The organism is Luteimonas rhizosphaericola (assembly GCF_029888045.1).
In the GTDB taxonomy this organism is placed as follows: Bacteria; Pseudomonadota; Gammaproteobacteria; order Xanthomonadales; family Xanthomonadaceae; genus Luteimonas; species Luteimonas rhizosphaericola.
This window is the reverse complement of sequence record NZ_JARXRN010000027.1, coordinates 1-56,335: the sequence shown is the minus strand read 5'-3', so window position 1 is coordinate 56,335 and position 56,335 is coordinate 1. Positions and strand designations below refer to the sequence as shown.

Sequence of the window (56,335 nt, the reverse complement as noted above, 5' to 3'; positions counted from 1 at the left end):
TGTGGCAGATCGCGCCGTGCACGAACACCGCCAGGTCCGTGGTGCCTGCGCCCATGTCCACGAGCACCACGCCCAGTTCGCGCTCGTCGCCGGTCAGCACCGCGGTGCTGGAGGCCAGCGACGACAGCACCAGGTCGTCGATCGACAGCCCGCAGCGCTGCACGCACTTGCTGATGTTGGCCGCGGCCGACTGCGCGCACACCACCAGGTGCGCCTGCACCTCCAGCCGCACGCCGGTCATGCCGACCGGGTTGCGGATGCCTTCCTGGGAGTCGTCGAGCACGTACTCGCGCGGGATCGCGTGCAGGATCTTCTGGTCGGCCGGGATCGCGACCGCCTTCGCCGCGTCGAGCACGCGGTCGAGGTCGGCCCAGGTCACCTCGCCGTCGCGGATCGGCACGATGCCGTTGGAGTTGCGGCACTGCACGTGGTTGCCGGAGATCGAGGCGTAGACGCTGCGGATCTCGCAGCCGGCCATCAGTTCGGCCTCCTCCACCGCACGCTGGATCGACTGCACGGTCGATTCGATGTCGACCACCACGCCGCGCTTGAGTCCGCGCGATTCATGGCTGCCGATGCCGATCACCTCGATCGGGTTGCCCGGCGAGTACTCGCCGACCAGCGCCACCACTTTCGAGGTGCCGATGTCGAGGCCGACGATGAGGGCCTTGTCGCCTTTGCGGTTCATGTGCTGGAGCCGGAAACGGGGAATCGGGGGACGGGGTTCGCGTTCGGGCGCGGGACGAGCGCCTCGCCGTGCGGCGACGACGCGAGCCGCGCGAGCGCCGCGGCGGGGGCGGCGGGCACGTCGACCCCGCCGGAGGCATCGCCATCGGCGCCGGGCGTCGCCCATTCGAGCGCGAAGCCGTTGGTGTAGCGCAGGTCGGCGCGGCGCAGGGGCTGCGGCGCGCGCGCCAGCAGCTGGGGCAGCACGCGGGCGAAACGCTGCAGGCGCAGCCGCGCTTCCTGGCTGCCGACCGTCACCTCGACGCCGTTGTCGAGCACGAGCGACCAGCTGTCGCGACGGTCCAGCGCGAGCTTCGCGATGGCGAACCCGCCGGGGACGAACAGCTCGCGCGCTTCGTTGTACAGCGCCACCACGTCCGGCACGCGGGCGTCGGGGCCCTGCAGTTCCGGCAGGCCGGCCGGGACTTCGATCCCCTCGACCGGGAACAGGCGGCCCTGCTCGGACAGCAGGCGGTCGCTGCCCCAGCGCGCGAACGGGCGATGCTCGACGATGCGCACCTCCAGCACGTCCGGCCACAGCTTGCGCACCTCGGCGTGCTCCACCCAGGGCAGGCGCGCGACGGCGGTCTGCGCCTGGTCGAGCCGCACGGCGAAGAAGCCGGCCGAGGCGTGCGGCAGCAGCACTTCGCGCAGCCGCGCCGGATCGACGCGCTCCAGGCCTTCGGTCACGCGCAGGGTGCGCAGCGGCCAGCGCTCGGCGCCGATCCAGCCGTTGACCAGCGCCACCACCGGCAGCGCGACCAGCGCGATCGCCATGGCCCAGGTCACCACCTGGAGCGTGCGGCGGATCATGCGGCGCCTCCGGCCGATGCGACGCCGGTGGCCATGGTCTGCTCGAGCACGCGCCAGCACAGTTCGGCGTAGTCGATGCCCATCTGCGCGGCCGCCTTGGGCACCAGCGAATGGCTGGTCATGCCCGGCGCGGTGTTGACCTCGATCAGCTGCAGGCCGCGCGTGCGGTCGCGCATCAGGTCGACCCGGCCCCAGCCGCTGCAGCCGGCGGCGGCGAAGGCGCGCAGCGCCAGCGCGCGTGCGCCCTCTTCCTCCGTGCCTTCCAGCCCGGGGCAGATGTACTGCGTGTCGTCGGCGATGTACTTGGCGTGGTAGTCGTACCACGCGCCGGCGGGCACGATGCGGATCGAGGGCAGCGCGAGCTCGCCGAGAATGGCGACCGTGTATTCGTCGCCCTGCACCATCTGTTCGGCGAGCAGTTCGCCCGCGTAGCCGGCGGCGAATTCAAGTGCGGGCGCCAGGTCGTCCTCGGCGAGGATCCGGAACACGCCCACGCTGGAACCTTCGCACGAGGGCTTCACGAACACCGGGAAGCCGAGCTCGCGCACCGCCGCGCGCAGGTCGCCGCCCGGCGGGACGCGCACGAAGCGCGGCGTCGGCAGGCCTTCGGCCATCCACACCTGCTTGGTCCGCACCTTGTCCATGGTCAGCGCGCTGCCGAGCACGCCGGGGCCGGTGTACGGCACGCCGAGCGCCTCGAGCAGGCCCTGCACCACGCCGTCCTCGCCGCCGCCCCGGTTGCCGTGGAGGATGTTGAAGACGCGGTCGATGCGACCGGCGCGGATGGCGTCGACCAGCGCGGGAATGCCGTCGACCGGCTGCGCGTCCACGCCGCGCGCGCGCAGCGCGTCGAGCACGCCCTGCCCCGACTGCAGCGACACCTCGCGTTCGGCGCTGGTGCCGCCCATCAGCACGGCGACGCGCCCGAACGCGGCCGGGTCGGTGATGCGCAGGGCGGGCACGGCGGCGGTCATCGCGCGCCCTCCGGGAAGCCGTCGCGCGCCAGCTGCTGCGCGGCGTGGCCGATGTCGCCGGCGCCCATCATCAACAGCAGGTCGCCGTCCTGCAGCACGTCGGGCAGCACCTCGCGCAGTTCCTGCGCGCTGCCGACCACCACCGGATCGATGCGGCCGCGGGCACGGATCGCGCGCGCCAGGGCCTTGGCGTCGGCGCCGGCGATCGGCGCCTCGCCGGCCGGGTACACCTCGGTCAGTATCAGCGCGTCGACGTCCGAGAGAACAGCGGCGAAATCGTCGAACTGGTCGCGCGTGCGCGAGTAGCGGTGCGGCTGGAACGCGACCACCAGGCGCCGGTCCGGCCAGCCGCCACGCGCGGCGTCGAACACCGCCGCGAGCTCCTTCGGGTGGTGGCCGTAATCGTCCACCAGCTGCACCTGCGCCCCCTGCGCGGTGCGCAGCGAGGCCAGCAGGTTGAAGCGGCGGCCGATGCCCTGGAACTTCTCCAGCGCCGCGGCGATGGCGGCCGGTTCGACGCCCAGCTGCCAGCCGATGGCGGCCGCCGCGAGCGCGTTGAGCACGTTGTGGCGGCCGGGAAGCGCCAGCGTCACCGGCGTGCGCGAGCCGTCGGGGAGGCACAGGGTGAAGCGCATCGCCGCGCCGTGCTGGGCGACGTCTTCGGCGCGCACGTCGGCGCTCTCGCGCAGGCCGTAGGTCATCGCGTGCCGCGGCATGTCCTGCGCCAGCGTCGCCACTTCCGGATCGTCGATGCACAGCACGGCCAGGCCATAGAACGGCAGCCGGTGCAGGAATTCGGAGAACGCGGCCTGGACCCGGGCGAAGTCGCCGCCGTAGTTCTCCAGGTGGTCGGCATCGATGTTGGTGACCACCGCGATCAGCGGATTCAGCCGCAGGAAGCTGCCGTCGCTCTCGTCGGCTTCCGCCACCAGCCAATCGCCGCTGCCCAGGCGCGCATTGGCGCCCGCGGCCAGCAGCTGGCCGCCGATGACGAAGGTCGGATCCAGTCCGCCCTCGCCCAGCACGCTCGCGGTCAGCGAGGTGGTGGTGGTCTTGCCATGGGTCCCGGCGACCGCGATGCCGCGACGGAAACGCATCAGCTCGGCCAGCATCTCCGCGCGCGGCACGACCGGGATGCGCTGCGAGCGCGCTTCCATCAGCTCGGGGTTGTCGGGCCGGATCGCGCTGGAGACCACCACGCAGTCGGTGCCCAGCACGTTGGCCGCCGAGTGCCCGCGGTGCACGGTGGCGCCGAGCCCGGCCAGCCGGCGCGTGGTCGCGCTGTCGGCGGTGTCCGAGCCGGACACCTTGTAGCCCAGCGTGCACAGCACCTCGGCGATGCCGCTCATGCCGGCGCCGCCGATGCCGACGAAATGCACGCGCGAAAACGACCGGGCGATGCCCTCCTTGGTGATCTCGCGCGCGGCGAGCAGGCGCCGGATCATGCATTCCTCCCGAAGCTGCCGAGCGTGGGTTCGATCCGCGGCCGCAGGCGGCTGGTGCCGAGCGCACCGGCGACCGCGGCCGGCGGCGGCTGGGTGGTCGGCGGCGGCGCGGGCGAGGACTCGCCGGGGCCCGGACGCGCACCCTCGCCGCGCAGGCGCGCGACCTGGCGCTGCGCGCGGTCGAGTTCGAACGACACCCGCAGCAGCAGGCCGATCGCCACGCAGGTCATCATCACGCTCGAGCCGCCCGACGAGATCAGCGGCAGGGTCAGGCCCTTGGTCGGCAGCAGGCCGAGGTTGACGCCCATCGAGACCAGGCTCTGCAGGCCGATCATCAGCGCCACGCCGAAGGCGACGTAGCCGGCGAAGTGGCGCCGCATCTCCACGCAGCGGTATCCGATCCACAGCGCGCGGCCGACCAGCGCGGCGAACAGCGCCACCACGGCCACCAGGCCGACGAAGCCCAGCTCCTCGCCGATCACCGAGAAGATGAAGTCGGTGTGCGCCTCGGGCAGATAGGACAGCTTCTGGATCGACCCGCCCAGGCCGACGCCGGTGAGCTCGCCGCGACCGATCGCCATCAGCGCGTTGCTCAGCTGGTAACCGGCGCCGAGCTGGTCTTCCCAGGGGTTCCAGAACGAGGTGATGCGGCGCAGGCGGTAGGGCTCGATCACCGCCACCGCGACCAGCGCCGGCAGCAGCAGCAGCACCGGCAGCATCATCCGCTTCAGGTGCCCGCCGCCGAGCACCAGCATGCCGGCGGTGACCGCGAGCAGCATCGTCGCCGAGCCGAAGTCGGGCTGCGCCAGCAGCAGGATCACCAGCAGCGTCGCCACGCCGATCGGCTTGAGCATCGCGCCCCAGGTGGCGTTGACGTCGTCGCGGAAGCGCACCAGGTAGCTCGCCAGCCACACCAGGTAGAGGATCTTCACCGCCTCGACCATCTGGAAGTTCGACACGCCGAGGTTCACCCAGCGCCGGGCGCCGTTGACCGTGTGCCCCAGCCCCGGCACGAACACCATCAGCAGCATCAGCACGCACGCGCCGAGCAGCGCCTGCGGGTACTTCTCCACCAGCTTCAGATCGGTGCGCATCACCAGCGCGCACAGGCCGATGCCCACGCCCAGGAACACCACGTGGCGGACGAGGAAGTAGAACGGGCCCTGGCCGAGGTTCTCGGCCACGGCGATCGAACTCGATGCCACCATCACCACGCCGAACGCGGCAATGGCCAGCGCGATCGCGACCAGCCAGCCGTCGTAGCGGCCGTCGATCGCATCCAGCCGCGTCGCCTGGCGGCCACCTTCGAACGCGCGATAGTCGGCGGTCACGGCCATCAGCGCACCTTCAGCGTGGCCAGCCCGACCAGCACCAGGATCACCGAGATGATCCAGAAGCGCACGATCACGCGGGGCTCGGGCCAGCCCTTGAGTTCGAAGTGGTGGTGGATGGGCGCCATCCGGAACACGCGCCTGCCGGTCAGCTTGAAGCTGGCGACCTGGATCATCACCGACAGCGTTTCGATAACGAAGATGCCGCCCATGATCACCAGCACCAGCTCCTGGCGGACGATCACGGCCATGGTGCCGAGCACCGCGCCCAGCGCCAGCGCGCCGATGTCGCCCATGAACACCATCGCCGGATAGGTGTTGAACCACAGAAAGCCCAGGCCCGCGCCGGCGATGGCCGCGCAGATGATGATCAGCTCGCCCGCGCCCGGCACGGGCGGGATCTGCAGGTAGCGCGAGAACTCGGCATGGCCCGAGGCGTAGGCGAACACGGCGATGCCGCCGGCCACCAGCACCGTGGGCATGATCGCCAGGCCGTCGAGGCCGTCGGTGAGGTTGACCGCGTTGGAGAAGCCGACGATCCAGAAATAGGCGATCGCCACGAAGCCGATCCCGGCCAGCGGCAGCGCCACCGACTTGAACAGCGGCACGTAGAACGTGGTCGCCGCCGGCACGTCGGCATACAGGTACAGGTACAGCCCGGCGGCCAGGCCGAAGATCGACTGCAGCAGGTATTTCCAGCGCGACTTCAGGCCGTTGGGATCGCGCTTGACGATCTTGATCCAGTCGTCGTACCAGCCGATCGCGCCGAAGGCGAGCATCACCAGCAGCACCACCCACACGTACTTGTTGCGCAGGTCGCCCCACAGCAGCACCGAAGCGGTGATCGTGAACAGGATCAGCGCGCCGCCCATCGTCGGCGTACCGGCCTTGGAGAAGTGCGACTGCGGCCCGTCCTGCCGGATGGGCTGGCCGCCCTTGTACTGGGCGAGCCTGCGGATCACCGCCGGGCCCCACCACAGCGACAGCAGCAGCGCCGTCAGCGCGGCGAGGATGCCCCGGAAGGTGAGGTAGCCGAACAGCCCGAACAGGCCTTCGAGCTGCTGCAGCCAGCGGGTGAGTTCAAGCAGCATCCGGTGTCCCCTGTTCCGGCAGCAGCGCGGCGACCACGCGATCCATCGCGCTGCCGCGCGAGCCCTTGACCAGCAGGCGCACGCCCGCATGCAGGTCGACGCGCAGCGCGTCGACCAGCGCTTCGTGCCCGTCGAAGTGGCGCGCGCCTTCGCCGAAGGCCTCGACTGCCGCCGCGCTCAGCGGGCCGACGGCGTACAGCCGGCCGATGCCGGCCCGGCGCGCGCGGCGGCCGGCCTCGGCGTGCAGCGCGACCGCGTCCTCGCCCAGTTCGCGCATGTCGCCGATCACCAGCCAGCGCTCGGTGCCGGTGGCGGCCAGGGTGTCGATCGCGGCGTTGAGCGAACCGGGGTTGGCGTTGTAGCTGTCGTCGATCAGCACCGCGCCGTTGGCCAGGCGGTGGCGCACCAGGCGGCCCTTGACCGGCTCGGCGGCCGACAGCGCGCCGGCGATCGTCGCCAGCGGAATGTCCAGCGCGAGCGCGATCGCGGACGCGGCCAGCGCATTGGCGATGTTGTGGCGCCCGGGCAGAGGCAGCACGACATCGGTATTGCCGACGGGCGTGACCAGGGTGAAGCGCGAGCCTTCGTCGTCGAGGCGGATGTCGCGTGCGGTCACGTCGGCGCTGGCTTCCAGTCCGAAGCGCAGCAGGCGCCGGCCGTGCGCGCGCTCGGCGAAGTACGGGGCGAAGGCGTCGTCCGCGTTGATCACCGCCACCCCGTCGTGCGGCAGCGCGTCGTAGATCGCGGCCTTGGTGTCGGCGATGCCGAGCAGGCTCTGCATCCGCTCCAGGTGCGCCGGCGCGATGTTGTTGACCACCGAGATGTCAGGGCGCGCGATCGCGGTCAGGTACGCGATGTCGTTGTGCTTGCCGGCGCCCATCTCGTAGATCGCCACGTCCGCATCGTCCGGCGCGTCGATCACCGCCAGCGGCAGGCCGATCTCGTTGTTGCGGTTGCCGGGATTGGCATAGGCCTTCATCGCGCGGGCGGCGATCGCCAGCGTGAGCTGCTTGACGCTGGTCTTGCCGTTGCTGCCGGTGATGCCGACCACCTTGCCGCGGCGCGCGTGCTGCAGGGCCGCCGCCAGCGACGCCAGCGCGCGCTCGGTCTCGGCGACCACCACCTGCGGCAGCGGCACGTCGACCTCGCGCGAGACCAGCGCGGCGCGCGCGCCCTGCGTGGCCGCGGCGGCAACGTGGTCGTGGCCGTCGAAGTTCGGGCCCTTGAGGGCGATGAACAGCGCCGCGCGGCCGTCGCGCGCATCGAGCGTGCGGGTATCGGTCTCGACCGCGTCGATCAGCAGGTCGCCGGCCTCGCCGACGGCGTGCAGCCGGCCGTTGGTCCACTGGGCGATGCGCGAGAGCGGCAGCGGGTTCATGCGGCCGCTCCGGCGCCGGCCGCAGAGGCCTGCAGTGCCTCGCGCGCGACCACGCTGTCGTCGAAGGGATGCTGCACGCCGGCGATTTCCTGGTAGGTCTCGTGCCCCTTGCCCGCGACCAGCACGATGTCGCCGGCGCGGGCGCGGCCGATCGCGCCGGCGATGGCTGCGCGGCGGTCGCGCTGCACCTTCACGCGCTCGGGCTGTTCGAACCCGGCCATGATCCCGGCCACGATCGCGTCGCCGTCCTCGCCGCGCGGGTTGTCGTCGGTCACCACCACCTCGTCGGCCAGGCGTTCGGCGATCGCGGCCATCTGCGGGCGCTTGCCGGTGTCGCGCTCGCCGCCGCAGCCGAACACGCACACCAGGCGCCCGCGCAGGTGGCCGCGCAGCGACTGCAGCGCCTGCTCCAGCGGATCGGGCTTGTGCGAGTAGTCGATCACCACCAGCGGCCGGTCGCCGCCGCCGAGCCGGTTCATGCGGCCGGGAATCGGCGCCAGCCGGCCGAGCACGTTGGCGATGGCCTCGGCCGCGTGGCCGAGCGCGTGCAGCACGCCCGCCACCACCAGCAGGTTGTCGATGTTGAAGCGGCCCAGCAGCGGCGAGGCCACGCGGTGGGTGGCGCCGCCCAGGTGCAGGTCGAACGCGATGCCGTCCGCATCCAGGGTCACGCCGGTGGCGCGCACCTGCGCATCGTCGGCGCCGCGCTCGCTCGTACCGATCGCCTGCAGCCCGGCGGGCAAGGTGGCGAACAGCCGGCGCCCATAGGCATCGTCCAGGTTCACCACCGCCGCTTGCAGGCCCGGCGTGGCGAACAGCTTCGCCTTGGCCGCGCCGTAGGTCTCCATGTCGCCGTGGTAGTCGAGATGGTCGCGGCTGAGGTTGGTGAACACGCCGACCGCGAAATGCACCTGGTCCACGCGGCCCTGGTCGAGGGCGTGCGAACTCACTTCCATCGCCACCGCCTGCGCGCCGGCGTCGGCGAGTTCGGCCAGCAGCGCATGGGTCTGCAGCACCAGGGGCGTGGTGAAGCCGGTGGCGCGTGCCTGCCCGTACAGCCCGGCGCCGAGCGTGCCGATGGTGCCGCAGCGCACGCCGCACAGTTCCAGCGCCTGCGCCAGCAGCTGCACGGTCGAGGTCTTGCCGCTGGTGCCGGTCACGCCGATCGTCGTCATGCGCGCCGAGGGACGGCCGTGGAACGTGTCGGCCATCGTGCCCATGCGCGCGCGAAGTCCGGGCACCGCGATCGCGCCGGCCGGCGGCGCGGGTACCTCGGCCGGCACCGGCGGCTCGAACAGGATCGCGCTGGCGCCGGCGGCGGCGGCCTGCGTCGTGAAATGCAGGCCATGGGTGCCGAAGCCGCCTATCGCCACGAACGCATCGCCCGCGCGCACGTCGCGGCTGTCCAGCACCAGGCCGGACACGACCACGTCCTCGGGCACGCCGGCCACGTCGGGCAGCAGCTGCGTCAGCGGCATGGCGCGGCTCACTGCAGCGCCCTCGCGGCGGCGCCGGACACCGTGGCGCGCGGCGCGGCCGAGGCCTGCGCCTTCGCCCGCTTCGCTTCCTCGGCGGCCTGCGCGGCCAGCCAGGTCTCGATGTCGTCCGGCGGCACGTCCATCAGCCGCAGCGCGCCTTCCATCACCCGCGCGAACAGCGGCGCGGACACGTAGCCGCCGCCGTAGGTCGATCCGCCCGCGGACGGATCGGGATCGTTGACCACCACCGTGACCGCGAAGCGCGGCCGCTCCACCGGCACCAAGCCGGCGAAATAGGCGATGTAGCGGCGCGAATAGCCGCCGCCGGAGGACTTGCGCGCGGTCCCGGTCTTGCCGGCGACGTGGTAGCCCAGGATCGCCGCGCGCGTGGCGGTGCCGCCGGGCTCGGTGACGGTCTGCATCATCCGCATCACTTCGGCGGCGACGCGCGGATCGAGCACCTGCTGCGATTCGCCGCTGTGGCCGCCCTTGACGAAGGTCGGCGTCACCGCGCGGCCGCCGTTGCCGAGCGTGGCGTAGGCGCGCGCGATCTGCAGCGGCGTGACCGAGATGCCGTAGCCGTACGACAGCGTCTGCTTGGTGGTGCCGAACCAGCTGTCGGGCGTCGGGAAGATGCCGGCGGCCTCGCCCGGGAACCCGCTGCCGGTGCTCGCGCCGTAACCGAAACGGCGCAGGAACGCGTCGAACTCGCGGTCCGGCAGCATGTGCACGATCTTCGACACGCCGACGTTCGAGCTCTTGGTGATGATGCCGGTGGTGTCGAGCACGCCGTAGTTCTTGAAGTCGCTGGTGCGGTAGCGGCCGTTCGCGATCCAGCCCGGGCTGGTGTTGAACCGGGTGGTCGGCGTGATCACGCCGGCTTCCAGCGCCGCCGCGACGGTGAGCGGCTTCATCGTCGAACCGGGCTCGAGCAGGTCGGTGACGGCGCGGTTGCGGTAGGCGTCGCGGTTCTCGCCGCTGACCTTGTTGTTGTTGTACGAAGGCAGGTTCGCCATCGCCAGCACTTCGCCGGTGGCCACGTCCAGGATCACCACCGAGCCGCTGGCCGCGCCGGTCTCGAGCAGGGTGCGCTTGAGCTCGCGGTAGGCCAGGAACTGGATCCGGCGGTCGATGCTCAGCACCAGGTCCTTGCCCGGTTCGGCGGGGCGGAGCAGGTCCACGTGCTCGACGATGCGCCCGTGGCGGTCGCGGATCACCTTCTGCGCGCCCGGGGTCCCGCTCAGCCAGTCGTCGAACGCGAGCTCCACGCCCTCCTGGCCCTGGTCGTCGACGTTGGTGAAGCCGAGCACGTGCGCGACCGCCTCGCCCTGTGGGTAGAAGCGGCGGAACTCGCGCTGCGCGAACACGCCGGGGATCTTCAGCGCCAGGATCTTCTGCGCGACCGCCGGATTGATCCGGCGATGTCGCGGGACGTACATGAATTCCTTGTCCTTGCGCTGCGAGACGTAGCGCGCGAGGTAGTCGGCCGGCAGGCCGGTCGCCTCGGCCAGGCGCGCGACCGCGGCCGGATTGTTGGCCAGCTCCTGCGGGTTGGCCCACAGCGACTCCACCGGCGAGGACACCGCCAGCGGCTCGCCGTTGCGGTCGGTGATCATCCCGCGCGAGGTCGGGATCGGCACCTCGCGCAGGAAGCGCGCGTCCGCCTTGCGCTGGTAGAACGCGTTGTCCACCAGCTGCAGGTCGACCGCGCGCACCACCAGCGCCACCGCGCACAGGCCGAGCGCACCGCCGACCAGCATCAGCCGGCCGCGCAGGTTGAACTGCGCGCGCGGCCGCGGCTTCTTGGCCGATCCACCCGCGGTGCGCACGAACCTCATGGCCGCACCACCACGATCTCGCCCGGGCCCGGGAACTTCATGCCCAGGCGGGTGCGCGCGACCTGGTCGATGCGGTTGCTTTCCGACCACGTCGCCTGTTCCAGCTGCAGCCGGCCGAACTCGATGTTCAGCTCGTCGCGCGCGTGCTCCAGCCGCGTGAGCTGCACGTACAGCTCGCGGTGCTGGTGGCGCGCGTGCACCACCGCGATCGCCGAGATCACGGCCGCGATCACCAGCACGATCACCGCGATCCGGGTCATGGACGCGCCTCCGGCGCCGGCAGCTTCTCGGCCACGCGCAGCACCGCGCTGCGCGCGCGCGGATTGGCGGCCAGTTCGTCGGCGTCCGCCTTGCCGGCATCGCCGATCGCGCGCAGGGTCGGCACGAAGCCGGTCGCCTCGGGCAGGCGGCGGTTGCCGGGCGGGGCCTTGGCGTGCGCGGCGATGAAGCGCTTGACGATCCGGTCCTCGAGCGAATGGAAGCTGATCACCGCCAGCCGGCCGGCGGGGCGCAGCGCGTCGTGAGCGGCGGCCAGGCCGTGTTCCAGGTCCTCGAGCTCGCGGTTGACGTGGATGCGGATGGCCTGGAACGAACGCGTGGCCGGATGGATGTCGTGGCGCCCGCGCGGCACCACCGACGCGATCAGCTCGGCCAGTTCGCCGGTGCGCGTCAGCGGCGCGGTGGCGCGGCGGGCGACGATCGCGCGCGCGATGCGGCGGCTCATGCGTTCCTCGCCGTAGGTCCACAGCACGTCGGCGATCTCGCGCTCGTCGGCGCGCGCCAGCCACTGCGCCGCGCTCTCGCCGGCGTCGGGATCCATGCGCATGTCGAGCGGGCCGTCCTTGCCGAAGCTGAAGCCGCGTGCGGCGACGTCGAGCTGGGGCGAGGACACGCCGAGGTCGAGCAGCACGCCGTCGAGACCCGCCGAAGCCGCGTCCCAGCCGCCCATGCCGGCGAAGCTGCCGCGCCGGATCGCGACGCGCGCGTCGCCACGGAACTCGCGTTCCGCCACCGCGATCGCTTCGGGATCCTTGTCCATCAGCAGCAGCCGGCCTCCTGCGCCCAACCGTTGCAGCACGCCGCGCGCGTGACCGCCGCGCCCGAACGTGCCATCCAGATACGTTCCGTCCTCGACCACGCGCAGCCCTTCCATGACCTGCTCGAACATCACCGGAAGGTGCGCGGACCGGACCTCCGCGCCCCCGTCCGTCACAACTGCAGTTCGACCAGGTCGTCGCCCAGATCGGCATCGCCCAGCGTCTGCCTGATCTGCGCGAGGTGCGCCTGCTCGCTCCAGAGTTCGAACTTCTCGCCCATGCCCACCAGCACGGCCTTCTTCTCGATGCCGACGGCATTGCGGTGGCTGGCGGGAATGCCGATGCGCCCGTTCGCGTCGGGCTCGACGAAGGTCGCCGCGCCGACCAGCTTCAGCTGCAGCTGGCGGTTGACCGAGCGCGTGCGCGGCAGCGCGTTGACCTGGTCGCGCACGCGCTCCCAGACCGGCTGCGGGTAGAGGTAGAGGCTGCCGGACTCGAACGGGTTGTAGGTGACCACCAGGCGGTTGCCGCCCGCGTCGGCGACAAGATCCCGGTAGCTGGTCGGGATCGCCAGCCGGCCCTTGTCGTCGATCGTGATGGCGGTCTCGCCCTGGAACACCACTGCCTGCCCGGATGTGCCCGTCTTCGGCGGGCTTCAGTCTCGGAAAACCACCAAAATCCCGGTTTCCCCACGAAGCGCCACCTTATGACCCGTCCCGAACGATGTCAACAGCTTTGGCGTGCAAATTTCATTAATCGGCTCAATGACTTGCGCGATAGTTCACAGACTTGTTCAAGCCTTATCCACAAGCTGCTGATTCGTCTCAAATTTTGAGATTCGCGAGCTGGCGGCACCGATTCGCGATCCCGGGCCGGCCTGCCCGAGCCCGTGGTCGAAGGGCCTGCACGGCCCCGTTCAACCAGTCGGTTGATTGTTGGCGCCGGGTTGTGGATAGTCAATCCGATGGACGATCCCGCGCTACCTGCCGACGGCCTGCCCCTGGATGGGGTGTTCCACGCCCTGTCCGATCCCACCCGACGCGCCATGCTGCGTGCCCTTGCGGCCGGCCCGCACAGCGTGGGCGCGCTGGCGGCCCCGTTCGAGATCTCGCTGGCGGCCGCCTCCAAGCATGTGCGGGCGCTCGAACGCGCCGGCCTGCTGGCGCGCCAGGTGCAGGGACGCACGCATCGCTGCACACTGCAGGCCGGCGGCCTGGCCCGGGCCGCGGCCTGGCTGCGGGGCTGCGCGCCGCCAGCGCCCCCCGCTCCACCAGACCCGGCCCCGTGCCGGACCCCGGGAGACCTTCCGATGGCACTGACGCAGGACCCGGTGGCGCGCGCCACCATGCTCATCCGCCGGCCGCCGGCCGAGGTCTACGCCGCGTTCGTCGATCCCGCGGTCACCACGCGGTTCTGGTTCAGCCGCGCCAGCGGGCCGCTGGTGCCGGACGCCACCGTGACCTGGCACTGGGACGACTACGGCGCATCGGGCGAGGTGCGGGTGGTCGCGCTGGAACCGGGGGAGCGGATCGCCATCGAATGGCCAACGCCGGTGGAATGGCGCTTCACTCCGCATGGCGACGACGCGACGTTCGTCGCCATCACCGCGTCCGGCTTCGAGGGCAGCGACGACGAGAAGGTGGCGCAGGCGCTCGATTCGACCGAAGGCTTCAACCTGGTCGTGGCGGCCTGCAAGGCCTGGCTCGAACACGGAATCGACCTGCGCCTGGTCGCGGACAAGGCGCCGGACGCGCACGTGGGCGCGGCCGCTCGCGCCTGAGGCAGGCAGGCCCTGCAGGACACAGTTGCGCCGTCGCGGGCGACCACAGGTCGGGGGCGGCGCTCGCGGTTCACATCGGCCATCACGACGCATCCGGCCCGGCAACCGCCGCAAGCTGTCGCGGCGGCGCTGCAGGCGGCGGAATAAGGTGGCGGAGCCGGCCTGTAAGCCGGGTTCTGTCGTGGACAGTCATTCCTCTAGGCGCATCGTCACCGATACGCTCGAGCGACCTACCCGGAGACACCGCGGGCCACGGCATCGTCTCCCTATTTGGTCTTGCTCCCGGTGGGGTTTGCCGTACCGGCCTGTTGCCAGGCTCGCGGTGCGCTCTTACCGCACCATTTCACCCTTGCCACGCCTCCTGCCGCTCCTTGCGGAGTTGCCGGAGCGTTCGGCGGTATCTTTCTGTTGCACTTTCCGTCGGCTCGCGCCGCCCAGGGGTTACCTGGCACCGTGCCCTGTGGAGCCCGGACTTTCCTCGGCATCCGCAAGGGATGACGCGACTGCCCGGCCGACTCCGCCGCGGCCATTGTCGCACGCGGGTCGGGGCGCGGCTGAACTGCCGCGGCGTCCACCTGCGTCGGGGCGTGCGCGTGCCGCGTCCCCCTACCCGCCGTACAGCGCCTTGCGCGGCGCGCCGGTGATCTCGGCCGCCAGCCTTGCCGCCGTGGACGGGGGCAGGTGCGCGGCGAGCAGTGCGTAGACGCGGCGTCCTTCGGCCAGCCGCGCACCGTCGTCGTCGTCGCCCGCGCCTTCCACCAGCACCACGAACTCGCCACGCCGCTGGTCCGGATCGGCCTCGACCCGCTCGCGCAGTGCCGCGAGGGTTCCGTCCAGCACGGTTTCGAACAGCTTGGTCAGCTCGCGCGCCACCACCGCGCATCGCCCGTCGCCGAAGGCCTGCTCGGCATCGGCCAGCATCTCGCCGATCCGGTGCGAGGACTCGAAGAACACCAGCGTGCGCGGTTCGCCGGCGAGCGCCGCCAGCCGTTCGCGGCGGGCCGCGGCCTTCGCCGGCAGGAAGCCTTCGAACGCGAAGCGGTCGCTCGGCAGCCCGGCCACGCTCAGGGCCGCGACCGGGGCGCTCGGCCCTGGCACGGGACTGACGCGGATGCCCGCCGCGCGCGCCGCGCGCACCAGCCGGAAGCCCGGATCGCTCACCAGCGGCGTCCCGGCATCGCTGACCAGCGCCAGCGAATCGCCGGCCTGCAGTCGTTCGACCAGACGCTGCGCCATCGCGTCCTCGTTGTGCTCGTGCAGCGCGACCAGCGGCGTGTCGATGCCGGCCTGGGCGAACAGCTGCCGCGTGTGCCGGGTGTCCTCGGCGCACACCGCGGCCACGTCGCGCAGCACCTGCTGCGCGCGTGGCGACAGGTCGCCCAGGTTGCCGATCGGCGTGGCGACCACGTGCAGCACGCCTGCGGTGCGCGTCGGAGGTGAAGCGGCTGGCATCGTCTCTCCACGGCCGGGACGGTAGAATCCGACCATTCTCCACCGCGGAGCCGGCGATGCGGCAAATGTCGAAAGCGATCCTGTGTGCGGCCCTGCTGGCCACGCTGGCCGGCTGCGCTTCGGTCCAGGTCAGCGGCCCGGTGCAGCAGCCCGATGCCGCGCCGGAGCCGGTGGTCAACCCCCACTGGCGTTTCGACCCCGCGCGCGCGCCTGCAGACCGCGACGGCTACCGCCCGCCGCGCAAGCTGGCCGTGCTGCTGCCGATGACCGGGCAGCTCGCCACCGCCGCAGGCCCCGTGCGCGACGGCCTGCTCGCCGGCTATTACGGCGAACGCCGCGAGAAGCCCGAACTGGCCTTCTACGACACCGCCGGCACGCCGGGCGGCACGATCGCCGCGCGCGACCGGGCGATCGCCGAGGGTGCGGACCAGATCGTCGGTCCGCTCGGCCGCGACGGGGTCTCGGCGCTGTTCGGCTCCCCGCAGTCGGTTCCGGTGCTGGCGCTCAACCGCGGCAACGTGGCGCCGCCGGAGAACGCGGGCGATTTCTCGCTGGCACCCGAGGACGAAGGCACCGCCGCCGCGACCTACGCGCTGGCACGCAACGCGCGCCGCGTGCTGGTGCTGAGCAATGGCGACGACCACGCCCAGCGCAGCGTGCAGGCGTTCCGCACCGCGCTGGAAGCAGGCGGCGGCGAAATCGTGGGCACGCTGGCCATCGTCGGCGACACGCCCGGCGACCAGTCGGCCGCCCTGCGCGGCGCGGCGACGCGCGACGGCGGGGTGGACGCGGTGCTGATCGCGCTGCGCGGCAGCGAGGCGCGCGTGGTGGTCCCCCAGCTGTTCATCGCCGGCCTGGGCGACCGCCTGCGCCTGGCCACCTCGCAGCTGCTGTCGGGCACCGGCAACGCGTCCGAGGACCGCGCGCTGGACGGCATCGCCTTCGTCAGCGAAGCATGGACCACCGGCGGCCTGGCCGGCCTGCCCGCCCCGGCCTCGCTCGGCGCCGACCTGCCGACCGCGCGCGGACCAGCGGCGCGCCTGTTCGCGTTCGGCTACGACGCGTGGCTGCTGAGCGCGTACCTGCAGCACCTGGCCGAGCAGCCCGATGCCGCCATCGCCGGCGCCACGGGGCGGCTGTCGCTGGGTGCGGACGGGCGCGTGGTGCGGACCCCCGCGTGGGCGACCTTCAGCAACGGCCTGGTGGTGCCGCTGTCCGGTCCCGGCACCGGCGGCTGAGGTGCGGGCGCGCGGCGCGGAGGTCGAAGCCGCGGCCTGCGAGCACCTGCGCCGCGCCGGCCTGCGCCCGGTGGCCCGGAATGCGAATGCGCGCGTCGGTGAACTCGACCTGGTGATGCTCGACGGCGAGACCGTTGTCTTCGTGGAGGTCCGCTTCCGCGGCAGTTCGCGTTTCGGCGACGGCGCGGCGTCGATCGACGCGCGCAAGCGTCGTCGCCTGGTGCTGGCGGCGCGGCAGTTCCTCGCCACCCACCGCGCCCATCGCGATGCGCCGTGCCGGTTCGACGTGGTCGACGCCAGCGGCGATCCCGCCGCGCCCACCCTGCGCTGGCTGCGCGACGCCTTCCGCGCCGACGACTGCTGAATGAACGTCCCTGCCCCGCCCATGTCCACGCCAGAACACGACTACGACCGCATCGACGAAGCCGGCCTGCGCGGGGTCGGCGGCCTGAAATGGAGCGCGTTCCCCGACTGCATCGGCGCCTTCGTCGCCGAGATGGACTTCGGCCTCGCCGAACCGGTGGCGGCTGCCCTGCACGATGCGGTGTCGCGCGGGCGCAGCGGCTATCCCACGCCGGCGCTCACGCGCGAACTCGCGCGCGCCTGCGCCGACTGGCAGCAGTCGCGCTACGGCTGGGCCGTGGAGCCTTCGCGCATCCACGCCGTCGGCGACGTGCTCGGCGGGCTGGAGATCGTGCTCGAACACTTCCTGCCCGCAGGCGCGCCGGTGGTGCTGCCGACGCCCGCGTACATGCCGTTCCGCCCGCTGCTGGAATTGCACGGGCACCCCGTCATCGACGTGCCGCATGCCTGGCGCGACGGGCGCTGGGAGATGGATCTGGACGGCATCGACGCCGCGCTCGGAAGCGGTGCGCGGCTGGTGCTGCTGTGCAACCCGCACAACCCGCTCGGGCGCGTGTTCGGGTACGACGAGCTGCAGGCGCTGTCGGCGGTGGTCGAACGCCATGGTGCGCGCGTGTTCTCCGACGAGATCCACGCGCCGCTGGTGTACGCCGGCGCGCGCCACGTGCCCTACGCCAGCGTGTCCGAGGCCGCCGGGCGGCACGCGGTGGTCGCGGTATCGGCCTCCAAGGGCTGGAACCTCGCCGGCCTGAAGTGCGCGCAGCTGGTGTTCGCCGCCGACGACCTGCCGCGCTGGCGCGACATGGCGCTGGTCGCGGGACACGGCGTGTCGGGCCTGGGGATGATCGCCACGCTCGCCGCCTGGCGCGACGGCGGCGACTGGCTGGACCGGGTGCTGGAGTACCTCGACGGCAACCGCGCGCTGGTGGCGGAGTGGATGGCCCGGCACCGACCCGACGCGGTGTTCGCCCCGCCGCAGGGCACCTACCTGGCGTGGATCGACTGCCGCGACCTGACGCTGCCGTCCGACACCAGCGCGGGTGCGTACTTCCGCCGCCACGCGCGCGTCGCGCTCACTGATGGACTCGACTGCGGCGCCGCGGGCGCCGGCTTCGTGCGCCTGAACTTCGCCATGCCGCGTCCGCTGCTGCGCGAAACGCTCGCGCGGATGGCGCACGCGCTGGACGACCTGCGCAACGCGTCGCCCGGGTAAGCGCAGCGCATCCGGGTAGACGAATGATTGCAGTGCGATGCAGGCGTCCTGTACCGGAGCGACCCCGGATGCGCTCCGCTTATCCGGGCTCGGGACCCACGGCGCGGGATGGCGATTGCGCTTGCGCGCTTGGAACCGGGACTCGACTTGCGTCGTCGGTTCATCCTCGCGCGCACACCTGTCGCTCCAGCCGACGCGACACACGCGTAGCCCGGATAAGCGCAACGCATCCGGGTAGGCTAAGGATTCGGGTGCGATACAGGCCTCGTGTACCAGCGACCCCGGATGCGCTGCGCTTATCCGGGCTACGAGAATCGTTGGATCAGAAGTGCCTGAAGCCCTGCATCGCAGGCGCCCAGGACGTGCCGTCCGGGCGCCGGGCGCGCACCTCGCCCGAGCTGTCGATAGTACCGATGCGGGTGGCGGTCGCGTCCCCGGTGGCGGCGAGCGCGGCGGCGACCGCATCGCGATGCGCGGGCGGCGCGGTGAAGCACAGTTCGTAGTCGTCGCCGCCGGTCGCCTGCCACGGCCAGCGCAGCTCCGGCTTGAAGCGCGACAACGCGGGGGAAGCGGGCAGGCGGTCCAGCTCGATGCACGCGCCGACGCCACTGGCGGCGCAGATGTGGCCGAGGTCGGCGAGCAGCCCGTCGGACACGTCGATGCAGGCGCTGGCCAGGCCGGCCAGCGCGCGGCCGGCGGCGAGCCGCGGCTCCGGACGGTCGAGCCGCACCCGCAGTGCGCGATCGACCGCCGCGCCGGCCTGCAGCGCGGCCAGTGCGGCGGCGGCATCGCCCGGCGTGCCCGTGACCCACACGTCATCGCCCGGCGCCGCGCCCGCCCGGCGCAGCGCACGGCCGGGTGCGACCAGCCCGTGCGCGGTCACGCAGACCGACAGCGGACCGCGCGTGGTGTCGCCGCCCACCAGCGCCACCCGGTGGCGCGCGGCGAGCCCGAGGAATCCGTCGAGAAAGCCGTCGACGAATGCGGCCTGGCCCGAAGGCAGCGAGAGCGACAGCGTGCACCACGCCGGCTCCGCGCCCATCGCCGCGAGGTCGGACAGGTTCACCGCCAGGGCCTTCCAGCCGATGTCCGCCGGCGCCGTGTCCGGCGGGAAATGCACGCCCGCGTTGAGCGTGTCCATCGCCACCACCAGCTGGCGATCGGGCGGCACCTGCAGCAGCGCGGCATCGTCTCCGATGCCCAGGACCACGTCGTCGCGCGAGGGCGCGCGGTCGCGGATGCGGGCGATCAGGTCGAATTCCATGCGCGCATTCCTCGGGAGGGTCGACGCCGCCGGCGCATCGTCCCGCCGCCGCGCGGTCGCGGGTCCGCCGCCCGCCGGGGCGTCGGCGTCAGGAGCGCGCGGCCTGCACTTCCGGCGCGCGCCATTGCGCGGCGGCGTGGTCCAGCACGCCGTTGACGTAGGTGTGGCCGTGCTCGGAACCGAAACGCTTGACCGTCTTCAGCGCCTCGTCGATGACCACCCGGTACGGCACGTCGGGCCGGTGCTGCAGTTCGTAGGCGGCGATGCGCAGCATCGCGCGCTCGATCGGATCGACCTCGTCCACCGGCCGGTCGAGGAACGGCTGCAGGGCGGCATCCAACGCCTTGCGGTGGCTGCCCACGCCTCGCACCAGGTCCTCGAAATAGGCCAGGTCCGCGACCTCGTGCGCCTGCTCGTGGGCGAACTGCGCGATCGCGTTGCTCGCGTCCACCCCCGAGAGCTGCATCGCGTACACCGCCTGCAGCGCGCGCCGGCGCGAACGCGTGCGCGCGACCGGATCGACGCCGTCGCGACGCGGCGCGCGGGTCACGGCAGGGTCTCCAGCAGGTGCGCCATCTCGATCGCGACCAGCGCGCACTCCTCGCCCTTGTTGCCATGGCTGCCGCCTGCGCGGCGCTCGGCGTCCTCGTGCAGGTCGACCGCGAGTACGCCGTTGGCCACCGGCACGCCGTGGTCCAGCGCGACCCGCATCAGGCCTTCGCTGCAGCCATCGGCCACCTGTTCGAAATGGCGCGTGTCGCCGCGCACCACGCAGCCCAGGGCCACGATCGCGCGGTGCGCGCCACGCTCGGCCAGGCGACGCGCCGCCAGCGGCAGTTCCCAGGCGCCGGGCACGCGGACCACGTCGATCGCGTCCTCGGCCACGCCGTGGTCGGCGAAGGCCTTGCGCGCGCCGGCGACCAGCGCGTCGGTGATGCGCGGATTCCAGCGGCTGGCGATGATCGCGAAACGCGCGCCTTCGGTGGCGCGCAGGTCGCCTTCGTAGTGGCTCATGCCGGGGGAAGGACTCTGGAGGGAGGGTGGAATTCTACCGCGGCGCGCGCGAGGCTCGCCCGCCGGCGGCGCAAGGCGCCCGCGCGTCCGGCCCGGCACCCTGCGGCCGGCGCCGTTCTACGCTGGCGGGATTCATGCCGCGGCGCTGCCGGCACCGGCGGGCGTCGCGCGCCGACGATCCGCGCGGGCATCCCGGGTGCCCGCGCAGCTCGACGCAAGGCCAACGCCGGCATGTCGCCCGCGCCCTCGCGGCCTAGGGCGCCACGTACTCGACGATCTCCAGCCCGAACCCGGCCAGCCCCACCTGCCGGCGCGGCGTGCCGAGCACGCGCAGGCGGCCGAAGCCGAGGTCGTGCAGGATCTGCGCGCCGGCGCCGTTGCGGCGCCATTCGCCCACCGTGCCGCCGCGCGCGGATGCGGATGTGGCCGGGCCGGGCGGCACCTCGCGGATGCGCGCCAGCAGCGACTGCGCGTCGTGCGGATCATCGAGCAACACGAGCGCGCCCGCCCCGTCCGCGGCGATCCGCGGCAGCACGTCGCCGGTGGCGGGGCCGAAATCGGCGCGCCGCCAGTGCAGCGCATCGGCCAGCGGGTTCATCGGCTGCACCCGCACCAGGCTGGGATGCGCGGCGTCCGGGGTGCCGCGGACGAGCGCCAGGTGCAGCGCATCGGCCACGCGGTCGCGGTAGGTGACGAGTTCGAAACGCCCGTGGGCGGTCTCGATCCCGCGCGCATCGACCCGCTCCACCGTCTGTTCGGTGTCGAGCCGGTAGCGGATCAGGTCCTCGATCGAGCCGATCTTCAGCCCGTGCTCGCGGGCGAACACTTCCAGTTCCGGCCGCCGCGCCATGCTGCCGTCGGGGTTGAGGATCTCCACCAGCACGCCGGCCGGCGCCAGGCCCGCCATGCGCGCGAGGTCGGCGGCGGCCTCGGTGTGGCCGCTGCGCGCCAGCACGCCGCCGGGTTCGGCCATCAGCGGGAAGATATGCCCCGGCTGCGACAGGTCGGCCGGGGTGGCGTCGGCGCGCACCGCGGTGCGGATGGTGTGGGCGCGGTCGTGCGCCGAGATGCCGGTGGTCACGCCTTCGGCCGCTTCGATGCTGACGGTGAAGTTGGTGCGGTGGCGCGAGGTGTTGGACTGCACCATCGGCGGCAGCCCCAGCTGTGCGCAGCGTTCGCGCGTGAGCGACAGGCACACCAGTCCACGCGCATGGGTGACCATGAAGTTGATGTCGGAGGGACGCACCTGTTCGGCGGCCATGATCAGGTCGCCTTCGTTCTCGCGGTCCTCGTCGTCGACGATCACCACCATGCGGCCCTGGCGGATGTCCTCCAGCAGTTCGGGCACCGGTGCGAAGGCCATCTCAGCGGCCCTCCGAACGGCCGGGACCCACCGCCACGCCGGCGGCGAGCAGGCGCTCGACGTAGCGCGCCACCAGGTCGACCTCCAGGTTCACCGCCTCGCCGGGGGCGGTGCGCCCGAACGCGGTGTGCGCCAGCGTATGCGGCACCAGCGCCACCTCGAAGCCGTCGGCGTGCACCGCGTTGACCGTCAGGCTGACGCCGTCGACGCAGATCGAACCCTTGCTTGCCACGTACTTCATCAGCGCCGCCGGCGCGGTGAACCGCCAGCGCTGCGCGCGCGCATCGTCGGCGATCGCGGCCACCGCGCCGACGCCGTCGACGTGGCCGCTGACCAGGTGCCCGCCGAGGCGGTCGGTCGGGCGCATCGCGCGCTCCAGGTTCAGCGCCCGGCCCGGCGCGAGCGCGCCCAGGGTGGTCAGGGCGAGGGTCTCGTTGGAGGCGTCGGCCTCGAAATGCGCGTCGTCGAACGCGACGACCGTCAGGCACACGCCGTTGACCGCGATGCTCTCGCCCAGGGCGACGCCGTCGAACGGCAGGCTGCCGACCGCGATCCGCAGCCGTGCATCGCCGCCGCGCGCCTCGCGCGACAGGAGGGTGCCGACGCCTTCGATCAATCCGGTGAACATGGTCCGTTTCCCGCAGCAATGGCGAGAAACGCCCGCGGGAGCGAGCGAACGCACGGCCAAAAGCCGCACGACGCGTCTTCTTTCATCCGGACTGTGACCGTCGGCTCCGGCATTCGACCGGATCTGCTGACCCCGCGCGGCTGGGCCGCTTGGGCGCTCGCGGGCTCGCGTGCGCGCACCGCGAAGGTGGCGCCCGCCTACCGCCGGTGGGGCATCTCACCCCGCCCCGAAGACGTTTCTGGTGGTGGTGGCCGCTGGCGGCCGGTGTGCCATTCTAGCGCAGCGGGCCGCCGGCCTGATCCTCGGCCGCGGATGCAGCGTTGCGGAAATCGCGCAGGATCGCGTCGATCACGGCGCTGGTGCGCGCCGCGCTGACGCCGGTCGAGGGACATTCGCCCTCGCCGCGCAGCGCCGCCACCACGGTGTCGATCAGCGGCCGCTGGATGTGCGGAGGATGCGCGATCTCGAAGCGCTTCCGGCCGGCGCCGGTCTCCAGCTCCACCGGCACCTCGTCGAAGCTGGCGAAGCGCAGCCGCCCGCGCTCGCCGGTGATTTCGACCAGGTCCCGGCGCGCGTCGCTGCAGAAATTCCAGTCGCCGGTGCCCCGCACGCCGTTGGCGAAGGCCAGAGTCGCGGCCACGGTGTCCTCGGCCGGATACGCGCCGGACACCGAGCGGGCCGTGCCCGCGACCTCCGTCACCGGCCCGAACAGGAAATCCAGCAGGTCCAGCGTGTGGCTGCCGAGATCGACGAACAGGCCGCCGCCCGCGACCTCCGGACGCACCCGCCACGGCAGCGCGTCGGCCCCGGCGTAGCGCGCATCGAGCGTCCGGTGCAGCACCACGCGCACCTCGCGCGGCGTGCCGATCGCACCGGCCTGCAGCAGGTCGCGCACTTTGAGGAACCGCGGCAGCGCGCGCCGGTAGTAGGCGACGAACAGCGGCAGGCCGGCGTCGCGGCTGGCTGCAAGCATGGCCTCGCATTCGGCCGCGTCCAGCGCCATGGGCTTTTCCACGTACACCGGCTTGCCGGCCTGCAGCGCGCGGATCGCCAGCGGGGCGTGGCTGGAGGGCGGCGTGGCGACATAGACCGCGTCGACCTCCGGATCCGCGATCAGCGCGTCGGCATCGTCGTACCAGCGCGGCACGCCGTGGCGGCGCGCGTAGTCCTCGGCCTTGCGGCCGTCGCGGCGCATCACCGCCACCAGCGCCGACCCCGGCGCCTGCTGCAGGGCCGGCCCGCTCTTGACCTCGGTGACGTCGCCGCAGCCGAGGATGCCCCAGCGCGCCGTCACGGCTTCCTCCGTGCATGGACGAACAGCGGCCACTGCACGCGGCGGAGCGTCTCCGGGTCGCCCCAGGCGCGCGCGATGGCGGCGGCGTGGGCGGTCACCGGATCGCGACCCGTCGCCTCGCGGCAGCGCCGGGTCGCGGAATAGCTGGAAAAATACGCCAGCAGGCGCGCCAGCGGCCAGTCTGCGGACAGCGTGTCCTGCGGCGCATCGATCGCCGGGAACGGCCAGGCGTAGCCGGCATAGGCGGCATCGACGTCGGCGCGCTCGGGCGGCCAGTACGGTCGGATCTCCGCTGCGAACGCGGCCACCGCGTCGCGCAGGCCATCGTCGACCTCGATGTCCTGGTAGCCCCAGGCGACCAGCACGCCGCCGGGCCGCAGCACGCGCGCGCATTCGGCGAAGTACGCCGCGCGGTCGAACCAGTGCAGCGCCTGCGCGACGCAGGCGACATCGGCGCTGGCATCGGCCAGCGCGGTGCGCTCGGCCGGCTCCACCACGAACGCCACGTTGGCCGGCGCCCGCGCATGCGCCACCTGGTCGGCGCTCGGATCCGCGGCATGCACCCGCGCGAACCGCGCCGCCAGCCCGCGCGTCGCCTGGCCGCTGCCGCAGCCGGCTTCCCAGGCCAGCGAGCGCGTTGGCGCCACGCCGGCGATCCAGTCGAACAGCGCATCGGAATAGTCCGGGCGCGCCTCGGCGTAGGCCTCGGCGACGCCGGAGAAGTGGTCCTTGAACGCGGGGCCCGTCATCCGCGCACGATCGCCGGCCGCACCCTGCGCCGCGGGACCCGCATGTTCAGGCAGCCGCTGCCGGCTGCGCACCGGGCCGCAGGTGCAGGCGCAGGTCGTCGCCGACCCGCACGGTCTCGACAATCTCCATCCGCAGGCACTGCGCCATGCGGGTCAGGTCCAGCCCGCCGAACAGCGGCCGCGCGGTATCGCCCAGCAGCACCGGCGCCACGTACAGCAGCAGGTCGTCCACCAGCCCGGCCTTGAGCAGTGCGCCGGCGAGGGTGGCGCCGGTTTCCACGTGCACCTCGTTGACCTCGCGCTGCGCCAGCAGCGCCAGCGCCGCGTCGAGATCGAACACGCCGCCCTTCACCGCCACCGGTGCGCGGTCGGCGGCCAGCTCGCGCGGCACCTTCGCGTCGGGCGCGTGCAGGTACAGCGTGGGCGCGTCGCCCTCGCGCACCTTGCCGCGCGCCACGGTCGCCAGGCCGGGATCGAGCACCACCCGCAGCGGCGGCACGAACTCGCGCGGCGTGTCGAAGCGCACCGTCAGCGACGGGTCGTCGGCCAGCACGGTCCCCGCGCCGGTGAGGATCGCTCCGGCGCGCGCGCGCCAGTGCATCACGTCGGCGCGCGCGGCCGCGCCCGTGATCCACTTCGAATCGCCGTTGGCCAGCGCCGTGCGCCCGTCCAGGCTGCAGGCAAGCTTCACCCGCACCCACGGCCGCCCGCGCTCGATCCGCGACAGGAAGCCGACGTTCAGGGCGCGCGCCTGCGCCTCCATCAGCCCCGCCCCGACCTCGATCCCGGCCGCACGCAGACGGTCGAACCCGGCGCCATCCACCTGCGGGAACGGATCGCGCATCGCCGCGACCACGCGCGACACGCCGGCCGCCACCAGCGCATCCGCACAGGGACCGGTGCGCCCGGTGTGCGCGCAGGGTTCGAGGGTCACGTAGGCGGTTGCGCCCTTCGCCCGTGCGCCCGCGGCCTCCAGCGCGATCACCTCCGCGTGCGGCCCGCCCTGGCGACGATGCCAGCCCTCGCCCACGACCTCGTCGCCACGGGCGACCACGCAGCCCACCATCGGATTGGGACGGGTGGTGTAGGCGCCGAGCGCGGCCAGACGCAGCGCCCGGGCCATCATCGCGTGGTCGGTGGCGGAGAACGCGCTCACCGCCGTAGCCCCCGGGCCGTCAACGCTTCTTGCCCTTGTCCGGCTTGCCGAACGGCACCACGTCGCCACCGAGCAGCGGCAGCTGGCCCTCGCCCGGCAGCTCGCGCTCGAGCCGGTCGAGTTCCTCGCGGAAATCGGTGATGTCCTCGAACGAGCGGTACACCGACGCGAAGCGCACGAACCCCACGTGGTCGAGCTTGCGCAGCTCGGCGATCACGAATTCGCCCACGCGGCGCGAGGCCAGCTCGCGCTCGGTGGTCATGCGCAGCTGGTGCACCACCGCGCGCACCGCCGCCTCGATCTGCTCTTCCGACACCGGCCGCTTGTGCAGCGCCCGGTCCATGCTGATGCGCAGCTTGCGCGCGTCGAACGGCTCGCGGCGGCCGTCGCCCTTGATGATCACCGGCAGCTTGAGCTCGATCGTCTCGAGCGTGCTGAAACGCTCTCCGCAGGCCTCGCACTCGCGCCGACGCCGGATCGTCGCGCCGTCCTCGGACGCGCGCGAATCGATGACCTTGGTGTCCTGGTGCTGGCAGAAGGGGCAGTGCATCGTGGGTCGTGGCGAGTGGTGTCGTGAACGGGCGTCGCAGTCGTAACGGCGTAGACGGGATCCTGTCTCTACGGATCAGCGGTCACGGCTCACCCACGAGCCGCGTCACCCGTAGACCGGGAACTTGCGGCACTGCGCGGTCACCGCCTCGCGCACCCGCGCCAGTACCGCCTCGTCCTGCGGCGCGTCGAGCACGTCGCAGATCCAGTTGGCCAGGTCGATGCAGTCCTGCTCGCCGTAGCCGCGGGTGGTGACCGCCGGGGTACCGATCCGCAGCCCCGAGGTGACGAAGGGCTTGCGCGGGTCGTTGGGCACGGAGTTCTTGTTGACGGTGATGTGCGCCTTGCCCAGCGCTTCCTCCGCGTCCTTGCCGCTAACGTCCTTGCCGATCATGTCGACCAGCATCAGGTGGTTCTCGGTGCCGCCGGAGACGATCCGGTAGCCGCGCTCGATGATGACCTTCGCCATCGCCTGCGCGTTGCTGACCACCTGCTGCTGGTAGGTCTTGAACCCGGGCTCCAGCGCTTCCTTGAAGGCCACGGCCTTGGCCGCGATGACGTGCATCAGCGGGCCGCCCTGGATGCCGGGGAAGACGATCGACTGCAGCTTCTTGGCGATCTCGTCGAACTGTTCGCCCGCGCCCTGCTTCGATGCCACGATGATGCCGCCGCGCGGGCCGCGCAGGGTCTTGTGGGTGGTCGACGTCACCACGTGGGCGTGCGGCACCGGCGTGGGATACACGCCGGCCGCAACCAGGCCGGCCACGTGCGCCATGTCCACGAACAGCAGCGCGCCGACCTTGTCGGCGATGGCGCGGAAGCGCGCCCAGTCGATCTTCTGCGAGTAGGCGCTGAAGCCGGCCACGACCATCTTCGGCCTGTGCTCCACCGCCAGCCGCTCGACCTCGTCGTAGTCGATCAGGCCCTCGTCGTTCACGCCGTACTGCACCGCGTTGAACAGCTTGCCCGAGGCGTTGACCTTGGCGCCGTGGGTCAGGTGGCCACCGTGGGCCAGCGACATGCCCAGGATCGTGTCGCCCGGCTGCAGCAGCGCGAAATACACCGCCTGGTTGGCCTGCGAACCCGAATGCGGCTGCACGTTGGCGTAGTCGGCCTCGAAGAGCTGCTTGAGGCGGTCGATGGCCAGCTGCTCGGCGACATCGACGTATTCGCAGCCGCCGTAGTAGCGCTTGCCCGGGTAGCCCTCGGCGTACTTGTTGGTCAGCTGGCTGCCCTGGGCCTCCATCACCCGCGGGCTGCAATAGTTTTCCGACGCGATCAGCTCGACGTGGTCCTCCTGCCGGCGCGTTTCCGACGCGATCGCGGCGGCGAGTTCGGGGTCGTAGCCTTCGATACGGGCATCGCGCGGAAACATCGGCACTCCGGGGCGTGGGGACGGGCCGATTGTACCGCCCGGACCGGGGCCGGCGGGGCCGGGCGGGACTGGACGCAAAAAGAAGGCGTGCCGGTTGGCACGCCTTCGGGGTCCCCACGCGGGAGTCGCCTCAGCGCAGGATCAGGTCCGCGATGAGGCCGGTGGCGACCGCGACCAGCAGGTAGTCGCCGTAGTCGTCGCGCATCCAGCGGTAGCCGCGCGGCGGGTGGCGCAGGCCGTAGCCGCGGTAGTCGTTGACCACGTAGATGGGCCGCTGGTAGTGGTGGATGTAGCCGCCGCGGGCCCAGCGCGGCCCGGCATACCGGGGGGCGGGATGGTAGTGGCGGACCACGGGCCGGTGGTGGATGACCCGGACCGGGGGCCGGTAGTGGACGTAGTCGCGCCGGTCGTAGCGCCGATCGTGGCGGTAGTCGCGCCGGGCCTGGCGGTGGTCGCGGCGGTGCTCGCGATGGTCGCGCCGGTGTTCGCGGTGGTCGCGGCGATGTTCCCGCCGATCATGGTCGCGGTGCCCGTAGCCGCGGCGGTCGTTATCGGCCATGGCCGGCGCGGCGACGGTGGCCAGGGCCAGCGCCAGTGCGGTTCCCCAGGTGAGCTTCAGGTTCATGTGGTCGGTCTCCAGGTCCGCGCCCTCCGCTCCCGGACGGCGTGGCATCGACTATCGGCCTGGCGCGCTGAATCGAACCTCCCTGCAACCGTTTGCAGCAGGCGCGCGCTCACGATCGTTTAACGTCGGCTCAGGCCGAAGCGCGGGTCGCGAACGGCTATAATCGGTCCATCCCGAGCCACCTCCTGCCGGTCCGCGCACCCCGCGCGGGTCTCGGTCGCGCGCAATCCGGAGTCCGCATGTCGTCGCAGTACATCTACACCATGAACCGCGTGTCCAAGGTCGTGCCGCCCAAGCGGCAGATCATCAAGGACATCTCGCTGTCGTTCTTCCCCGGTGCCAAGATCGGTCTGTTGGGCCTGAACGGCGCGGGCAAGTCCACGGTGCTCAAGATCATGGCCGGCGTCGACCAGGATTTCGAGGGCGAGGCCCGGCCCCAGCCCGGCACCAAGGTCGGCTACCTGCCGCAGGAGCCGCAGCTCGACCCCGAGATGACCGTGCGCGAGGCGGTCGAGGAAGGCGTGGGTGAAGTGCTGCAGGCGCAGGCCCGCCTGGACGAGGTGTACGCGGCCTATGCCGAGGAAGGCGCGGACTTCGACGCGCTGGCCAAGGAACAGGAGCGGTTGGAGGCGATCCTCGCTGCCGGCGACGCGCACACCCTCGAGAACCAGCTGGAAGTCGCCGCCGACGCGCTGCGCCTGCCGCCGTGGGACGCGAAGATCGGCAAGCTGTCCGGCGGCGAGAAGCGCCGCGTCGCGCTGTGCCGCCTGCTGCTGCAGAAGCCGGACATGCTGCTGCTCGACGAACCCACCAACCACCTCGACGCCGAATCGGTGGAATGGCTGGAACAGTTCCTCGCCCGCTACACCGGCACCGTGGTGGCGGTGACCCACGACCGCTACTTCCTCGACAACGCCGCCGAGTGGATCCTCGAGCTCGACCGCGGCCGCGGCATCCCGTGGAAGGGCAACTACACCGAGTGGCTGGTGCAGAAGGACGAGCGCCTGAAGCAGGAAGACAACCAGGAAAAGGCGCGCCAGAAGGCCATCCAGAAGGAACTGGAATGGTCGCGGCAGAACGCCAAGGGCGGCCGTTCCAAGGGCAAGGCGCGCCTGGGCCGGCTCGAGGAACTGCAGTCGGTCGACTATCAGCGGCGCAACGAGACCAACGAGATCTTCATCCCGCCGGGCGAGCGCCTGGGCAACTCGGTGATCGAGTTCAGGAACGTCTCCAAGAAGTTCGGCGACCGCCTGCTGATCGACGACCTGTCGATGATCGTGCCGCCGGGGGCCATCGTCGGCATCATCGGCCCGAACGGCGCCGGCAAGTCGACCCTGTTCAAGATGATCACCGGGCAGGAGAAGCCGGACTCGGGCCAGATCGTGATCGGGCCGACGGTGAAGCTGGCCTACGTCGACCAGAGCCGCGACGCGCTGGAAGGCGACAAGACCGTGTTCGAGGAAGTGTCGGGCGGGCTGGACATCCTCGACATCAACGGCGTGGAGATCCAGTCGCGCGCCTATATCGGCCGCTTCAACTTCAAGGGCCAGGACCAGCAGAAGCGCGTCGGCGCGCTCTCCGGCGGCGAGCGCGGCCGCCTGCACATGGCCAAGACCCTGTTGCAGGGCGGCAACGTGCTGCTGCTCGACGAACCGTCCAACGACCTCGACATCGAGACCCTGCGCGCGCTGGAAGACGCCCTGCTCGAGTTCCCCGGCAACACGTTCGTGATCTCGCACGACCGCTGGTTCCTGGACCGCATCGCCACCCACATCCTCGCCTTCGAGGGCGACAGCCACGTGGAGTTCTTCCAGGGCAACTACCGCGAGTACGAGGAAGACAAGCGCCGCCGCATGGGCGACGACGCCGGCCCGAAGCGCCTCCGCTTCAAGGCGCTGAAGTAAGGTGGGATCTTTGATCGGCGGACCCGCGCACACTGAGAACCGCGCGGTGCCGCTCCCTCATCCCCATCGGACAGACGACCTGGCTATGGCCACCGCTCGCCACCTTCTTGTGATTGCCGCATGCCTGGTCGCCGCTTTGGCCGCGTCTTGCACCCGGGCGCCAAATTCGCCCGCCGACGTTTCAACGGCTGCCGCCAATACGATTGATGCAGCAGACGCACCTCCCTCCGAACCGTCGACGGACCGCGAGCGCGAGCTGGCCGGTGCGCAGCCGGATATCGGCGCCGAGCCCTCGTTGGAGCACTTTTTCTCCGGGAAGGCGCTCGCGGTCATCGAGCAACGTAGCCAGCCAGCGCCCCCCGCCGTCATTCAGCACGTCGAAACTCATGTCGGGAATGTTGGGGCATTGGAGGGCTGCTCCAGACAGAGCGCGCCATACGCCGCGCGCCTCATCGACTTGGACAATGACGACTCTCCCGAAGCGATCTCCTTCTACGATCTTTCCGGCTGTCGCGACAGCGCCGTTGTGAGGGTACTTGGTGTCTTCCGCCAAGACGATACGGGCGGCTGGCACTCGGTAATGGATACCGCTTTGAGCGTGGTTCCGGGTGAGGAACGTCCGGTTCTCGCGCTGGGAGAAGGTAGCATCACTATTTCGGGGGGACCGGACGGTTTCGGTGGGTTCTCGGACGCAGAGGTGATCGCCGTGCCTTTCGCCGGCCGGGCACCACGCGAGGATCTTTCGCCCGAGTCATTGCCTGCCCCGTGACCTCACGCCGGACGGAGCCGTTGCCCGGACATACGCGTTCGTTCATCATCCCCACGCCGCAGTTGCGGCACCCACCAAGCCTGCACAAGGAGCGTTTATATGATCATGAGGAAGATTTCCCCGCTGACCCGGACCGTGGTGCTGGCGGTCGCATGTGTCGCCCTCCCGGCGATGGCGGGTGAGGCGTCGGTCTGCCATAGCGGAATCCAGAGCTACTCGACTACCGGTAACGGGGGCGCGTTTCCGCAGCTGTCGAACGCAACGCGTTTCAACTGCCAGGCAGGCGGTGTCGCTTACACAATTCCGCAGCTCGCCCAACGAGGGTGGAGGATCGTGCAGGTTGTGCCCGTGGTGTACTCGACGACGTACCAGAACGACGGCACGGCGATCATGCGTCAGCGCCAGCAGCTGATCATCGAAAAGTGATCTGCAGTTGGTCGGGACTCGCCCGGCTCTCGCACGTGAGATCGACCTGAACAGGTCGATCTCGTGATCGACGCATCATGACTATCGAACACGCCAGCGAACTCGAAGGCCTGCGCCGCGCCGGCGCCCTGGTGGCGTCGATCCTCGCCGGCATGCGCGAGGCCGCCGCGCCCGGCGTGACCACACGCGAACTCGACGCGCTGGGCGCGAAGTGGCTGCGCGCCGCCGGCGCACGCTCGGCCCCGCAGCTGACCTACGACTTCCCCGGCGCGACCTGCATCAGCGTCGGGCGCGTGTTCGCGCACGGCATCCCTGACGACACCGTGCTGCGCGAGGGCGATCTGGTGAACATCGACGTCTCGGCCGAGCTGGACGGCTACTTTGCCGACACCGGCGCGAGCTTCGTGATCGGCGCCGCCGCGCCGGCGCAGCAGCGCCTGCTCGACGCGACCCTGGAAGCGCGCGACGCCGCGATCGCCCAGCTGCGCGCCGGCGAGCGGATCAACGGCATCGGTCGCACGATCGAGTCGGTGGCCGCGCGTCGCGGCCTGCGGGTGATCCGCAACCTCGGCAGCCACGGCGTCGGGCGCGCCCTGCACGAGGCGCCGGGGCAGATTCCGGGCCATTACGATCCGCGCGATGCGCGCCGGCTGCACGAAGGCATGGTGATCACGGTCGAGCCGTTCCTGGCCAGCCACGCCACCTTGGCGGAAGAAGCCGACGACGGCTGGTCACTGTACTGCCGCCGCGGCTTCGCCGCGCAGTTCGAACACACGGTGGTGGTCACGTCCGGCATGCCGGTCGTGGTCACCTGACACGAGGGACACGCGCATGGGATTCGTCCGCAGACTCCGCGACCGCTGGCAGCAGGCCGACACCCTGCTCTGCGTGGGCCTGGACCCGGACCCGGCGCGCTTCCCCGAATCGCTCGTCGCGACCGGCGACGACGTCGCCGACAGCCTGTTCGCGTTCTGCCGCGACATCGCCGACGCCACCGCGGAGTTCGCCTGCGCCTTCAAGCCGCAGATCGCCTATTTCGCCGCGCACAACGGCGGCGAGGCCGCGCTGCAGCGGCTGATCGCGCACATCAACGGGACCCATCCGGACGTGCCGGTGATCCTCGACGCCAAGCGCGGCGACATCGGCAGCACCGCCGAGCAGTACGCGGTGGAGGCCTTCGACCGCTACGGCGCCGATGCCGTCACGCTCAATCCGTACATGGGACGCGATTCGGCTGTCCCGTTCCTGCAGCGCTTTGATCGCGGCTGCATCTTCCTGTGCCATACCTCCAATCCCGGCGCGCGCGATTTCCAGGAACTCATGGTCGAGGGCGAGCCGCTGTACCGGCGCATCGCCCGCACCATCGCCGGCGAGTGGAACGACGACGGCAACTGCGCGCTGGTGGTCGGGGCGACGTTCCCGGAGGAACTGAAGGACATCCGCGGCATCGTCGGCGACATGCCGCTGCTGATTCCCGGCGTCGGCGCCCAAGGCGGCGATGTCGAGGCGGTGGTCCGGAACGGGCGGAATGCCGACGGCACCGGGCTGATGATCAATTCCTCGCGCGGGATCCTCTACGCCTCCCCCGGCGCGGGCTATGCCGAAGCCGCGGCGGATGCCGCCAGGTCGCTGCGCGACGCGATCAACCGCTTCCGCTGACCGCAGTCTCCGGCGCCGGCACCTCGAACACCTGCCGCAGGTAGGCGAGATACCCGGGGTCGTCGCACATCGTCTTGCCGGGCGTGTCGCTGAGCTTGGCCACCGGCTGGCCGTTGCAGCGGACCATCTTCATCACGATGCTCAGCGGGCTCGGTCCGAGGTCGTTGGTGAGGTTGGTGCCGACGCCGAACGACATCAGGCAGCGGCCGCGGAAATGCGCGTACAGCCGCATCACCTCGTCGATGTCCAGGCCATCGCTGAAGACCAGCACCTTGCCGCGCGGATCGACCTTATTCGCGTGCAGGTGCGCGATCATCCGTTCGCCCCAGGCGACCGGGTCGCCGGAGTCGTGGCGCATGCCGTCGAACAGCTTGCAGAAGTACATGTCGAAATCGCGCAGGAACGCGTCCAGGCCGATCACGTCGGTCAGCGCGATGCCGAGGTCGCCACGGTACTCGCGCGCCCAGCCCTCGAACGCCGCCACCTGCGAATCGCGCAGCCGGGGGCCGAGCGCCTGCCAGGCCTGCAGCCATTCGTGCGCCATCGTGCCCTGCGCCACCAGGCCGTGCCGGCGCGCGAGGTCGACGTTGCTGGTGCCGGCGAACTTCTCGCCCAGGCCGGCGACCAGGCGCGGGATAAGGGCGTCGTGCCAGGCGCGCGACCAGCGCCGCCGGGTGCCGAAATCGGTGATGCGGCAGTCCTCGAAGCCCACCGCGTCGTTGATCCGGTCGAGCTTGGCCTGCAGCCGGCGCAACCCTTCGGCCTCGTCCGGCGCGCCGACGGTGTCGCGGAAATGCACCTCGTTCACGATCGCCAGCAGCGGCACCTCGAACAGGATCGTGTGCAGCCAGGGCCCCTTCACCTCCAGCTCGATCTCGCCAGGCGCGACCTGCGAGGCGCGCAGCGACACGTACTTGCGCTGCAGCCGGAACAGGGCCAGGAAATCCACGAAGTCCGGCTTGATGAAGCGCAGGCAGCGCAGGTAGGCCAGTTCGTCGTCCGTCAGGCGCAGCGTGCACAGCGCATCGATCTCCGCGTCGATCGCCTCGACGTGGTGCGCAAGGTCGACACCGGGGGTGCGGCAGCGGAACCGGTATTCCGCGTGTGCGGCCGGATGCTGGTGCAGCACGGCCTGCATCATCGTGAACTTGTACAGGTCGGTGTCGAGCAGGGACTCGATCACGGGCATCGGTGGCTCCTTCGCGGCGCCGGCCGCCGACGCGACGCCATTGTGTCATCGCCCACCGCACGCGGCTGGATCCACGCGCAACGCCCCGGCGGGTGCGCGGGCGCGTCGCCACCGGTCGGCGGCCGGAACGCTCGGCCCTGTCCCTGCATCGACGCCGTCAGCCGGCCTGCAGCTTGCGCGCGACCGCCAGCGGAAAGCGCAGCCAGATGGCGCACCAGACCAGGGCGCGCGCCGGAACCGCCAGCCGCGTGGATTCGAACTTGCGGAAATAGCGCCACAGGCCGCGGTGCTTGTGCCACTCCACGAACACCGGCCGCGAGCGGCTCGACACACCGCGCAGGTGCAGCACGCGCACGTCGTTGGCCGCCGCCACCGTCGCGCCCGCCTCACGCGCGCGCCGGCACAGGTCGAGATCCTCGGCGTGCAGACGGTAACCCTCGTCGAAGCCGCCGATGCGGTCGAACAGGCCGCGCGGCATCAGCATCAGCGCGCCGGAGACGGCGTCGACCCGCTGCAGCGGCTGCGCGTCGTCCGGTACGACGGCGAGCTCGCGCGCGCCCCGCTCGCGCAGCATCGCCGCGAAGGCCGGGTCGCGCCGGCGCGCGGCACCATCGCGCTGGCCGTGCTCGTCCACGAGGTCCGCGCCGAGCAGGCAGTCGCCGGCGAGTGCGGCCGCATGCGCGCGCAGCCGCGAGAGCGCATCGGGTTCGAGCAGGCAGTCGGGATTGACGAACGCCAGCCACGGCGCGTCGCTGGCGCGCGCGCCCTGGTTGCAGGCCACCGAGAAACCGGGGTTGTCCGGATTGCCGATGAAGCGCACCCGCGGATCGACCGAAGCCTGGCGCTGCACGGCCTCGAGCGTGCCGTCGGTCGAGCCGTTGTCGACCACCCGCACCTGCACGACGCCCTCCGCGGCGCACAGGCGCGACAGACAGGCGTCGATGGTGTCGATGCTCTGGTAGCTCACCACCACCGCGGCAATGCCGGCCGGCGCGGACATCAGCTGCCCTCCCCCGGCAGCGCCGCATCTTCCTGCACTGCATCGGACCCGCCCTCCGCGGCATCGCCATCTTCCGCATGGGGAAACAGGTCCTGCTGCCGCTGCGGGCCGTCGACGTCCTCGTACAGCTGCGCCAGGCGCTCGCGCGGGCCGCGCAGCGGATCCTGCATCAGCGTGTTCGCCAGGCGCGCGTGCCAGGTCGGCCAGCGCGCCGCGAGCGCGTCCATGTCGCCTTCGGCCGGACCGCCTTCGCCACCGCGCGCGACGAACGCGGTTTCGCACAACACGTTGCGCCAGCCCAGGCCCGCCAGCCGCAGCGAGAGGTCGATCAGGGCCGCGTACCACGAGCCGTAGCTCTGGACATCGAGGCCGCCGGCCTTGCGCCTTGCACTGCCGCGCAGCAGGACCGCGTGCGCCACCGCGGCCGGCAGTTCGGGATGCAGCGGCGGCATCGCCGCGCAGGCGCGCGCCAGCCGCAACGGGTCGTCCGGCATGGGCGCGATCTCGCCGATCCGGGGCCAGGCGGCGGCCTCGCCCGCATTGCACCAGGGTGTCGCACTGGCGATCGCGGCATCGCGCGCGAAGCACGCCGCCAGCTGCGTGGCCCAGCCCGGCGCCGGGACCGCATCGGCCGCGAGCACGATCACGTCGGCATCGCCGCAGGCGGCGAGCATCTGGTCGACGTGGGCCACCTCGCCCACGCGCCGGTCGCGGCGCGTGTAGTCGGCCTGCAGCGGCGTGGATGCCAGCCAGCGCTCGATGATCGCCAGCCCGCGCGGCCCGGCCTGGGCGTCGTCGGCCAGCCACACGCGCGTTCGAGCGGGGGTACCGGTATCGAGCCCGGCCAGGCACGCGTCGAGGGCTTCGTCGTCAGTGCCGACCGGGAGCAGGACGATAGGGATGTTCACATATTCAGTGAAGTGAATCCGGAGGGAAGTATGCCTTCCAAAGACCGCGCTGTCCCACCGGAGCAAGGATTTGCGTACAAGCTGGCAGGACATCCCATTTCAGGCATGCATATGCGCCTCGTGCTTACCGCTCTGTTGAGCGCCACAGTTGCCAGCATATGCACGCTGGCCGGCGTCCATCTGTTCGCGCGGGATACCCGGCCAAGCGACCCCGAGCTCGAGCGGAGGCTGCAGGCGCTTGAACGACGGTCGATCCCCGCTGCACAGGCAGGGCACGACTCGCGTCCCGGAGCGGGTCCCGTTGCGGCGCACCCGGCGCCTTCCGCAAACAGGCGGACAAGCGTCGAAGAACAGTCGGAGCAGGCCCAGACCGACGCGGTGATGCGCGACTTCGGGAACAGGTTTCGCGCCGAGCAAGTATCCGCCGTGTGGGCGAAGAACACCGAAATCGCCGTCCTCGAAGCGATCACGTCAGACGAAGCCAAGGCTGCAGGGGTCGCGCTGCCTACCGATGTGAACGTCCAGTGCAAGAGCACGCTGTGCAACATCACCGCAATCTACCGGGACGATGGGGCTGCGGCAGAGGCCGCGACCATTCTCGCGATGGACATCAGCGGCGCGCTGCCCCAGACCCAGCGCCGCACGATCTACAGGCCGGATGGCAGCGTGGAACTGCAGGTGTACGCGATGAAGAAGTGATGCCCGGCGCCGATCCCCCTGCGTTCGCCGGACCGACCCTCCGCGGCAAGACACACGCCGCTCCCAACTTCAAGGATCCAAAGATGAAGAACGTGAAAACCCTGATTCTGGCGTCGACCGTCCTGGCTGCTTCGCTCATGCATGGTGAAGCACAAGCCGACAGCAAGTACTACAGCGTCGGCGGGTGCGCGCCTTACACCACCGGCACCCCAAATTACAGCCAGTTGCGCATCCGTCCGGAATCGGTGCAGAACCAGGGCAATGGTTACCTCTACGTGATCTGTCCGATCGTGCGGGACGCCGAGAGCTCATGGGGCACCACCGGCGACGAGGCCGGCGCTTCGGTCTCTGCCTACTTCCGCACCAACACCGCCGGAAACTTCCAGTGCACCCTGAATGTTGGATCCAACCGGACTACGCTCTGGACCGACACCAAGTCGGTGTCCGGTGACCCCGGCGACCTGCTGAGCGTCAACTGGAGCACGGCCGAGACCCAAGTCATCTCGGCGCTCAACTCCCCTGCGAGTCTCGTCTGCCGTCTGCCTCCCAAGGGCTCGATCGTGGCTTACGCTGTTCATGAAAACGGACATACGGACGACGGCGTGTATCCCTGACCGACGCGGCGTCTGGGCAGAGCCGTGCTCTTTGCGTCCCCGATCAATGCGCGACAGCAAGCCCAGATCACCCGATTCGCAACTACGGAGCCCGCGCAGCAGTGCGCGGGCTTTCTCGCTTCGGCACTCCTGCAGGATCAATCGGCTGTGCCATCGGCCTATGCACGAGACGGGAAGACAATGGCCCAACGCAACCTGCTCACCACACGATTCACCGTACGATGACTAACCGTTCGATTAATCCGTAACACGGTGCAACGGCTCCATCGCGCGGAAGCGGCGGCTGTATTCGTCGGTCAGGGTGCGGGCCTCGGCGTTGTTGCGGATGATGCGCGCGGTGATCAGCACGATGGTCTCGCTTCGCGAGGTATCCGAGGTCTGAGTGCCGAAAAGGGCGCCGAGCACGGGGATTCGAGCCAGCCCAGGGATCCCGTTCGCACCCCGCTCCACGCCATCGGTGATCAGGCCTGCGAGCATCACGGTGTCTCCATCCTGCGCCGCCGCCTCGGTCTTGAGCCGGCGCGTGGTGATGCGGAAGTTGCCGTTGTTGTCGGGCTGCCCGGCCGGCGCGCTGATCTCCTGCACGATGTCCAGGAACACCGTACCGTCCTGGGTCACGCGTGGACGCACCTTGAGGATCGTGCCGGTTTCCAGGTATTGCACGGAGGTCAGGCTGTTGTCGCTGCCCAGGATCGGGTTCACTGAAACCGTCGAGACCGGAATGCGGTCGCCGACGTTGAATTCGGCCTCGGCGTTGTTACGCACGAAGACCGACGGTGTCTGCAGCAGGCGGACGTCGGACACGCTGTCGAGCGCGCGGATGATCGCCGCCGCGTCATTGCGGATGAGCGTCCACGCCAGCCCCGGACCGGCGACGCCGCCCACGCTTCCCGCGAGCGTGCTCCAGTTGGGGGGGATGCCGGCACCGTCGGTCACGTTCGGCAGACCATTGTCCGTGGCCGCGCGCTCGAGGAACCACTGCACGCCGTACTCCAGCTGGCCCGACAGCTGTACCTGCGCCACCTGTGCTTCGATATGCACCTGCAGCGGCATCACGTCCAGTCGCTCGACCACTTCCCGGATCGACTTCCACGCTTGCGGCGTAGTGCGAACCAGTAGCGCATTGGTCTCATCGAGCGCGGAAACGCCAACACGATCGCCTTCGACTTCGAGGGTCACGCTGCTCGCGCCCCCACGATCCTGGCTGAGCGAGAGCGAGCCACCGCCGAGCCCGCCGCTGCCGCTGCCGCTGCTGCCAAGAGCGCCGCCATCGCCGAGCGACCCCATGTCCCCCATCGAGTCGCCGCCGATCTTGCCGTCGTCGCCGAACTGGCCGCCGCCGCTGCCGATGGTGGCGGGGCTCAGCCCGGGCATCAGCGAGCCGCCGGTGTCGTTGCCGCCGCCGCGGCCGCTGCTGCCGCCGAACACCTCGGCCAGGCGCTGGGCGAGGTCGCGCGCCTTGATGTACTTGAGTTCGTACGAATACAGCCGCGCCCCGGCGCCGGCGCTGTCGATGCGCTCCAGCCAGTCCTGGATGTCGTCCAGGTAGTCGGGCTGCGGCGTGATCACGAGCACCGCGTTGGCGCCTTCCAGCGGCATGAAGCGGAACATGCCGGCGACCGGCGACTTGCTCTGCTCGCCGAACACCTTCTCCAGGTCCGCCACCACGCGCGTGGCCTTGCCGGTCTGCAGCGGGAACACCCCCACCGACATGCCCGAGAGCCAGTCGACGTCGAAGATCTCGATCGTGCGCAGGTAGTTCTCCAGCTCCACCCGCGAGCCGGACACGGTGATCGTGTTGCGGCCGTTGTCGACCGCCACGATCGCGTTGGGCCGGGCGTAGGGCTTGAGCACCTTCTCCATCTCGGTGGCGGAGATGAAGCGCAGCGGCACCACCCGCACCTCGAACCCGCGCGCGGCCATCGCGCCACCAGTGCGCGGGGCGACGGTGCCCGACGGGAGCGCGGTATCGGCCGGCACGATCTGGTACATGCCGCCGCTGTAGACCATGCGCGCGTTGTTGTCGGCCAGGGCGCGCTCGAGCAGCATGTACGCCTGCGCCGGGCTCACCGTGCGCGGCGTGGCCAGGGTGACGGTGCCCTGCACGCCCGGGGCGATGGTGTAGTTCTGGCCGAGCATGTCGCCCAGGATCGCCTTGACCACCGCGTGCAGCGGCTCGCCCTCGAAGTTGAACGAGGCCTCGCCGGTGCTGCCGCCGAGGTTGGGCGGCGGCGCCGCGGCGGCCCCTTGGTTGAGCACCTGGCCGGTACCGCGGCGGATCTGCGCGCGCGGGCCCTCGTCGTCTTCCAGCGGCTCGGCCTGGATCGCGTCGGCGGCGGCCGTGCCCGCGGGCACCGGCGGCCGCTGCTGCCCGCGCGAGAGCGTGGGCGGCGGCATCGACGCGCAGGCGGCCAGCAGGATGGACAGGAACGCGGCGAGCGCGGGACGGCTGGAGGTTCGGAAGGTCATCGGCACAGTCTATTGGGTCTGGTTGGCGCGCTGGTTCGAGCGCGTCGCGTCTTCCTGGCGCAGGCGCGCCCGGCGCTCCTCGATCCGGCGCCGGATCATCTCCACCTGGTCCTGCGCCGCCTGCTGCTGCGCCGCGCTGTCGACCGCGGCATCGGCCTCGGGCGCGGCCGCATCGGCAGCGCCCTCCTGCGCGGTGGCCTGCTGTCGTGGGGCCTGGCCACCGCCAGTGCCGCGCTGGCGCTGGCCCGGCGTGTCGTCGGGTACCGCGGAAGCGTCGGCATCGCCAACGGCCATGTCCGCGGGCGACCCGGCCGTCGGCGTCGGTGCCTGCCCGCCGACGCCGTCGAACACCCGCAGCTCCAGCGCCTGCTCGCCCTCGGGGCCGGCGAACACCGCGCGCCGCGCCTCGACCGACTGCAGCACCCAGCCCGGCGCGCCGTCGGGCGCACTGCCCTGGCGCACGCGCACCGGGTCGCCGCCTTCGGTGGGCTGCAGGATCACCAGCTGCAGGGTCGGCGTGCGCACCACGCTGGTGAGCACGTAGTCGAAGCCGCTGCCGGTCTCCCCCGCCTCGGCCATCGGATCGATCACGAACGGCTGCGGGCGGCGGGTGTCGGTGAACAGCGGCCGGCCGGCGATGTCGCCGTACTGCGCCAGCGGGCCCAGGCGTTCGGGCGCCGCCGATGCCGGGGTCGGCAGTGGCTGCTGCAGGGACGGGTCTTCGTCGAGCCGGTCGATGCTGCCGCCCATGCCGAACATCGCCAGCACCCAGGCGCACAGCGCCCAGCCGGCGACCGCGGCGTACAGCCAGGTGCGCGCGCCGGCATCCTCAGCGCGCACCGGGTGCCCCCGTCTGCGCCGCCGCGGGCGCCGGCTGCAGGTAGCCGTAGAGGTCGAAGCTCACGTCCACGCCGCCGCCGCTGCCCTGGTTGCCGCTGAACTGGTAGCGCTGGGCGAGGATGTTGAGATTGTCGACGAACAGCCGCGGCGAGCCGCTTTCCAGCGAATGCAGCACGACGGCGAGCTCGGGGTTGCCGCAGGTCAGGCGCACCTGCACCGTGGCCCGCGGGAAGCGCTCCTGGCGCGCGTCGTTCATCGGCTGGCGGTTGGTGATCGCGCAGCTGCGGTTGCCGGGGCTCGCCTGCAGCACCGCCTGTTCCAGCCGCTGGACCAGCGCCGAGGTGGCCAGCTGCACGTTGGCCTCGGCCATGAAGCCCGGTGCGCTGCCGGCTGCTGCGCGCGCGGCCTCCAGCCGCTGCTGCACCTGCGGCGCCTGCGCCAGTTCCATGCGCGCGCGCAGGTCGCGTTCGCGCAGGGATTCGATGCGGGCGTTGGTCTCCAGCAGCGGCGCCGTCCACCACGGGTGCACCAGCACCAGGTAGGCGAGCGCGAGCACGCCGGCGAGGATCGCCAGCGCCAGCCAGCGGTCGCGGTTAGGGACCTCCGGCTGCACCGGGCGCCTCCGCGTTGGTGGCCGGCTGCGGCGCGTCGGGGGGCGCGGTGACCAGGGTCGCCGTGAGCGTGAAGCGGTCCATGCGGGTGCGCGGGTCGGGCTGCAGCGCGCCGGCCAACGCCGGCGAGGTCCACAGCGGCGAGCCCTGCAGGCGCCCGACCAGGGCCGAGGCCTCGCGGCTCAACCCGATCAGCAGCACCCGGTCGCCCTCGACCGACAGCTTCTCCAGATAGGTGTCGTCGGGCAGCCGCCGCGCCAGCTCGTCCATCACCTCGACCATCGTCGGCGCCCCGGCACGCGCGGCCTGCAGGAAGGCGCCGCCTTCGACCAGGTCCAGCAGCCGGCGCTTCTCCAGCGAGGCGCCGCGGGCCTGGCGCACTGCCTCGTCGACCTGCTGTTCGAACACTTCGGCCGCCGCCTCTCGGTTGGCCAGCATCTGCCACATCGCGGCGAACAGGGCCACGCCCGCGACCAGCAGCAGCACGGCATTTCGCCGGCGCCAGGGATCCTCGCGCCGGTGCCGGCGGGCATCTCCCATCAGGTTGATGCCGAGCGGCTGGCCTGCGGCATCGGCCGCGTCCACGCCGGACAGGGTCGAGGCCAGCGGACCGAGGCCGGCCAGCGCGGCGTCGAGGGTCGCCTTCGGCACCACCACCAGTTCAACCTCGAGCTGGTCGTCGCCGCGGCGGTTGAGCACCCGCGCGTCGTAGCTGACGTCGGCGGCGGTGAACGGCGTCTGGCGGTCGATCTCGAAGCCGAGCACCTCGCGCAGCCGTTCGCCGGCGGCGGCCGGCAGCGTCAGGCGCCGGCGCAGGACGGTCGCGGCCGGCAGCACAAGCCAGCGCGGCACGTCGGCCACGCGCGGGGCCAGCAGCGCGGACAACGGGTCGCGGCCGTCGTCGGCCAGCGCCGCCACCGGCACGCCGGCCAAGGGGCGGACGTCGTCGCCGCGCCACAGCGCCAGCTGCAGGTCCGCGCCCACACGGCGCAGCAGCAGCCGCCGCGGGGAGAGTTCGAACAGGTCGCGCACGCGTGCCGGCAGGCAGCTGGCCAGCGCGCCCGTCCACCAGGCCAGGAAGCCGCGCAGGCGCGGACGCAGGCTGCCCTCGACGCGGCGGAATCCGCCGCGCAGGCCGGACCCGGCCGGTGCGGATTGTTCGACAACGACCCTCATCGCGGCGACGCGCCTTCCTCCCATCTCAAGACGGTGAACGCCGACCCGGGCACGCCACTGGGCCCGAGCCGGACCACGGCGCGCAGGACGGATTCGCGCCCATCCCTGAGCCGCGCACGGCTGTCAATACTATACGTGCCACTGCCGGCGCCCACGAACGAGGGCTCGCCCGGCTGCGGAGGACGTTCACGCTGCGCCAGCACTGGCGCGGCATCGATGCCCATCGCCGCGAGCACCTCGCCGCTCGCGAAGCGCGCGTCCGGGATCGGCAGCCCGCTGTGGATGGTCAGGTGCGGCGCCAGCGCCGCGTACAGCGCCGGAGTCATGCCCAGCACCTGCTCGACCTCGCCCACCGTCTCGAACGGCGCGTCCTTCGCCCCCCAGGGCAGTCCGGCGGCGGCGTACTGCGGGTCTTCCGCCCCGCCCATCGGCTGGGTCAGGTCGTCGGCATCGCGCCAGTCGACGATCGCCGCGGCCACGATGTCGGCCTGCTCGGGCTCGGCGCCGGTGACGCGCATCAGCGCGGACAGCGTCGCGGCCTCGCTGGCGTTGAGATCGAGCTTGCCGGACTCGTCGATGATCCGGACCTCGACCTGCGCCCCGGCGAACGCCCACGGATAGGCGCGGCCGTCGGGCAGCCACTGCACCCGCGGATCGGGGTGGGACACGCGGGTCGCCGCGTACTCCAGCCCGGCGCGCGCGGCCTGGCCGGCCACCAGCGAACTGCCGAGGGTGCGACCCTGCATGTATTCGGTCTGGGACGTCATCGCGAACGCGCCGATCAGCGCCGCCAGCAGCGCCACCAGCCACAGCACCAGGATCAGCGCGGCGCCGCGCGCACGATGCCGCGTCGCGCTCACGGCACCATGCCCCCCATCTGCTGCGGCAGGCTGACCACCAGCGGCGGCCACACGCCGCCGTTGCGGCTGGACAGTTCCAGCGAGACCTGCAGCGGCAGCGTGTCGACCTGCTCCCAGCGGTCGGTCCATTCGCCGAGCTGGCCGTCCTCGCCCAGGCCGCGGTAGCGGAAACGCGCCTGCGCGAGGTCCGGCACCAGCGGTTCGGGCGGACGCGCGTCGCGCGCCTCGATCGTGCCGCCGGCCACGGCCATGGTGAACGCGACCGCCAGCATCGGGCCACCCTCGCCGTCGAGCACCGCGACGTCGTGCAGGTGCGGCCCGCCGCGGCCGAGGTAGTTCGGCAGGTCGGCCACGAAGCGGACCCTGTCGGGATCGCCGATGAAGCGCACCATGCGGCCGCTGTCCTCCTCGATCGCGAACGCGATCGGGGTGGCCGACGCCAGCCGGCGGCGCAGGAAGCCCTCGACCGCGCGCATGCGTTCGGTGCGCTCGGCCAGCCGTTCGCCGCGATCGACGGTCGCCGTGGCCGCGCGCAGGGTGGCGAAACCGAGCGCCAGCCCGGCGGCCAGCAGCGTGGTCGCCAGCAGGATCTCGATCAGGGTGAATCCGCGCTGCAGCGCACGTCTCCGCTGCTGATCAATGAGGCCGTCGCCACGGCTGACAACATTGACTGGCCTGCGCATGACGCTGTCCGGCTGCCGTGCACATCTCCGCTGCTGATCAATGAGGCCGTCGCAAGGGCTGACACGCGCGAATCGCCTGCGCATATCGCTCTCCGGCTGCAGTCGACTCGCCCCCCGCACGCCAGCGATGCCGTCGCCATGGCAGACAGCATCGAGTGGCCCGCGCGCAGAACCGTCCAACCGCCGCGCACTCGACCGCGCCACAGCAGGGATGTCATCGCCACGGCTCGGATCGGCGATCCACTTCCGCGCATCGCCCGTCGGCCGGTCGCGCACGCGCTCGAAGCCGGCGTGCCCGTGGCCACGCGCCCCGCTCGCAGACGGTCGGGGACTCGCGACGGCGCCGCTGCCGCGAGCGCCTGCATCGGCGAACGCACCTCCTCCACGCTGGCCGCGCCACCCATGTCTCATCCCGACACCGCCGACGGATCGGGCTGCACCAGGCGCAGCGATTCGAGCTGCAGGCGCTCGCGCGGCGTGCCCTCGCCCCACTGCACCTGCAGCAGCAGGTGCAGCAGCTGCGGTGCGAACGGATCGGCCGGCTGCCCGGGCGGACGCGCGCGATCCACGTACGGTTCGATGTCCAGGCGCCAGCGATAGCGCCCGCCGTCGAAGGTGCCGTCGCGTATGCCGGGTGCCAGCACCTCGCCCACGCCCACCTCGTCCAGCAGCGATTGCGCGTGCAGGGCCGCGCGCGCGCTGTCGGCCGACCAGCGCACCTGGCGCACGCCACCCGACAGCGTGCCCAGCAACAGGGTCAGCGCCAGGCCCAGCACCGCGAACGCGACGATGATCTCCAGCAGGGTGTAGCCCCGCTGCGGAAGACGCACGCGGCCGCGGCGCACGATGTTCAACGCGCCACCTCGCCGCGCCGCAGCGTGACCTCGCCGGTGAGCCAGGCGACGTCCACGTTCCAGGCCGCGTCGCCCAGGCTCAGCTGCACGCGTCCGCCGGTGGACGCGCCGTCGCCAAAGAACACGATCGCGCCGATGCCGGCCGCCGGCTGCACTTCGCGCGCGCCGGTGAAGCGCACCTGCACCTCGCCCGGCAACTCGCCGGCACGGCCATCCGCTCCCTGCCATGTCCGGGCCGCAGGATCGACCTGGAACTGCTGCGGCACGCCGGAGGCGATGGCGTGGGCGCGCGCGAACCGCAGCTGCGCGGCCATGTCCTTGGCGCCCGACCGCAGCGCCATGCGGTCGAATCCGCCGGTCAGCACGCCCGCGGCCAGCAGGCCGGTGGCGGCGATCAGCGCCATCACCAGCAGCATCTCCAGCAGCGAGAATCCGCGCTGCCGTTCACCCACCCGCTGCGCGCCAATGATGCCGTCGCCACGGCTGACACCAATGAATGGACTGCGCAAAAGGCGGCTCGGCTGCCGTGCATCTATCCACCGCATGCCAGTGAGGTCGTCGCCACGGCCGATGCCAGCGAATGGACTGCGCGCAAGGCGGCGCGGCTGCCGTGCACTCATCCACCGCACGCCAGTGGGGCCATCGCCAGCGCCGATGTCAGCGAATGGACTGCGCTCCAGGCAGGTCGGCTGCCGTGCACTCACCCCCTGCGCGCCAATGTCGCCGTCGCCACGGCCCACGCCAGGGAACGGACCGCGTCCATTGCCATCGTGCTGTCGGGCGCTCGTCCACGGCGCCCGCGTCACGGCCCCGCCGGGGGCCAGGGCGCTCGACACATGGCGCGTCGCGCGCTCCGGCGGGCGCGTGTCCCTGCGCGCGGCGGCGAAGGCGCCGCGGCCCCCTCCGGCGCGCGCGACCCCAGCCACAGCGCCAGCGATGCCACGCATGCTCCAGCCGGCGTGGTTCATGCCGGCTCCGGGCAAGGTGCTTCCCCTCGCGGGTCATCACCGGGCGCGCGGCGCAGGATCACGGTGCGGATGCGGGAGCGCGGGCGGACGCGCAGGTAGCCATCACGCGTCCGCGTGCCGTCAGTCGTTGCGGATGTCGGCGTCGACGCTGTCGCCGCCGGGTTTGCGGTCGGCGCCGTAGCTGACGATGTCGAACGGCTTGCCGTCGCCCGGCGCGCGGTACTCGAACGCGGTATTCCACGGGTCGCGCAGTTCGGACTCCTTCGCATACGGGCCGAGCCAGCCGATCGCGCCGCCAGGCTGCACCACCAGCTGGTCCAGCGTGGCGGGCAGCGAACCGGTGTCCATTTCGAACTGGTGCACCTTCTCGGCCAGTGTCTGCACCTGCGCTTCGGCCAAACGCACGCGCGCCCGGTCGCCGCCGCCGAGGATGCGCGTGGCCGCGAACGCGACGATGCCGCCGATGAGCACCACCACCAGGATGATTTCGATCAGGCTGAATCCGCGCTGCCCTGCACTGGCCGCCTGCATGCGAGCGAGGCGCTCGCCACGGAGGGCGTCGACCGGGCGCGGGCGCGCACGCCGGTACTGCCGTGAAACATCCACTCCCGGATCTGCCTCGGGCGCCATGCCCCCGCCCCGCACCTGCCACTTTCGATTCCGCATGTCCGCTTTCTCCATTTCGTGTATCGCGACACGCATCATCGCGCGCCGCGCATGAATCCTCGTTCGGGCCGCCTCACCCGATCACGTTGGTCAGGTCGTAGATCGGCACCAGCACCGCGAGGATCACGACCATCACCACCAGCGCGAGCAGCATGGTGATCGCCGGCACCAGCGCCGCCAGCAGGCGGTCGAGCGCCTGGCCGGTCTCCTGCTCGAAGGTGTCGGCGGTCTTGAGCAGCATGGTATCCAGCGCGCCGGATTCCTCGCCCACCTGCACCATCTGCAGCGCCAGCCGCGGGAAGCGCTTGCCCCGCGCCAGCGCGGTCGAGAGCCCGACGCCGTTCTTGACCTCCTCGGCCGCCGCTTCGACATCCGCGGCGAGCACCCGGTTCCCCACCACGGTGCGCCCGATGCCCAGCGCCGACATCAGCGGCACGCCATTGCGCAGCAGGGTGCCCAGGGTGCGGGCCAGGCGCGCGGTCTCCAGCCGCGCCGCCATCGTGCCCACCAGCTTGCGCCGCAGCAGCCAGCCGTCGAAGCGGGTACGGAAGACGGGATCGCGCAGCCGGCGGTCGAGCCACCACAGCGCCAGCGCGGGCACCACCAGCAGCACGATCCACCAGTCGCGCACGAACAGGCCGAGCGCCAGCACGATCTTCGTGAACAGCGGCAGCGGCGCGTCGAGACTCTCGTACATCGCCGCGAACTGCGGCACCACGTAGCCGAGCAGGAACATCAGCGACAGCGCCACCATCACCACCAGGATGGCCGGGTAGATCAGGGCGTTGATGACGCGGCCGCGCAGCAGCCGGCTGCGCTCGAGATAGTCGGCCAGGCGCTGCAGGGTTTCCTCAAGGCTGCCCCCCGCCTCGCCGGCGCGCACCATGTTGATGTACAGGCGCGAGAAGGTGCCGTGCTGGCGCTCGAGCGCGGTCGACAGGGCGGTGCCACTGCGCACCGCGTCGCGCACTTCGGCGATGGTGCGCTTGGCGGCCGGTTCCTCGGGAAGTTCCAGCAGGATGGTCAGCGCACGGTCGAGCGGCTGCCCTGCGCCGAGCAGGGTCGCCAGCTGCTGGGTGAACTGGACCAGGCGCTGGCCCGCGAAGGGGCTGGCCCGGAACAGCGAACGCCACGTCGTGCCACCGCCGCCTTCGCTCGCCAGCCGGGCCTCGACGGGAAGGTGGCCGAGCTCCTGCAGGCGCAGCGCGACCTCGCTGTCGCTGGCCGCTTCCATCTGGCCTTCGAGCGTCTCGCCGCGCGTGTTGAGCGCCTTGTAGCGGTACAGCGGCATCAGCGACGCGATCCGCGCTGCACGGGCGGACAGGAAGACCGGCGATCGGCAGTTGCCGTGGCGGGCAGCGCACCCGAGCGATGCGTGCGGCTAGCCCGTACGCAGCGAGACAGGCGGCCGTTGACGCACGCGGAACGGGCGAGCCGGCGCGTCACGCTTCCTCCGTCACCCGCAGCACTTCCTCGATCGTGGTCACGCCCGCCAGCGCCTTGGCGATGCCGTCCTCGTACATGGTGCGCATGCCGTGCTGGCGCGCGAGCTGTTCCAGCTCGCCCATGCCGGCATGGCGCATCACCGCGCGGCGCAGCTCGTCGTTCATCACCAGGAACTCGAGGATCGTGGTGCGGCCGAGGTAGCCGGTCGGCGCGATCGCGGAGCCGCGCGGCCGGTACAGGAAGATCTCGCCCTGCGGCTGCAGCCTTCTCAGGCCGAACTTCTCGATCTCCTCGGGCGAGGCCGGGTACTTCTCCGCGTGCGTCGGCTCCAGCCGGCGCACCAGGCGCTGGGCGAGGATGCCGTTGACGGTGGAAGTGAGCAGGTAGTCCTCCACCCCCATGTCGAGCATGCGGGTGATGCCGCCGGCGGCATTGTTGGTGTGCAGGGTCGACAGCACCAGGTGGCCGGTGAGCGCGGACTGGATGGCGATACGCGCGGTTTCCAGGTCGCGCATCTCGCCGATCATGATGATGTCCGGGTCCTGGCGCACGATGCTGCGCAGGGCATGCGCGAAGTCGAGCCCGATCTGCGGCTTGGCCTGGATCTGGTTGATGCCCTCGATCTGGTATTCGACCGGGTCCTCGACCGTGATGATCTTCACGTCCGGCGTGTTGAGCTTGGAAAGCGCCGTGTACAGCGTGGTGGTCTTGCCCGAGCCGGTGGGGCCGGTGACCAGCAGGATGCCGTGCGGCTGCTCCAGCACTTTCTGGAACTGCGGCAGGAAGGCGTCGGTGAAGCCGAGGCGGTGGAAATCGAACACCACCGTCTCGCGGTCGAGCAGGCGCATGACCACGCTCTCGCCGTGCGCGGTGGGCACGGTGCTCACGCGCAGGTCGAGTTCCTTGCCCTGGACGCGCAGCATGATGCGACCGTCCTGCGGCAGGCGGCGCTCGGCGATGTTGAGCTTGGCCATGATCTTGATGCGGCTGATCACCGCGGCGGTGAGGTTCGCGGGCGGACTCTCGCCGTCCTCGAGCACGCCGTCGATGCGGTAGCGCACCTTGAGCCGGTTCTCGAACGGCTCGATGTGGATGTCGGACGCGCGCAGTTCCACCGCGCGCTGGATGACCAGGTTCACCAGCCGGATCACCGGCGCCTCGGAGGCGAGGTCGCGCAGGTGTTCGACGTCATCCATGTCGCCGCCGCCCTCACCGTCGGCGGTCTCGACGATCGCGCCCATCGCGCTGCGGCCCTGGCCGTGCCAGCGTTCGACCAGATCGTCGATCTCCGAGCGCAGGCCGACCACCGGCTGCACCTCGCAGCCGGTCGCCAGGCGCACCGCGTCGAGCGCGTAGTCGTCGTGCGGATCGGCCATCAGCAGCGCCAGCCGGCCGCGGCTTTCGCCGATCGGGCACAGGTGGAACTGCTTGAGGAAGCGCACGCTCAGCGGCTGCGCGTCGGGCAGCAGTTCGGGCGGTTCGGCCGGCAGGTCCTTGACCGCGACCAGGCGCAGCCCGAGAGCGCGCGCGCAGGCTTCGGCGTGGTCGCGCTCGGACACCAGGCCCAGGCGCGAGAGCAGCTGCAGGATCGCCCCGCCAGTTTCCTCCTGCAGGCGCCGCGCGCGGGCAAGGTCCACGTCCTTGAGCTGCTGACGGGCGAGCAGTTCGGCGAGGATGCGGTCTTCCGCCGTCTGGGCCTCGGGCTCGCTGGCGACCGGGTCGGGAATCGCGTTCACGCAGGGTCATCCGTCGGGGGGTTCGACTTTACCAGCTTGGCCGGCGGCGCTGGACAGGTGTGCGCAACGCGGTGCTCCGGACCGGATCACGGCCACGATGCGTTCATCGCGCATGCAGCCGCCACCCCGCGGCACTCCCCGATCGCGTCCCGGGCCGGGCCGCGCATCGGACACGAAAAAGCCCCGGCCGGTCGGCCGGGGCTTCGTTCACGCCGGTGCCACTCAGTTGTGGCGGGCGACCATGCGCACGTTGCTGTACGCGCGGGTCGCGACCAGCTTGACGTAGTACGTGCCGGCCTGCGGCGCGTTGATGCGCACCGTCTCGTTGTTGCCCGGACGCGCGGAGCGGTAGTCGTAGGCATCCGCCGTCGGCTCCTCGTCGAAGCTCACCAGCAGGGTGACGTCGCCGCTGCCGCCCTGGGTGGTGATGCTCAGCGGGCCAGATGCGCCTGCCGGCACCTCGATGCTGTACAGGCTCTCGCTGCCGGCGGTGCCCGACAGGCCGGTCACCGGCACGCCGTTGACGACCGGGGTCGCGTCCGGCGCGCAGTCGACTTCGCACGGCGGTTCGATCGCCTTGGCCACCGCGGCGGCGGCGTTGACGATGCCCGGACCGATCGGCTGCGAGGCGGACGGGGCCACCGTGAACGGGGTGGCGGTGTCCTGCAGGATCTCGAGCACCTCGGCCGGCGTGAGCAGCGGCAGGTCGGCATCCAGCCGCGCGCCCTGCATCAGTGCCACCACGCCCGCGACGTGCGGCGCCGCCTGCGAGGTGCCCGCCGAACCACCGTAGCCGCCGTTGGAGCCGTCGGGCGCGATCTCGTCGGCCGGCATCGGCTCGGTGTCGCTGGGGTTGACCGCTTGCCAGATGAAGCCGTCGTAGATCTGCGCGCCGCTGCTGCCGTCGTTGGCGTAGACGCCGCCACCCGGCGCGGCGATCTCGATTCCGTCGCCGTAGTTGGAGTAGTACGCGCGGCGGCTGGTCACGCCGTTGGAGGCCACGGTGACCACGCCCGGGCAGTTGCCGGGGGAATAGCCCGACGTGTTCGCGTTCTGGTTGCCCGCGGCCACCACGACCACGGCGCCGAGCGCGTTGGCCTGGGCGATGGCGTCGGCCTCGTAGGCCGTGCACTCGCCGGAACCGCCAAGGCTCAGATTGATCACGTGGGCCGGGTTCTGGTTCATCGGCATGCCCTCGACCTCGCCACCGGCCGCCCAGACGATGGCGTCGGAGATGTCGGTGTCGTAGCCGCCGCAGTGGCCGAGCACGCGGATGGGCAGGATGTTGGCGTTGTAGGCCACGCCGGTCATGCCGACGCCGTTGTCGGTGGCCTGCGCGCCGGCGGTGCCTGCGACGTGGGTGCCGTGCCAGGAGCTGTAGCGCTGCTGGCAGGTTTCGGCGCCCGGGTAGCCGATGGTCCAGTCGCCGAGGTCCCAGCCGCCCGGCACGCGGTCGTCGGTCTCGCGGCCCGAGACGAAGGCGTCGGAGATGAAGTCGTAGCCGGCGTCGGCCAGCGAGGTGTCGACGTCGGGATGCGCGGTGATGCCGGTGTCGAGCACGGCGATGGTCACGCCGTTGCCGTCGGCCAGGTCCCACGCCGCCGAGACGTTCGCGCCTCCGCGGTTCGGGCCGCCGTCAAAGGTGGCGCCGCCGTCGGGCGCGCGCATGTGCCACTGGTATTCCTGGAACAGCGGATCGTTCGGCACGTAGGCCGGCTGCACGTTGGGCACGCGCGCGATCTGGCGCAGGCGGTCGGGGCGCACCGAGACCACGTTCGGATCGGCCTTGAGCTGTCGCAGCAGCGCGTCGGCCTCGACCCGGTCGAGGCTGCGCGAGACCTTGATCAGGTGCTGCCCGGTGGCGAGCCTGCGCAGGTGGGTGGCGCTGGCGGCACGGGTCTTGGCCAGGCCCGAGCGCGACAGGGCGCGGGTCACGTTGGCGGCGGCGGCGTTGCGGTCGGTCTTCTCGCGCGCGCCGTCGCGGTATTCCACGACGAAGCGGTGGAACAGCTGCTGGTCGCCGAGCGACGCCGACAGCGCGGTGGTGTCGGTGGCGAACTTGGCCTTCTTGCCCGCGGTGGCACCGGTGGCGCCGATGGCCGCGATCACGGCGACGGCAAGGGTGCAGGGGAGGATGTTGCGCTTGCTCATGGATTGCCCTCTCTGGCTACATGGATCGACTCGCACATGGACGGCACGTTCAACACGAGCGCACCGCGAAAACCGTCTGCTGCAATGGAACTGTTCCGAGCGATTCGCGCGGGAGACGGATGCGCATGCGCGCGCCGCGTGAACCGTGTGTCGTGTCGCGGACGGCGGGCACGCGCGGCGCCCGCCGTCCGCGGTGGATCACCAGCCGAAGCCCGCGCCGACGCCCACCGACTTCTCGTCGCCGCTGAACGCGCCGCCGACGGTGATCGTCGCCCGGTCGCTGAGCGCACGCTGGTAGCCCAGCGAGAGCGCGCTCTGGCCGCCCTGGAAGCCCACGCCCACGCCCACCCGGTTCTGGGTGCGGATGCCGGCCGCGCTGGTGGCCATGTTCAGCATTGCCGCGCCCATCGCGCCCTGGCGGTCGATGCGACGGTCCTGGTCGGTGAAGCGCTGCTCGAGTTCGGTCTGGTAGGCCGAGAAGCTGTCGCTCCAGGCGTCGAAGCGCTGGTCGGTATAGGCGTTGGCGGTGTTCACGGCCTCGGTGGCGGTGGACTCGAGCTGGGCGACGTTGACCGCATCCGTGTCCTGGGTGCCCGCCGCGACGTTGGTGACCTGCCGCTCGTTGCCCGCGCTGCCCACCGAGACGGTGTTGGCGCGGTCCGCGACCGATCCCTGGCCGAGCGCGACCGACCCTTCCGCGCTGGCGACGGCGCCGTCGCCGATCGCGGTGGCGGTCGGCTGGGTCGCCGAGGCGCCCGCACCCACCGCGGTGGCGGTGGCCGGGGTCTGGACCGCCGGACCATTCGCGCCGCCGCCGGCCACGTTGCCGCCTCCGGCGGTCGCGTTGCCACCAGCGTTGCCGCCATCGCCGAGTCGACGCCCGCTCGACGCCGTGGAGGCGGTCGAGGCACTGGCCGAGGACGCACCCTCGAGCGCGGTCAGGCGCCCGTCGATCAGGCTGATCTGGGCATCCACCGCACCGAAGGCGTCGCCGACGCTGAAGTAGGTGCTGCCCTGGATCATGAAGGCCGGCGCGGACAGCGTGCCGAACGCGGTCACCTCGCTGCCGCCGCCGATGACCTGGGCGGCACTGTCGAGCGCGTCGTACATCTGCCCGCCGGTCACCGCATCCGTGCTGCCGAGCGCCACGCGGCCATTGGCCACGTTGGTGATCTGGCGTTCGCTGCCCTCGCTGCCCACCGACACGCTGTCGGCACGGTCCGCGATCGAGCCCTGGCCGAGCGCGACACTGTTGTCGGCCTCAGCCACGGCGCCTTCGCCGATCGCCACGGCGCCGTCCGTGAGCGCGGCGGCGCCGCTGCCCACGGCCACCGCGCCGGCCTGGTCGGCCACGGCGTTGAAGCCGACCGCCGTGCTGCCGTCGGCAAGGGCGAACGCGCCGCTGCCGTAGGCCGATGCGCCTTCGCCTTCGGCCGTGGCCGATTCACCCGACGCCGTCGCGTAGTCGCCGTCGACATACGCAGCGTTGTCGCTGTCGGCTCCGCCGGACGCGGCGAAGTAGCGCGTGTCTCCGGTGGCCGCTTCCAGCTGGCCGACCGTGGCCGCGTCGCTGGCCGCCACGCCATCGCTGACATTGACGATGCGGCGCGTCGCCGGGTGGGTACCGCCGGTACCGTTGCCCACCGAGACCACGTTGGCCTCGGTCGCCCGTGCGCCGGCACCCAGCGCGACGCTGCTGGCGCCGTTCGCCCAGGCATTGAGGCCGATCGCGGTCGCGTTCACGCCTGCGCCGTAGACATACGAATCGCGACCGATCGCGGTGCCGCCGGCGGCCGTCGCCCAGGCCAGCTGGCCCACGGACGTGGTGTTGTCGGCCGACGAGCGCGACGACCCGCCGATCGCGGTCGCGTTGAGCCCGCTCGCGCTGGCGCTGGTGCCCATCGCCACGCTTGCATTCCCGCTGGCGGTCGCGGTGTTGCCGACCGCAGTGGCGTTGAGGCCACTGGCCGTGGACGAAATGCCGACGGCGGTGGTCCGGGTGTTGCTCGCCGCGGCGCCGTAGCCCAGCGCGGTGGAGAACTCCCCGGTGGCCTCGGCAAAGCCGCCCAGGCTCGTGGTCGCGGTTGCGGAGGCGACGCTGCTGTAGCCGATCGCCGTCGCCTGCAGCCCATCGGCCGTGGCCGCCGCGCCGCTGGCGGTGCTGAACGCACCGTTGGCCTGCGCGCCGGCGCCGAACGCGCTCGCGCCCACTTCCGACGCGGTCGTGGTCTGGTCCAGCAGCACCTCGCCCGTGGTCGGGTCCTCGTAGTACAGGCTGCCGCCCACCGCCGTGGCGCCGTCGGCCACCGCGGTCGCGTTGTAGCCCGACGCCGTCGCGTTCTGGCCTTCGGCATACGCACCGCTGCCGTAGGCCGAGGCGCCGTCGCCGTAGGCGTTCGCCGCTTCACCCGAGGCCGTGGCGTACGCGCCCTCGGCATACGCGCCGACGTCGTCGCTCGGATCGGCATCGTTGCCGGTCGCCTGGAAGTAGCGGTTGCTCGCCGTGGCCTCTTCCAGCTGGCCCAGGTTCACCGCGTCGGTCGCTTCCGTGGCCGCCGCCACGTTCGTGATCTGGCGCTCTTCACCTGCCGCGCCCACCGACACGCTGTTGTCGCGGTCGGCTTCCGACCCCGCGCCCAGCGCCACCGCATTGCTGGCGCTGGCGTAGCTGCCCGCGCCCAGCGCGGTGCTGTCCTCGCCTTCTGCCGTGGCGAAGTTGCCCAGCGCGGTGGCGTTGGTGCCGGTCGCCCAGGCGCCCGCGCCCACCGCCGTCGAGTAGTCGCCCGAGGCCTCGGTCGGGAACAGTCCCAGGAACGAGCTGCCGCCCACCGCCACGCTCTCCGCGCCGGTCGCCTGCGCCGACTGGCCCACCGCCACGCTGTCGTCGCCGGCCGCCACCGCATCGGCGCCCAGCGCCGTGGCGTTGTAGCCCGACGCCGCGCTCCAGCTGCCCACCGAGGTGCTGTTGAACCCCGACGCCTCCGCGCGGCCGCCCACGGCCGTGGCGTAGTCGTCCGAGGCCGAGGCCAGGGCGCCGAACGCCGAGGACTCGCTGCCCGAGGCCACGCTCTCGGCGCCGGCCGCCGTGGCCAGTTCGCCCGTGGCTTCGGCGAACGCGCCCACCGCGGTCGACTCCACGCCGCTTGCCGTCGACAGTGCACCCGCCGCCGTCGCGCCTTCGCCGCTGGCCATCGCCCCCGCACCGGTCGCGGTCGCGGCGAAGCCCTCGGCCACGCTCTCGCTGCCCACGGCCACGGCGTACTCGCCCAACGCCGAGGACGAGGCGCCCACCGCCAGCGCGCTGGCCTGGTCGGCCACCGCGTTGAAGCCCACCGCGGTCGCGGTGTCGGCCAGCGCGAACGCGCCGCTGCCGTAGGCCGAGGCGCCCTGCCCGGTCGCCGTGGCCGACTCGCCCGACGCGGTCGCGTACTCGCCTTCCACGTATGCGGCGTTGTCACTGCCCTCGCCACCGCTGGCGGCGAAGTAGCGCGTGTCGCCGGTCACCGCTTCGAGCTGCTCCACGTTCACCGCGTCGGTGGCTTCGGTGCCTGCGGCGACGTTGGTGATCTGGCGCTCGGATCCGGCCGCGCCCACCGATACGGTGTTGTCGCGGTCGGCTTCCGAGTTCGCACCCAGGGCCACGCTGTTCTCGCCGCTCGCGCCGGCCAGGAAGCCCACCGCGGTGGAGTCCACGCCGCTGCTCGACGAACCGCTGCCCAGCGCGGTCGCGCCGTCGGCGGTCGCATACGCCAGGGTGCCCAGCGAGGTCGTCTGCACGCCCGTGGCCTCGGCCAGGGTGCCCACGGCGGTCGCGCCGATGTCGGTCGCCCACGCGCCGTTGCCGATCGCGGTCGCGGCCACGCCGCTCGCCTCGGTGGTCTGCAGGATCAGGCCCGGGAACCCGATCAGCAGGTCGCCGTAGTCGGCGATGCCGCCGACCGCCAGGCCGTAGTCGCCGCTGGCCACGCTGCCGTAGCCCACTGCCGTGGCGAAGCCGCCGGTGGCTTCGCTGAAGGCGCCAAGCGCGCTGGATGCGTCAGAACTCGCGGTGGCGCTGTAGCCGTACGCCGAGGCTTGCAGCCCGTCGGCGGAAGCCGCCGCGCCGCTGGCGGTGCTGAACGCGCCGTTGGCCTGCGCTCCGGCGCCGAACGCGCTCGCGCCCACTTCCGACGCGGTCGTGGTCTGGTCCAGCAGCACCTCGCCCGTGTCCGGGTCCTCGTAGTACAGGCTGCCGCCCACCGCCGTGGCGCCGTCAGCCACCGCGGTCGCGTTGTAGCCCGAGGCCGTCGCGTTCTGGCCTTCGGCATACGCACCGCTGCCGTAGGCCGAGGCGCCGTCGCCGTAGGCATTGGCCGCTTCGCCCGACGCCGTGGCGTACGCGCCCTCGGCATACGCGCCGACGTCGTCGCTCGGATCGGCATCGTTGCCCGTGGCCTGGAAGTAGCGGTTGCTCGCCGTGGCCTCCTCCAGCTGGTCCACGTTCACCGCATCGGTGCCTTCCGTGCCCGCCGCCACGTTCGTGATCTGGCGCTC

50 protein-coding genes, 1 other RNA gene, 1 pseudogene and 1 riboswitch (1 of these 53 cut by a window edge) are annotated in these 56,335 nt (G+C 71.7%); of the genes and pseudogenes, 11 read left to right on the top strand and 41 right to left on the bottom strand.

The window, feature by feature from the left end; all coding sequences use genetic code 11:
• The 12 genes in view from ftsA to mraZ are tightly spaced (at most 8 nt apart) and all read right to left on the bottom strand, a layout consistent with a single transcriptional unit that may run on beyond the window.
• On the bottom strand, positions 1–688 hold the 5' portion of the coding sequence (ftsA, locus tag QFW80_RS12350) for a cell division protein FtsA (protein ID WP_280602282.1). Its footprint begins 548 nt before the window's first position; 688 of the gene's 1,236 nt are visible here — the first part of the coding sequence; the start codon lies at positions 686–688; the stop codon falls past the left edge of the window.
• The gene (locus tag QFW80_RS12345) at positions 685–1,539 is read right to left on the bottom strand and encodes a cell division protein FtsQ/DivIB (RefSeq protein ID WP_425603571.1); all 855 of its coding nucleotides are present in this window, start codon (positions 1,537–1,539) and stop codon (positions 685–687) included. Before QFW80_RS12345 ends, ftsA begins: the two co-directional genes overlap by 4 nt.
• Entirely contained in the window at positions 1,536–2,513 is a 978-nt protein-coding gene (locus QFW80_RS12340) for a D-alanine--D-alanine ligase (RefSeq protein ID WP_280602281.1), read from the bottom strand. The genes QFW80_RS12345 and QFW80_RS12340 overlap by 4 nt, the downstream gene beginning before the upstream one ends.
• Positions 2,510–3,958, bottom strand: coding sequence for a UDP-N-acetylmuramate--L-alanine ligase (gene murC / locus QFW80_RS12335; protein ID WP_280602280.1), 1,449 nt, complete (start codon positions 3,956–3,958; stop codon positions 2,510–2,512). The genes QFW80_RS12340 and murC overlap by 4 nt, the downstream gene beginning before the upstream one ends.
• Positions 3,955–5,295, bottom strand: coding sequence for a putative lipid II flippase FtsW (gene ftsW, locus QFW80_RS12330; RefSeq protein ID WP_280602279.1), 1,341 nt, complete (start codon positions 5,293–5,295; stop codon positions 3,955–3,957). Before ftsW ends, murC begins: the two co-directional genes overlap by 4 nt.
• On the bottom strand, positions 5,295–6,380 hold the full coding sequence (gene mraY / locus QFW80_RS12325; protein ID WP_280602278.1) for a phospho-N-acetylmuramoyl-pentapeptide-transferase: 1,086 nt from the start codon (positions 6,378–6,380) through the stop codon (positions 5,295–5,297). Before mraY ends, ftsW begins: the two co-directional genes overlap by 1 nt.
• The gene (locus tag QFW80_RS12320) at positions 6,370–7,758 is read right to left on the bottom strand and encodes a UDP-N-acetylmuramoyl-tripeptide--D-alanyl-D-alanine ligase (RefSeq protein ID WP_280602277.1); all 1,389 of its coding nucleotides are present in this window, start codon (positions 7,756–7,758) and stop codon (positions 6,370–6,372) included. The genes mraY and QFW80_RS12320 overlap by 11 nt, the downstream gene beginning before the upstream one ends.
• Complete coding sequence (locus QFW80_RS12315; RefSeq protein ID WP_280602276.1) at positions 7,755–9,236, bottom strand: UDP-N-acetylmuramoyl-L-alanyl-D-glutamate--2,6-diaminopimelate ligase; 1,482 nt, start codon at positions 9,234–9,236, stop codon at positions 7,755–7,757. Before QFW80_RS12315 ends, QFW80_RS12320 begins: the two co-directional genes overlap by 4 nt.
• 8 nt (positions 9,237–9,244) lie before the next feature.
• Positions 9,245–11,074 carry a peptidoglycan D,D-transpeptidase FtsI family protein gene (locus tag QFW80_RS12310; RefSeq protein ID WP_280602275.1) on the bottom strand — a complete coding sequence of 610 codons (1,830 nt, stop codon included), beginning with the start codon at positions 11,072–11,074 and terminating at the stop codon, positions 9,245–9,247.
• On the bottom strand, positions 11,071–11,334 hold the full coding sequence (gene ftsL / locus QFW80_RS12305; RefSeq protein WP_280602274.1) for a cell division protein FtsL: 264 nt from the start codon (positions 11,332–11,334) through the stop codon (positions 11,071–11,073). Before ftsL ends, QFW80_RS12310 begins: the two co-directional genes overlap by 4 nt.
• Positions 11,331–12,287, bottom strand: coding sequence for a 16S rRNA (cytosine(1402)-N(4))-methyltransferase RsmH (gene rsmH / locus QFW80_RS12300; RefSeq protein ID WP_280602273.1), 957 nt, complete (start codon positions 12,285–12,287; stop codon positions 11,331–11,333). The genes ftsL and rsmH overlap by 4 nt, the downstream gene beginning before the upstream one ends.
• Complete coding sequence (mraZ, locus tag QFW80_RS12295) at positions 12,284–12,730, bottom strand: division/cell wall cluster transcriptional repressor MraZ (protein WP_280602272.1); 447 nt, start codon at positions 12,728–12,730, stop codon at positions 12,284–12,286. The genes rsmH and mraZ overlap by 4 nt, the downstream gene beginning before the upstream one ends.
• A 345-nt stretch (positions 12,731–13,075) precedes the next feature.
• Between mraZ and QFW80_RS12290 the strand changes: the two genes are divergently transcribed.
• On the top strand, positions 13,076–13,891 hold the full coding sequence (locus tag QFW80_RS12290) for a metalloregulator ArsR/SmtB family transcription factor (RefSeq protein WP_280602271.1): 816 nt from the start codon (positions 13,076–13,078) through the stop codon (positions 13,889–13,891).
• Positions 13,892–14,040: 149 nt separating this feature from the next.
• Here the strand turns inward: QFW80_RS12290 and rnpB are convergent.
• Positions 14,041–14,410, bottom strand: an RNA gene (gene rnpB, locus QFW80_RS12285) — RNase P RNA component class A.
• Between the two features lie 87 nt (positions 14,411–14,497).
• On the bottom strand, positions 14,498–15,343 hold the full coding sequence (gene rsmI, locus QFW80_RS12280) for a 16S rRNA (cytidine(1402)-2'-O)-methyltransferase (protein WP_280602270.1): 846 nt from the start codon (positions 15,341–15,343) through the stop codon (positions 14,498–14,500).
• A gap of 65 nt (positions 15,344–15,408) precedes the next feature.
• On the opposite strand from rsmI, the gene QFW80_RS12275 reads away from it, so the two are divergent.
• From QFW80_RS12275 to QFW80_RS12265, 3 genes are read left to right on the top strand one after another with little or no spacing between them, the layout of a single operon-like run.
• Positions 15,409–16,581, top strand: a complete 1,173-nt coding sequence (locus QFW80_RS12275; protein ID WP_280602269.1) for a penicillin-binding protein activator — start codon at positions 15,409–15,411, stop codon at positions 16,579–16,581.
• A gap of 1 nt (position 16,582) precedes the next feature.
• Positions 16,583–16,945, top strand: a complete 363-nt coding sequence (locus QFW80_RS12270; RefSeq protein WP_280602268.1) for a YraN family protein — start codon at positions 16,583–16,585, stop codon at positions 16,943–16,945.
• A 21-nt stretch (positions 16,946–16,966) separates the two neighbouring features.
• On the top strand, positions 16,967–18,157 hold the full coding sequence (locus tag QFW80_RS12265) for a MalY/PatB family protein (RefSeq protein ID WP_280602267.1): 1,191 nt from the start codon (positions 16,967–16,969) through the stop codon (positions 18,155–18,157).
• Between the two features lie 322 nt (positions 18,158–18,479).
• On the opposite strand, the gene thiL is transcribed toward QFW80_RS12265, so the two are convergent.
• The 11 genes from thiL to QFW80_RS12210 all read right to left on the bottom strand — a co-directional run bounded on the left by thiL (position 18,480) and on the right by QFW80_RS12210 (position 28,174).
• Complete coding sequence (thiL, locus tag QFW80_RS12260) at positions 18,480–19,421, bottom strand: thiamine-phosphate kinase (protein WP_280602266.1); 942 nt, start codon at positions 19,419–19,421, stop codon at positions 18,480–18,482.
• Positions 19,422–19,509: 88 nt separating this feature from the next.
• Positions 19,510–19,971 carry a transcription antitermination factor NusB gene (nusB, locus tag QFW80_RS12255; protein ID WP_280602265.1) on the bottom strand — a complete coding sequence of 154 codons (462 nt, stop codon included), beginning with the start codon at positions 19,969–19,971 and terminating at the stop codon, positions 19,510–19,512.
• Positions 19,968–20,435 (bottom strand): 6,7-dimethyl-8-ribityllumazine synthase, encoded by a 468-nt coding sequence (ribH, locus tag QFW80_RS12250; RefSeq protein WP_280602264.1) that lies wholly within the window; start codon positions 20,433–20,435, stop codon positions 19,968–19,970. Before ribH ends, nusB begins: the two co-directional genes overlap by 4 nt.
• Positions 20,436–20,688: 253 nt before the next feature.
• The gene (ribB, locus tag QFW80_RS12245) at positions 20,689–21,798 is read right to left on the bottom strand and encodes a 3,4-dihydroxy-2-butanone-4-phosphate synthase (protein WP_280602263.1); all 1,110 of its coding nucleotides are present in this window, start codon (positions 21,796–21,798) and stop codon (positions 20,689–20,691) included.
• A gap of 1 nt (position 21,799) precedes the next feature.
• A complete protein-coding gene (locus QFW80_RS12240) occupies positions 21,800–22,426 on the bottom strand; it encodes a riboflavin synthase (RefSeq protein ID WP_280602262.1) in 627 nt (208 codons plus the stop codon).
• 70 nt (positions 22,427–22,496) lie between these two features.
• A riboswitch (FMN riboswitch) is annotated at positions 22,497–22,664 on the bottom strand.
• 36 nt (positions 22,665–22,700) lie between these two features.
• Positions 22,701–23,720 (bottom strand): Gfo/Idh/MocA family protein, encoded by a 1,020-nt coding sequence (locus QFW80_RS12235; RefSeq protein ID WP_280602261.1) that lies wholly within the window; start codon positions 23,718–23,720, stop codon positions 22,701–22,703.
• The gene (locus QFW80_RS12230; protein ID WP_280602260.1) at positions 23,717–24,469 is read right to left on the bottom strand and encodes a class I SAM-dependent methyltransferase; all 753 of its coding nucleotides are present in this window, start codon (positions 24,467–24,469) and stop codon (positions 23,717–23,719) included. The genes QFW80_RS12235 and QFW80_RS12230 overlap by 4 nt, the downstream gene beginning before the upstream one ends.
• A 46-nt stretch (positions 24,470–24,515) precedes the next feature.
• Entirely contained in the window at positions 24,516–25,595 is a 1,080-nt protein-coding gene (ribD, locus tag QFW80_RS12225; protein ID WP_280602323.1) for a bifunctional diaminohydroxyphosphoribosylaminopyrimidine deaminase/5-amino-6-(5-phosphoribosylamino)uracil reductase RibD, read from the bottom strand.
• Between the two features lie 49 nt (positions 25,596–25,644).
• Positions 25,645–26,175 carry a transcriptional regulator NrdR gene (gene nrdR, locus QFW80_RS12220; protein WP_280602259.1) on the bottom strand — a complete coding sequence of 177 codons (531 nt, stop codon included), beginning with the start codon at positions 26,173–26,175 and terminating at the stop codon, positions 25,645–25,647.
• A 105-nt stretch (positions 26,176–26,280) separates the two neighbouring features.
• Positions 26,281–27,549, bottom strand: a complete 1,269-nt coding sequence (gene glyA / locus QFW80_RS12215; RefSeq protein WP_280602258.1) for a serine hydroxymethyltransferase — start codon at positions 27,547–27,549, stop codon at positions 26,281–26,283.
• A gap of 130 nt (positions 27,550–27,679) precedes the next feature.
• The gene (locus tag QFW80_RS12210) at positions 27,680–28,174 is read right to left on the bottom strand and encodes an RcnB family protein (RefSeq protein WP_280602257.1); all 495 of its coding nucleotides are present in this window, start codon (positions 28,172–28,174) and stop codon (positions 27,680–27,682) included.
• A 239-nt stretch (positions 28,175–28,413) separates the two neighbouring features.
• Here QFW80_RS12210 and ettA point away from each other — a divergent pair, with 239 nt between their 5' ends.
• The 5 genes from ettA (at position 28,414) to pyrF (ending at position 32,932) form a co-directional block, all read left to right on the top strand.
• On the top strand, positions 28,414–30,078 hold the full coding sequence (gene ettA, locus QFW80_RS12205) for an energy-dependent translational throttle protein EttA (RefSeq protein WP_280602256.1): 1,665 nt from the start codon (positions 28,414–28,416) through the stop codon (positions 30,076–30,078).
• Positions 30,079–30,163: 85 nt separating this feature from the next.
• Entirely contained in the window at positions 30,164–30,847 is a 684-nt protein-coding gene (locus QFW80_RS12200) for a hypothetical protein (protein ID WP_280602255.1), read from the top strand.
• Between the two features lie 99 nt (positions 30,848–30,946).
• Entirely contained in the window at positions 30,947–31,273 is a 327-nt protein-coding gene (locus QFW80_RS12195) for a hypothetical protein (RefSeq protein ID WP_280602254.1), read from the top strand.
• 77 nt (positions 31,274–31,350) lie between these two features.
• Positions 31,351–32,088 carry a type I methionyl aminopeptidase gene (gene map, locus QFW80_RS12190; protein ID WP_280602253.1) on the top strand — a complete coding sequence of 246 codons (738 nt, stop codon included), beginning with the start codon at positions 31,351–31,353 and terminating at the stop codon, positions 32,086–32,088.
• A 16-nt stretch (positions 32,089–32,104) separates the two neighbouring features.
• Positions 32,105–32,932 carry an orotidine-5'-phosphate decarboxylase gene (gene pyrF / locus QFW80_RS12185; RefSeq protein ID WP_280602252.1) on the top strand — a complete coding sequence of 276 codons (828 nt, stop codon included), beginning with the start codon at positions 32,105–32,107 and terminating at the stop codon, positions 32,930–32,932.
• Here pyrF and pncB read toward each other — a convergent pair.
• The 3 genes and pseudogenes from pncB to QFW80_RS12170 all read right to left on the bottom strand — a co-directional run.
• A complete protein-coding gene (gene pncB, locus QFW80_RS12180; RefSeq protein ID WP_280602251.1) occupies positions 32,916–34,121 on the bottom strand; it encodes a nicotinate phosphoribosyltransferase in 1,206 nt (401 codons plus the stop codon). The two genes, pyrF and pncB, sit on opposite strands and share 17 nt — an antisense overlap.
• Before the next feature lie 157 nt (positions 34,122–34,278).
• Positions 34,279–35,121 carry a glycosyltransferase family 2 protein gene (locus QFW80_RS12175; protein WP_280602250.1) on the bottom strand — a complete coding sequence of 281 codons (843 nt, stop codon included), beginning with the start codon at positions 35,119–35,121 and terminating at the stop codon, positions 34,279–34,281.
• Between the two features lie 83 nt (positions 35,122–35,204).
• Positions 35,205–36,029: pseudogene (locus QFW80_RS12170) on the bottom strand (glycosyltransferase family 2 protein); the annotation flags it as partial.
• 30 nt (positions 36,030–36,059) lie between these two features.
• Here QFW80_RS12170 and QFW80_RS12165 point away from each other — a divergent pair.
• A complete protein-coding gene (locus tag QFW80_RS12165) occupies positions 36,060–36,728 on the top strand; it encodes a hypothetical protein (RefSeq protein ID WP_280602248.1) in 669 nt (222 codons plus the stop codon).
• Entirely contained in the window at positions 36,728–37,342 is a 615-nt protein-coding gene (locus QFW80_RS12160; protein ID WP_280602247.1) for a hypothetical protein, read from the top strand. The genes QFW80_RS12165 and QFW80_RS12160 overlap by 1 nt, the downstream gene beginning before the upstream one ends.
• A 237-nt stretch (positions 37,343–37,579) precedes the next feature.
• Here QFW80_RS12160 and gspD read toward each other — a convergent pair whose 3' ends face one another.
• The 13 genes from gspD to QFW80_RS12095 form a co-directional block, all read right to left on the bottom strand.
• Positions 37,580–39,811, bottom strand: coding sequence for a type II secretion system secretin GspD (gspD, locus tag QFW80_RS12155; protein WP_280602246.1), 2,232 nt, complete (start codon positions 39,809–39,811; stop codon positions 37,580–37,582).
• Positions 39,812–39,820: 9 nt separating this feature from the next.
• Positions 39,821–40,651, bottom strand: coding sequence for a hypothetical protein (locus tag QFW80_RS12150; protein WP_280602245.1), 831 nt, complete (start codon positions 40,649–40,651; stop codon positions 39,821–39,823).
• Positions 40,641–41,264: a type II secretion system protein GspM gene (gene gspM, locus QFW80_RS12145; protein WP_280602244.1), complete on the bottom strand. Its 624-nt coding sequence runs from the start codon at positions 41,262–41,264 to the stop codon at positions 40,641–40,643. Before gspM ends, QFW80_RS12150 begins: the two co-directional genes overlap by 11 nt.
• On the bottom strand, positions 41,245–42,438 hold the full coding sequence (locus QFW80_RS12140; RefSeq protein WP_280602243.1) for a PilN domain-containing protein: 1,194 nt from the start codon (positions 42,436–42,438) through the stop codon (positions 41,245–41,247). The genes gspM and QFW80_RS12140 overlap by 20 nt, the downstream gene beginning before the upstream one ends.
• Positions 42,435–43,298 (bottom strand): type II secretion system minor pseudopilin, encoded by an 864-nt coding sequence (locus tag QFW80_RS12135; RefSeq protein WP_280602242.1) that lies wholly within the window; start codon positions 43,296–43,298, stop codon positions 42,435–42,437. Before QFW80_RS12135 ends, QFW80_RS12140 begins: the two co-directional genes overlap by 4 nt.
• The gene (locus tag QFW80_RS12130) at positions 43,295–43,981 is read right to left on the bottom strand and encodes a prepilin-type N-terminal cleavage/methylation domain-containing protein (RefSeq protein ID WP_280602241.1); all 687 of its coding nucleotides are present in this window, start codon (positions 43,979–43,981) and stop codon (positions 43,295–43,297) included. The genes QFW80_RS12135 and QFW80_RS12130 overlap by 4 nt, the downstream gene beginning before the upstream one ends.
• A 407-nt stretch (positions 43,982–44,388) precedes the next feature.
• Positions 44,389–44,835, bottom strand: a complete 447-nt coding sequence (xpsI, locus tag QFW80_RS12125; RefSeq protein ID WP_280602240.1) for a type II secretion system protein XpsI — start codon at positions 44,833–44,835, stop codon at positions 44,389–44,391.
• Complete coding sequence (gene xpsH, locus QFW80_RS12120; RefSeq protein ID WP_280602322.1) at positions 44,832–45,329, bottom strand: type II secretion system protein XpsH; 498 nt, start codon at positions 45,327–45,329, stop codon at positions 44,832–44,834. Before xpsH ends, xpsI begins: the two co-directional genes overlap by 4 nt.
• Positions 45,330–45,923: 594 nt before the next feature.
• Positions 45,924–46,334, bottom strand: a complete 411-nt coding sequence (gene gspG, locus QFW80_RS12115) for a type II secretion system major pseudopilin GspG (protein WP_280602239.1) — start codon at positions 46,332–46,334, stop codon at positions 45,924–45,926.
• A gap of 208 nt (positions 46,335–46,542) precedes the next feature.
• Positions 46,543–47,760 carry a type II secretion system protein XpsF gene (gene xpsF, locus QFW80_RS12110; RefSeq protein WP_280602238.1) on the bottom strand — a complete coding sequence of 406 codons (1,218 nt, stop codon included), beginning with the start codon at positions 47,758–47,760 and terminating at the stop codon, positions 46,543–46,545.
• 151 nt (positions 47,761–47,911) lie between these two features.
• Positions 47,912–49,642, bottom strand: a complete 1,731-nt coding sequence (gene gspE, locus QFW80_RS12105) for a type II secretion system ATPase GspE (RefSeq protein WP_425603575.1) — start codon at positions 49,640–49,642, stop codon at positions 47,912–47,914.
• 231 nt (positions 49,643–49,873) lie between these two features.
• The gene (locus tag QFW80_RS12100; protein ID WP_280602236.1) at positions 49,874–51,802 is read right to left on the bottom strand and encodes a S8 family serine peptidase; all 1,929 of its coding nucleotides are present in this window, start codon (positions 51,800–51,802) and stop codon (positions 49,874–49,876) included.
• A gap of 198 nt (positions 51,803–52,000) precedes the next feature.
• A partial coding sequence (locus tag QFW80_RS12095; protein ID WP_280602235.1) for a YadA-like family protein occupies positions 52,001–56,335 on the bottom strand: 4,335 nt, incomplete at its 5' end.

What these genes read in the sequence shown, in the direction of transcription:
- QFW80_RS12345 (WP_425603571.1), bottom strand. Translation starts at nt 1,539, where the DNA reads ATGATCCGCCGCACGCTCCAGGTGGTGACCTGGGCCATGGCGATCGCG.
- QFW80_RS12340 (WP_280602281.1), bottom strand. Translation starts at nt 2,513, where the DNA reads ATGACCGCCGCCGTGCCCGCCCTGCGCATCACCGACCCGGCCGCGTTC.
- murC (WP_280602280.1), bottom strand. Translation starts at nt 3,958, where the DNA reads ATGATCCGGCGCCTGCTCGCCGCGCGCGAGATCACCAAGGAGGGCATC.
- ftsW (WP_280602279.1), bottom strand. Translation starts at nt 5,295, where the DNA reads ATGGCCGTGACCGCCGACTATCGCGCGTTCGAAGGTGGCCGCCAGGCG.
- mraY (WP_280602278.1), bottom strand. Translation starts at nt 6,380, where the DNA reads ATGCTGCTTGAACTCACCCGCTGGCTGCAGCAGCTCGAAGGCCTGTTC.
- QFW80_RS12320 (WP_280602277.1), bottom strand. Translation starts at nt 7,758, where the DNA reads ATGAACCCGCTGCCGCTCTCGCGCATCGCCCAGTGGACCAACGGCCGG.
- QFW80_RS12315 (WP_280602276.1), bottom strand. Translation starts at nt 9,236, where the DNA reads ATGCCGCTGACGCAGCTGCTGCCCGACGTGGCCGGCGTGCCCGAGGAC.
- QFW80_RS12310 (WP_280602275.1), bottom strand. Translation starts at nt 11,074, where the DNA reads ATGAGGTTCGTGCGCACCGCGGGTGGATCGGCCAAGAAGCCGCGGCCG.
- ftsL (WP_280602274.1), bottom strand. Translation starts at nt 11,334, where the DNA reads ATGACCCGGATCGCGGTGATCGTGCTGGTGATCGCGGCCGTGATCTCG.
- QFW80_RS12290 (WP_280602271.1), top strand. Translation starts at nt 13,076, where the DNA reads ATGGACGATCCCGCGCTACCTGCCGACGGCCTGCCCCTGGATGGGGTG.
- rsmI (WP_280602270.1), bottom strand. Translation starts at nt 15,343, where the DNA reads ATGCCAGCCGCTTCACCTCCGACGCGCACCGCAGGCGTGCTGCACGTG.
- QFW80_RS12275 (WP_280602269.1), top strand. Translation starts at nt 15,409, where the DNA reads ATGTCGAAAGCGATCCTGTGTGCGGCCCTGCTGGCCACGCTGGCCGGC.
- QFW80_RS12265 (WP_280602267.1), top strand. Translation starts at nt 16,967, where the DNA reads ATGTCCACGCCAGAACACGACTACGACCGCATCGACGAAGCCGGCCTG.
- thiL (WP_280602266.1), bottom strand. Translation starts at nt 19,421, where the DNA reads ATGGAATTCGACCTGATCGCCCGCATCCGCGACCGCGCGCCCTCGCGC.
- ribH (WP_280602264.1), bottom strand. Translation starts at nt 20,435, where the DNA reads ATGAGCCACTACGAAGGCGACCTGCGCGCCACCGAAGGCGCGCGTTTC.
- ribB (WP_280602263.1), bottom strand. Translation starts at nt 21,798, where the DNA reads ATGGCCTTCGCACCGGTGCCCGAACTGCTGGAGGACATCCGCCAGGGC.
- QFW80_RS12240 (WP_280602262.1), bottom strand. Translation starts at nt 22,426, where the DNA reads ATGTTCACCGGATTGATCGAAGGCGTCGGCACCCTCCTGTCGCGCGAG.
- QFW80_RS12230 (WP_280602260.1), bottom strand. Translation starts at nt 24,469, where the DNA reads ATGACGGGCCCCGCGTTCAAGGACCACTTCTCCGGCGTCGCCGAGGCC.
- ribD (WP_280602323.1), bottom strand. Translation starts at nt 25,595, where the DNA reads ATGATGGCCCGGGCGCTGCGTCTGGCCGCGCTCGGCGCCTACACCACC.
- nrdR (WP_280602259.1), bottom strand. Translation starts at nt 26,175, where the DNA reads ATGCACTGCCCCTTCTGCCAGCACCAGGACACCAAGGTCATCGATTCG.
- glyA (WP_280602258.1), bottom strand. Translation starts at nt 27,549, where the DNA reads ATGTTTCCGCGCGATGCCCGTATCGAAGGCTACGACCCCGAACTCGCC.
- QFW80_RS12210 (WP_280602257.1), bottom strand. Translation starts at nt 28,174, where the DNA reads ATGAACCTGAAGCTCACCTGGGGAACCGCACTGGCGCTGGCCCTGGCC.
- ettA (WP_280602256.1), top strand. Translation starts at nt 28,414, where the DNA reads ATGTCGTCGCAGTACATCTACACCATGAACCGCGTGTCCAAGGTCGTG.
- QFW80_RS12200 (WP_280602255.1), top strand. Translation starts at nt 30,164, where the DNA reads ATGGCCACCGCTCGCCACCTTCTTGTGATTGCCGCATGCCTGGTCGCC.
- QFW80_RS12195 (WP_280602254.1), top strand. Translation starts at nt 30,947, where the DNA reads ATGATCATGAGGAAGATTTCCCCGCTGACCCGGACCGTGGTGCTGGCG.
- map (WP_280602253.1), top strand. Translation starts at nt 31,351, where the DNA reads ATGACTATCGAACACGCCAGCGAACTCGAAGGCCTGCGCCGCGCCGGC.
- pyrF (WP_280602252.1), top strand. Translation starts at nt 32,105, where the DNA reads ATGGGATTCGTCCGCAGACTCCGCGACCGCTGGCAGCAGGCCGACACC.
- pncB (WP_280602251.1), bottom strand. Translation starts at nt 34,121, where the DNA reads ATGCCCGTGATCGAGTCCCTGCTCGACACCGACCTGTACAAGTTCACG.
- QFW80_RS12175 (WP_280602250.1), bottom strand. Translation starts at nt 35,121, where the DNA reads ATGTCCGCGCCGGCCGGCATTGCCGCGGTGGTGGTGAGCTACCAGAGC.
- QFW80_RS12165 (WP_280602248.1), top strand. Translation starts at nt 36,060, where the DNA reads ATGCCTTCCAAAGACCGCGCTGTCCCACCGGAGCAAGGATTTGCGTAC.
- QFW80_RS12160 (WP_280602247.1), top strand. Translation starts at nt 36,728, where the DNA reads ATGCCCGGCGCCGATCCCCCTGCGTTCGCCGGACCGACCCTCCGCGGC.
- gspD (WP_280602246.1), bottom strand. Translation starts at nt 39,811, where the DNA reads ATGACCTTCCGAACCTCCAGCCGTCCCGCGCTCGCCGCGTTCCTGTCC.
- QFW80_RS12140 (WP_280602243.1), bottom strand. Translation starts at nt 42,438, where the DNA reads ATGAGGGTCGTTGTCGAACAATCCGCACCGGCCGGGTCCGGCCTGCGC.
- QFW80_RS12130 (WP_280602241.1), bottom strand. Translation starts at nt 43,981, where the DNA reads ATGCGCAGGCCAGTCAATGTTGTCAGCCGTGGCGACGGCCTCATTGAT.
- gspG (WP_280602239.1), bottom strand. Translation starts at nt 46,334, where the DNA reads ATGCAGGCGGCCAGTGCAGGGCAGCGCGGATTCAGCCTGATCGAAATC.
- xpsF (WP_280602238.1), bottom strand. Translation starts at nt 47,760, where the DNA reads ATGCCGCTGTACCGCTACAAGGCGCTCAACACGCGCGGCGAGACGCTC.
- QFW80_RS12100 (WP_280602236.1), bottom strand. Translation starts at nt 51,802, where the DNA reads ATGAGCAAGCGCAACATCCTCCCCTGCACCCTTGCCGTCGCCGTGATC.